Source organism: Streptomyces sp. NPDC006552 (assembly GCF_040611655.1).
Lineage (GTDB): Bacteria > Actinomycetota > Actinomycetes > Streptomycetales > Streptomycetaceae > Streptomyces.
This window is the reverse complement of the sequence record NZ_JBEXOS010000065.1, coordinates 1-48,339: the sequence shown is the minus strand read 5'-3', so window position 1 is coordinate 48,339 and position 48,339 is coordinate 1. Positions and strand designations below refer to the sequence as shown.

The following is a 48,339-nucleotide window of genomic DNA, read 5'->3' as shown; positions in this document are numbered from 1 at the left end:
CGGCGAAGACCGTGATCGCCATGATCATGCCGCGCCACCAGCCGAGCATCCGCTTCGATCCGGACCGGCGCCCGGCTCGGGGTGGCGGCCGTCGGCTTCACGGACGTGACTGCGCAGGGCGTCATGGATCCGTCCGACCGTGCCGTCGCCATGCTACCGCGAGTAGTACCCGGTACACCGTGGGCCACGGTGCGGAGTCACTCGGAAACTGTCGCCACGCACAACCGGCGCGCTTCGAACGTCGCGGCAGGGCCCTGGACTTCGGCCGGCCAACCGAGCAGAACGGGCGATTTCGGTAAGCAGTCCGGTGCCGGGGTTTCCGCTGAAGACGCGGATGCGCGCGGAGCCGTGGACAGTCGATGCGCCGACCCCCGTCCCGCTTGACGCACCGCCATGCGAGTGCGGGGGCGGCAGGGTCAGTGGCCGCTGTGTGCCATCTCGTTTCGGTGCGTACGGTCGGTTCCGGTGCGCAGGACCCCGGCGGCCACGGCGGTGGTCGCGCACAGCAGGGTCAGCAGGATGAAGGCGTGGTTGAGGGCTACGAGGTGGGACAGCCAGCCGATGACGGCAGGACCGGCGAGCATGCCGAGGTAGCCGAGCCCGGCGACACGGGAGACGTTGGCGCCGGCGGCGGCCGGATCGGCGTGCCCGGCCGCACTGAACAGCTGCGGGACGCAGCCCGACAGGCCCAGCCCGAACAGTGCCCAGCCGGCGAAAGCGGCCCACAGCCACGGGGCGAGAGCCACGAGCGTGATGCCGGCGGCGGCCGAGGTGGCGCCGTGACGCAGGATCGGCATGGAGCCGAACCGGGAGACCGCGCGGTCGGCGAGCAGCCGGCCGATCGTCATGGCCGCGGCGAAGGTGCCGTACGCAAAGGCGGCCGTGCTGACCGACGCGCCGAGGACGTCCTTCAGGTGCAGGGCGCTCCAGTCGTTGGCGGCGCCCTCGCAGAGCATGACCATCAGCGCCAGGACGGCGAGGAGCCGGACGCGTCCTGTGGCGCCGCGGCGCGTGTCGGCCGGTGCCGCCCCGGGTTCCTTCGCCGAGCCGGTGTCGGCCGTGGCAGGAGAAGCACGCAGCAGGGCACGTGCCGACGTCAGGGCGATCACGATGCTCACGGCTCCCGTGGCGGCCATGCCCTGGGCGGGGCTCAGGCCCGCGCTCACGGCACCCGCCGCGAAGATCGCGGCCAGGACGCCGCCGACGGAGAACGTGGCGTGGAAGCCGGACATGACGGGCCGGCCGTACGCCTTCTCCACGTGCACGGCGTGGGCGTTCATGGCCACGTCCAGGCCGCCGTTGAAGAGCCCGAAGACCAGCAGGGCGCCCGCCAGCGTCCACGGATCCCGGGCAAGACCGGGCAACACCATGGCCGCCCCGCACAGCACTCCCCCGGCGGGGACCACGACGCGTGCGCCCAGGCGGTCGGTCAGCCGACCGGCCAGTTGCATTCCGGTGAAGGCTCCGAGGCCGAGCAGCACCAGCAGGCCACCCAGGGCCGCATGGCTGATGCCCACGCGCTCCTCGATGGCCGGGATGTGCACCACCCAGGTGCCCATGAGGGTGCCGCACAGAACGAAGTAGACATAGGTCGCCACACGGGCGGCTCGAAGAGAACGTTCCATGCGATCCACCATAACGAACGCATTCGATGTGCGTAACCATACCTAACGAACATCTAGATGTTCGTTAGCAGGTGGTGTTCAATCGCGGTATGAGCAACACAGACCGGCACAAGCTGATCGCGAAGGCCGTCAGGGATTCGGGTGACATCACGGTCCAGGAACTCGCGGAACTGACCGGAGCCTCGGAGATGACCATCCGCCGCGACCTCGACGCCCTGTCCGCCCAGGGTGTCCTCGAACGCGTACGCGGCGGTGCCCGCACCCTGCTGCTCAGGGGCGAGGAGCCACCCTTCGCGCTGCGCGCACACGAGGCGGTCGAGGCCAAGCGCCGGATCGCGGCCGAGGTCTCCGCGCTCGTCGCCGACGGCGAGAGCGTCCTGCTGGACAGCGGCACCACGTGCCTGGAGGTCGCCCGCCTCCTGCGGGAGCGGCCCGTCACCGTGATGCCCCTGTCCCTGCAGGCCATCTGCCTCCTCGGCGAGACACCGGGCCCGGCCACGCTGATGCTGCCCGGCGGGCAGCCCCGCGCCTCCGAGGGCGCCCTCACCGGCCCCCTCACCCTCGCCTCGCTGGCAGCCCTGCGCTTCGACACCGCCGTCGTCGGCTGCTGCGGACTGAGCGCGGCCGACGGCCTGACCGCCTACGACCTCGACGACTCCGCGGTGAAGAAGGCGGGCATCGCCGTGGCCCGACGGACCATCGTCGCCGCGGACGGCGGCAAACTCGGCCGCAGCGCCTTCGCATACGTCGGCCCTTCCACGCTCCTGCACACCCTCGTCACCGACAGCACCGCACCCGCCGACGAGGTCGCCGCACTGGAAGCCGCCGGCACCATCGTCAGAACCACCTGAACGGTCCGCCGCGCGGCCATATCGCACCGCCGCAGCACGGGCGGCCACCGACGTGACAAGCGCGGACAAGAGCTGATGGGGACCAGCGAGGAGGCCGCTGTTTCGCGCCGCTGCTTCGCTGGTCTACGAACGCAGCTTCTCCAGCGGCAGCACACGCAACTGGTTCCGGACGACCTTCTCGTTCCAGGCGGCCAGGCGTCGCCGGCAGGTCATCCCCCCGGTGACCGCTTCCCGCCCACCGGAGCGGCCCCGGCGCTCGCCGTGGGCGGGCGAGGGCCGGGGCCGCGGGTGTCCGGGGCCGGCCAGGGCTCGATGGCGGCACTCACGGGCGGCAGGTAGCCCGCGTACTGGCCGGTGGCGGTGGGGTGGTAGGACTCCCAGTCGTTCTTGATGCGCAGGAGCCACTCATTGCCCATCCCTCCCGGGCCGCAGACCCCGTGCCCGGTGAACGCCGGACAAACGTCGACGAACGTGAAGCCTGCCCCGACGGCCGCGCCTTCGATCACCGCGTCCGCTCGGTCGGCCATGGCGTTGATCCGCTCGCGTCGCGGCTTGGTCGCGCCCGGCACTTCCCCAGCAGGAGGTTCCGCTCCACCACCGCGGCCGCAGCGGTGGACCGGCGCCACTGCGGCGCGAGCGATGGGGGCCCGGTGCGGCCGACCGCTCTCATGGCCACAACGGCCCCCGGCTTCGCGGCGATTGCGGCCCTGCGTGGGCATGAGAACGGCGGAACCGGCTACCCGCCGCCCATGGGTCACTTGACGGAACAAGGGCACGACGAGGGCGAGCGCCGCACGGACGACGGTGCGGCACCAGAGGGGCGAGCGGCACCAGAGACCGACGCCCACCGGTTCGGTCCGGACGAGGAAGTGGAGGAGAAGGCGCCGGACGGTCCGTCCGGTCTGTCGAGGCGGTCCTGGGGGGCCGCCCTGAAGAACAGTCTGCGCGAGTTCCAGGATGACGAACTCGTCGACCGGGCGGCCGCGTTGACGTACTACGGAGTTCTGTCGCTGTTCCCGGCGCTGCTGGTGCTCGTCTCCCTGCTGGGCATCACCGGAAAGTCGACCACGGACAAGCTGTTGTCCCAGCTGAAGCAACTCCCCAGCGGCTCTGCCCGGGACACCATCACGCAGGCCGTGCAGCAATTGCAGGACAGCAGCGGCACCGGGTCCGTCCTGGCGATCGCCGGTCTCGTCCTCGCCGTCTGGTCGGCCTCCGGCTATGTCGCGGCGTTCATCCGCAGCGCCAATGCCGTCTACGACATGCCCGAGGGCCGTCCCCTGTGGAAGGTCCTCCCCCTGCGCGTCGGTGTCACCGTGGTGCTCATGGTGCTGGCCGCCGCCAGCGCGCTCATCGTGGTCTTCACCGGCGGACTGGCCCGTCAGGCCGGCAAGGTGCTGGGCATCGGCGACAGCGCACTGGCGGTGTGGTCGATCGCGAAGTGGCCCGTCCTGGTCGTCCTGGTCACCTTCATGATCGCGCTCCTGTACTGGGCGACACCGAATGCGAAGGTCAGGGGTTTTCGCTGGATCACCCCTGGCAGCTGCCTCGCGCTGATCCTGTGGCTGGTCGCCTCCGCGGGGTTCGCGTTCTACGTGGCGAACTTCGCCTCGTACAACAAGACCTACGGCACGATGGCGGGCGTCATCGTCTTCCTCATCTGGCTGTGGATCAGCAACCTCGCCATCCTGCTGGGTCTGGAGATCGACGCGGAGACGGCGCGCCAGGAGGCCATCGCGGGCGGTCACCCGGCGGGGGCGGAGCCGTACTCCGAGCCCCGGGACACCCGCGCCTGGGACGAGCAGGACAAACGCCGTATGGACCGGACCTGAGGCCGGTGGGGACAGGGCCGGGCCCTGTCCCCACCGGCGCGACGTGCGCCTGAGGGGCCGGGCTGTGGTGACACTCGGTCATACGAGCCGTGACTGCTGTCGCAGCGGGCTGCCCGCCTGGTGCAGGCTCCGGAGCGCCTGTCCGTAGGAGGCGATGAGCGAGGTCTGGAGATAGGTGACCCCCAGTTCGTCGCAGTAACGGCGTACGACGAGCTGTGCCTTGCGCAGGTTCGGCGAGGGCATGCTCGGGAAGAGATGGTGCTCGATCTGGTAGTTCAGCCCGCCGAGCACCACATCGGTGAACCAGTTCCCGCTCACGTTGCGGGAGGTGAGGACCTGTCGGCGCAGGTAGTCGAGCCGGTCGGCGCCGGTGAGCGTCGGCATTCCCTTGTGGTTCGGGGCGAAGATGGCCCCCAGGTAGAGCCCGAACAGGCACTGGTGCACGAAGAGGAACACCACGGCCTTGCCCGGAGACAACACGAGGAACAGGGCGCCGAGATACAGGACGAAGTGGGCGACGAGCAGAGTGCCTTCGATCCGGCGCTGCTTGAGGGAGCGGTCCGCGAGTGCCCGGACCCCCGCGACGTGCAGGTTGAAGCCCTCCAGTGTCAGCAGCGGGAAGAACAGGTAGGCCTGCACCTTGCCGAGCAGGCGGGGCATGCCGGTGGCCTTGCGGGCCTGGGCCTGGCTCCAGACGAGGATGTCGGGGGCCACGTCGGGGTCGAGCTCTTCGTGGTTGGGGTTCGCGTGGTGACGGGAGTGCTTGTCCTGCCACCAGCCGTATCCCATACCGATGCCCGTGTTGGCGGCGAGCCGCCCGAGCAGCGCGCTCGAACGGCTGCGGCGGAAGACCTGACGGTGGCCGACGTCGTGGGCGACGAGTGCGACCTGTCCGAAGACCGCGGCGAGGAACACGGCGGCGAGCAGCGTCCACCAGCTGTCGCCGATCATCGTGAAGACCAGCCAGCCCAGAGCGAAGGCCGCTGCCACCAGCGCCATGCGCACGCTGTAGTAAAAGGGACGGCGCCGCAGCAGCCCGGCTTCCTTGATCTGCTTGGACAGCCGCGAGAAGTCACTTCCCGAGCGCTGTTCGCGGGCAGGCGCGATCGTGTCGCTCGCGTGTGGTGTCGTGTCGGTGTCTGTGGTCATCGTCGGTCCTGCCGTTCGTGAGCGGAGCGAAGACCGGCGGCCGTGGGACCGGAGCGGGGGCATGCGGTCATCGAGGGGTGGGGGCTGGTCGGCATGGAGCCTCATCTCCCGGCACCGGCCTGCGGACGAACGCGTCACACGACGCGTCGCGCAAGGAACCGGCTCGGGCGGTAGGGGGACGGCACCTGTCACGCCGCCTTGGCGTGTCGTACGGATCGGGTGCCTCACGATGTCGGCGCAGTGCTTGGCTGCGGTGCGCTTCACGACTCGGCGCGGACGCCCGTACCTGCCCCAACGGCCCAGAAAGCGGGGCCAATTTGTCGGGGCATCCTGATTTCAAGGTACACACCGCCATGTAGGGCCTGCGTCAGGCCCGGGCGGTGGCCTACGCGGCGCGCTGCCAGGCGCGGACGTCGCCGGCCACCTGGCGATCGGCCTGCATCCGGGGCCGCCTCAGACGGAGCCTCCCCGCGCCGAGATTACGGCGATCGTTCGAACTTGGCGCGTTGCGGAGTACATTGGGAGTACCGGGCGTACCTCGCATGCCGTCATCCCTTTCGGTGTCGCTCTCGGAGAACGGCAAGCCCGGGGCCGTCGGCTCCCGAGGACGTAGGACCGATGTATTCGCAAGCTTCCATCTCCAGCCACCACCGTGGCAGCCGCTCCGCACCGACCGAAGAGACGCTCTCCGGCCTGACCTGCGCGATCTGCGGCCTCGACTACCGAACCGCGCCCGACGCGGAGGCCGTGCTGGTCTCCCGTGGTGCCGAGGGGTCCACGGTGGCCTGCCAGGGCGTGTGTGCCCGGATGGCCAGCGGGTCCGCCACCGGCCTGGACGAGACTCCGCCTCCCCTGGCCGAGCGTGTGCGCCGGTACGAGACCGCGGTCGCCCGCAAACAAGGCGAACAGGCGCAGGACGAGCAGCCGGGCAGCGACGCATGAGCCTGCTGACTCTCGGCGTGATGTCCTCCCCTCACAAGGAGAACGAGTTCCGCCTCCCGCTGCACCCCCGTCATCTCGACCGCCTCGACCCTGACGTACGCGAGCGCGTCTTCCTGGAGCACGGCTACGGCCTTCGCTTCGGCCTCGACGACCAAGCGCTGCGCCCCCTGGTCGCCGGGTTGCGCTCCCGCGAGCAGTTGATGGCCGAGAGCGACGTGTTGCTGCTGCCCAAGCCGACGCACGAGGACGTGTCCGCGATGCGCACCGGTCAGGTGTTGTGGGGATGGCCGCACTGCGTCCAGGACGAGAAGCTCACCCAGCTCGGCATCGACCGACGGCTGACCGTGATCGCCTGGGAAGCCATGAACCACTGGACCGCCGCGGGCGCCTTCAGCGTGCACGTCTTCCACAAGAACAACGAGCTGGCCGGTTACAGCTCCGTCCTGCACGCGCTGCAGCTCGGCGGCGTGACCGGCAGCTACGGGCGGCGGTTGCGTGCGGTGGTCATCAGTTTCGGCGCGACGGCGCGCGGTGCGGTGACGGGGCTCGGCGCCATGGGCGTGTCCGACGTCACGGTGCTCACCCAGCGCGACGCGGTGGCGGTCGCCTCGCCGATGTCGTCCGTGGTGATGGCCAGTTTCCAGGAGGAGCCGGACGATCCGTCCCGTATCCAGGCCCTGACGTCCGCCGGGCCGGTACCGCTCGCGGAGTACCTGGCCGGGTTCGACATCGTCGTCAACTGCGTCCGACAGGACACCGACGCGCCGCTGATGTTCGTCACGGAGAAGGAGCTGGGCCTGTTCCGGCCCGGGACGTACTTCGTGGACGTGTCGTGCGACGAGGGCATGGGCTTCGAGTGGGCACGCCCGACCACCTTCGGTGAGCCGATGTACTCCGTAGGCGCCGGCTGCCATTACTACGCGGTCGACCACAGCCCGTCGTATCTGTGGGATTCCGCTACGTGGGAGATCAGCGAGGCTGTCGTGCCGTATCTCCGCAGGGTCCTGGAAGGGCCGGCGGCCTGGGAGGCCGATGCGACGATCAGCAGGGCGATCGAGATCCGCGACGGTGTTGTCCGGAACCCGAAGATCCTCTCCTTCCAGCACCGGTCCGCCGCCTATCCGCACGATCGCGCGACGCGGACGTGAAGGTTGCCGGTGTCCGACCACGCCTGATGTGGCGGCCAGGGCGCCGGTGAGAACGGGCCCGCCCCGGGGCACGGACATGGTCCCGCCGGTCGCCGCCCGCCGGTTCGCGGAGGCGGTCTTCGAAGCCGCCTGGTTCACGCGCCGGAGGGCGGGTGGTCGTGCAGTACCCGTCCGCGTCCTCGTTCGTGGTTACGAGCCGGGGCACCGAGGTTGCCGAACAGTTGACCGACGCCGAGGTCGCGAGCCTGACCGGACTCGTCGACGAGTCACAAGCGGCCCTCGGCCGGCCCGCGCCTCCCGCTCGTGACCACCGTTGTCGCGGCCCGGCAACGCCGAGACCACGTGATGAAGGGCGGAGACACTCCCTCCTTGAGAGCGCCGACGATGAGGCGGCCGTGCTGACGCGCGACTTCCTGGCCCGGCATGTGCCCCAGGCGGCGTAACCGCCGAGCACCCAGGCCCGGAGGGCAGGACGGGCGTCCCCGCTGCTTTGCGGCTGGCGTCGTAGGTTCGGGCGAGTGCGTCCGGGTCGGTCGCGTCCCCCACCCGGGCGTCCACGCAACGCGTCCAGTCGTCACCGTCCTCGGCCAGGACCCGGGCACCGGGCTGGACATGAGGCGCTCTCAGTGTCCGGATGTTGCGGAGGGCACGGGCCTGACGGCCGGCTCCTGGCCCGGCGAGGTGTGCGCGCAGCCACGTCCGGCGCCGGTGCGCGGCAGTCCCATACGTCGGGAGAGTTCACGTGTCATGCGCTGGGTGAGGCCACTGTGCCAGGTGATGTCGGGGTAGCAGGAGCGGAGGTGGGCCACGGCGCGGGTGCCCAGTCCGCTGTCCTGGAGCGGGGAGGTGACCTGCAGTTCGGTGATGACTCCGCTCGCGCACTGTTCGCACAATTCGTAGGTGAGCTGGCCGACGATGCGGCGGGTATGTACCAGCAGCAGGCTGTCGGCCCGCGCCCTGGGGGCAGGGGCATGGACGATCTGGACCTCGCGGTAGGCGAGCAGCCGCCGGTGCAGCCGGCCACGGCGACGGCGAGCCCGGGCATGCCGGGAGTTCTTGCGTCCCACAAGGGCGTGTGCCACAGATACCGGTGTTGCTGCGAGTGTCCCGATCATCCACTGCGGATACCCCCGCAGCAGTCGAGCAACCGGCTTGCGGTACGGCCCTCTCCTTCTGCGGCCACATAGCGGTCCGGCTCGGGCCGGACACCCGGCGGCGGCCTTGCGCCGTACAGGGTTCTCGGGCGACGACGAACTGCTCAGCCGGCCGCTCCGTCAACCCCATGCCCGGTTTCCCTGTTTTCCGTCGGTCCGTACCGCGTCACCCCGCCCTGGTGAGGAACCAAGCCAGTACAGCTACGCCGACGGGCAACGCCACTAGGTAGCCGACGAGGCTGTCGACGCCCGGTTCAGCCAGCGTAGGGAAGATCCGGCTCACTGCTGCAGCCACGAGCAGTCTCACCGTTGCCAGCGCAAGGAGAGCGGCGACGACAGCAAACCGACGTGGCGGGCTCGCCCCGCGGTACAACTCAGCCGCAGGCCCGATCGCCATCAGGCCCGTCAGGAGGCCGACGAGACTGGTATCGGGCAGCCACGCGAACGGCCACCCCACCAGAGCGACCAGCCCGGAGACAGCGAGGCCGACCAGTTCCAGCGCAACGGTGGCCATGACCGGGTGGTCCCATGCGGGGCGTCGGATCGAGCCGCTCCCACTGTCCGTCTCATCGGCCACGTCGTAAGAGTAGCCATCGACAGTGCGAACGTTGCCTGATGTGGCACTAGGAGGTCGCGTGCGTGCATGACCTCCTTGTAGGCATGCTGCGCATGGCTGTTCTGACAAGTTTCGGTTCTGGTTCTGGTTCTCTGAAGCGGGCGCTGGGGGTGCGGGTTGAGGCTGCCTCCCGCACCGAGGCCCTGGCCGCTGACGGCCCCTCCCCCGGCGCGATCGCGGTGGTCACCCACGACGAGGGCGCCATCGACGCCCTGCGCCCCGACCGCGTCCTGCTGCTGCCGGACGCGGCCGAGAACCTGTGGAACGAGGACTACCGGGACCTGGTCTCCCTCGCCCGACCACGACCGGCCCACCCCGGGCCGGGCCGCACAGCCCGTGCCGTACCGACCGGGCGGAGTCATCCTGGCGGGGGCCAGTCAGGAGCGGGATCTTCATCGAGGAGGGGACGGATCGCACCCAGTACAGCGCCGATGCACACGTCCCGTAGCTCGGTGCGGGTGCAGGTCTGTTCGGTGAGCCAGTCCACGCACAGCACTTGGACGAAGACCAGCCAGCTCTTCAGGACGCCCGACACCGCCTGCCGAGTGGTGTCGTCGGTGACGGGCAGCGCTCCGAGCAGTCGTTCGCGCAATGCGTCGAGTTCGTCGGCGATGATCGTCTGGACCAGGCGGTCGCCGGCCAGGACGCGGTTGGCCGCGAGGACGGTGTGGCGGTTCTCCGCGAAGTATTCGATGTGGGCGTCCAGTCCCTCGATGAGTTGCTCGACGAGGGTGTCGGCGGGGTCCAGGCGGGTCTTGGCGAGCAATTGGTCCGCCACGCGCTGGTACAGAGCGGCGAACAGGTCCGGCTTGCTCGGGAAGTGGCGATACAGCAGGGCGCGGGAGACCCCGGCCTGTTCCGCGACGTCCTCCATCAGCACCTCGTCGTACGGGCGAGCCGCGAAGAGCCGCGCCGCGACATGGAGCAGCTGGGCACGGCGTTCGGCGGGGCTGAGTCGCTGACGTGGAGGCACGGACGCATGCTACTAGACACGCGTCTACTAGAGGGACATAGTCGTCTGGTACACACACGTCTACTAGCGACGGGCGGAACACGAACATGGCCAAAAGCAGGGCACTTCGGGGACTCGTGCTGGCGATGGGGTACGCCTGCGTGGCGATCGGCCTCGTCCACGTACTGCTCGGCAACACCGCGATCCCGGGCGGGAGTTCGGCCGGTCCGACCGTCGACAGTCTGGGCCGGTTCTTCGGGGCGATCTTCACCGGATACGGCGTCGCCTGGCTCCTGGTGGCCCGGCAGTCACCCATCTCCCCGGTGATGGTGCGCTGGCTGGCCGGAGTCTTCCTGCTGGGCGCCCTCGGGCGCCTGCTGTCGCTGGCCGAGCTCGGCCGGCCGCACTCCTTCCAGTTGGTCCTGGGCGGCATCGAACTGGTGCTGTCACCACTGTTGTTCTGGCTGGCAGACGCCGAACAGAAGGCGCTTCCGCAGCACGCGGAACCGCGCCGGCCGGCCGGCCTGTAAGGCGGCCGTGAAGCAGTGCTGGTCGGCGACGAGTTCGTGGACCAGCACCACGAGCCTGCGCCGCTCGCGCAGCAGCAGGACGCACAGGGCGGCCGCCCAGCCTTCGGCGACGGTGTGCCAACGGTCGGTCTCGCGGGGTGCGGTGGCGACGACGGGCAGCGCCGCGCTCCAGTCCGTGTACCGCACGTCCTCGGCCGCCGGTTCCTCGCCGGGCCGGATTCAATGGTGCGTGCGGGACGCCATATCGGACTTCTGCACGGGCATCATCCCGCTCCCCCTCATCATGGCGGGCGTTGGGCGCGCGTATGTCCTGCTCGTCTCCCTCCACACGGATCATGAACGGGTCCGTATCGGTACGTCGGTCCGTAGCGGTGAAGCCTGCCGAATCGAGAATCACGAGTATGGCCCCGTGCGGGCGGCCGACCGCACGTCGGACGCCGGGTTCGCCGGACGAGGGGCAGGCCCCAGCGGGAAGGGGTCTGGCGAGCAGGAGGGACCGTGGCGGCGGGGCGTCCGGGGCTCATCCGCCCGGCCGCAGGCGGCGCACCGCATCCTCGGAGTCGGGGTCGTCGGGCAGGTAGGTCAGGAGGTGGTGGCCGGGCTCGTCCACGGCGGCCAGTTTCGTGTACCGCAGCCGCAGTTCGCCCACGACCGGGTGCCGGAAGCGGCGGACCGAGGGCTGGAACCCGGCTGTCTCCCGGCGCGCGTACCAGCGGGCCGCATCGTTGTCGGCCAGCAGCTCGCCGATGAGTTCGGCGAACCGCGGATCGTCGGGCCTGCGGGCCGCCCGGGACCGGAACTGACCGAGCAGGGCGCGGGCGTCGTACTCCCAGTCGGCGAGCAGGGTGCGGGCCTGCGGCCAGCGGAACACCAGCCACAAGAGGTTGCGCTGCTTGGGGTGCAGCCGTGCCGGGTCGGTCAGCAGCGCGGCGTACCCGGCGTTCCACGCCAGCAGGTCCCAGTACGGGTCGAGCACCACAGCGGGGTTCGGTGCCATGGCCTGTACCAGAGTGAGCAGGTTGCGCGAGACCCAGGTGGGCGCAGCGGCAGGTGGCCCGCCCTCCTGCGTGAAGGACAGGACGTGCGCGGTCTCCGCCGCGTCCAGCCGCAGCGCCCGGGCCACCGCGCGCAACACCTGCTCCGAGGTGCGCACCCGGCCCTGCTCCAGCCACGTGTACCAGGAGAGGCTGATGCCGGCGAGATCCGCCACTTCGGTCCGCCGCAGCCCCGGTGTCCGGCGGCCCGGGGTGTCCGGCAGACCCACGTCCGTGGGCGTCAGCCGTGCGCGGCGGGAGCGCAGGAACGCCCCCAACTCACGGCGGGGGGACCCGTCCTGCGGTGCCGGTGCGGGACTCATCGGCCGCCGCGCCTGCGGCCGGCTCCGGTACGCGCGGGCCCGTGGTCCGGGGCGGGCGGTGTGCAGGTACTGGGGGCCGGCGGCCTGCCGCGCGTCATGGTCCCCCTCCCACGGACAGCGGGCGTCCGCCCGGCTGCGGGCGCCCCCTTGCCATGCTGCCGTGACCAGGCACGAAGCCGGGCCGACAGCCTGTGAGTGATGGTAATAGCCGGCGACCACGGCCCCGCCGTCCCGGGTGCTGAACTGGTGGCGGACCGCATCTGACCCGGACCGGTCCGTCCTTCTCACCCGTTCTCGTCGGCCCCTCCGGAAAGGAGCGCCCCCTGTGACCATCACCGCGTCGGCACCGGTGGCGGCCTTGCCCGCCTCCTCCCTGCGGCTGCTGCGCACCGCCGGGTTCGTCAGCAACTTCGACCGCTTCTGCATCGCGCCCATGCTGGTTCTCATCGCTCCCCGGCTCGGGGCGCCGCTCCCCACCGTGGTGCTGGCCGCGAGCGTCTACTACCTCGCCTACGGGCTGATGCAGCCGGTGTGGGGAGTGGCCGCAGACCGGTGGGGCCGCGTGCGGGTGATGCGGGTGTCGCTCACCGGCGCGGCACCGGCCGCCCTGGCCTCGGCTCTCGCCCCCGACGCGCCCACGCTGATCGCGGCCCGCGCCCTGGCCGGCGCGTTCTTCGCCGCGTCCATCGCCACCTCCCTGACATACGTGGGCGACACCGTGCCCGCCGCGACACGGCAACGCCCCCTCAGCGAGCTGATGACCGCGTTCGCGCTGGGCACCGCCGTGGCCACGGTGGTTGCGGGAGCCCTGGCGCACTACCTCACGTGGCGGTTGGTGTTCGCGCTGCCCGGCGTCCTCGCCGCCTGTCTCGCGGTGGCCCTGCGCCGCCTGCCCGAGCCCGAGCGGACACCGGCCGGATCGCTGTCGGCGCCCTTCCGCGCGGTCCTGTCCTCGCCGCGGCAGTGGTTCGTGATGGCGGTGGCGTTCCTGGAGGGTGCGGTGCTCCTCGGTTTCCTGACCTATCTGGCCCCGGCCCTGGAGGCGCGTGGGGTCTCCGCCGTCCTGGCCGGGGCGGTCACGGCCATGTACGGGCTCGGTTCCATGGCGGCGGCCCAGGTGGTCAGGAGGCTCGTCGGACGGTGGTCCGCGGCAGGATTGATCGTGGCCGGCGGGGCGCAGATGGCCGTGGCGTACCTGCTCGCCGGGTACAGCCAGTCCCCCGGTCCACTCGTCGTGGCCGCCCTGCTCCTCGGAGGAGGCTGGTCCTTCATGCACTCGACGCTCCAGTCGTGGGCCACGACGGTGTCCCCGGCCGCCCGCGCCACGGGCGTGGCCATGTTCGGTGTCGCCCTGTACACGGGCAGCGCCGCGGCCGGCGCCCTGGCGGCCCCCACCGCCCAGGCGCACCATTACCGGGTCCTGTTCTGGCTGGCGGCACTCCTGACCGTGCCCCTGACGACGGCCGCGGCGGTGGGCCGGGCCCGCTGCCGCTGAGGGCGCGGTCCGGTACGCGGATCACGGCGGTGTCGCCGGAAAACGAACCCGCCCCCGGGCGCCGGTCGTCCTCGCGGTGCCAGGAACGCGCCCTGATGCGGGCCCGGTCGTACATGCCTCGGCAGGCCGGAAGACAGGGCGGGGACGGAAGGGTCCACGGTCCATGGACCAGCGGGTGACAACGGTTTCGTGTCTGGTGGTGGCCGTGACGAGCGTGGCCCAACCGGTGGGGAGCCGGCCGGAGCCGGGCACGTCGGGGGACGGCGGCGATGACGGCGCCTGCCGCACGGGAGAACAGGAAGGCGCCCACGGTACGGGTGCCCAGTCCGCGCTCACGACCGGGCGGCACGCCTGCGGGGCGGCGGACACACGGCGGCGGCCGGTGAACCAGCCGGCGGGGGCCGTTCACGCCGGCTGGTTCACAGACCGGCCTCGGAGCACGGGTACAGATCGGTTCCACCCGCCCCCGCAGAACCGCCGTCAGCGCGGTCGGCGTTGTAAGGCGTTACCGAGGGACGGACGAACCGGGGATCGCGTCCTCCTGCCGAAGCGTGGGCAGATCATCCGCCGCGCGGCGCCCGGCGGTTGACCGGGGAATCGGCATCGCGTCTTCCCCGGGTGGGCGAATCCGTCCCTCGCCGCGGCGGTACGGTGTACGGCAGTCGATTGCGTGTTCCGTGATCGCTGTCCTACGAGGGGGTTTCATGAAGCACCGCCGCCCGCGCCACCGTCACAGAGTGATCGCCAAAGCGGTTGGTCCGGCGGGTGCGCTGGCCATCGCGCTGGCCATGGGGTCGACGCCGGCGATGGCCGCCGGAAAGACGTCCGACAAGCCTGCGCCCACCGGGTCCTCACCCGACGAGCTCGACCCGGCCACGCCCTGGGCGCCCGAGAACGACGAGGCGCCGCAGCACCACAAGGCCGTACACCCCGAGAAGCTCTCGTCCGCCCGCACGGCCCAGTCCGCGCTGCGGCTCACGATGCCCGCTCCGAGCGGACCGAACAGCGTGGGCATGGTCGGCCTGCACCTCGTCGACAAGTCCCGTACGGACCCGTACGTGTCCGGTGGCAAGGCTCGCGAGCTGATGGTGACGCTCTGGTATCCGGCCACCGCCACATCCGGGCACTACCAGGCGCCGTGGATGTCGTCGATCGCCGGCGCCCACTTCCTCGCCTCGCGCGGGCTGTCGACGCAGCAGGTGACCCTGCCGACCACCGCGGGCCATGTCCTCGCCCCGGTGAAGACCAGCCTCGGCAAGCTGCCCGTCCTGCTGTACTCGACCGGGCTGCACTCGGACCGCGCGATGGGTACCGGGCTCGCCCAGGATCTCGCCAGCCGCGGCTATCTCGTCGTCACCGTCGACCACACCCACGACGCCAACGAGGTGCAGTTCCCCGGCAAGCGGCTCGAGCTCAACCGGATGCCGTCGGGGGCCCACTCCTCCGACACGCTGAAGGTGCGTGCGGCGGACATCAAGTTCGTGATCAACGCCCTCGGCACGATCAGCGGCGGTGGCAACCCGGACGCCGGCCACGCGACGCTCCCCTCGGGGCTGTCGAAGTCGGTGGACACCTCCCGTATCGGGATGTTCGGCTGGTCGCTGGGCGGCGCCGCGGTCACCGACGCCATGCAGCTCGACAAGCGGATCGACGCCGGTGCCAACCTGGACGGCCAGTACTTCGGGACCGCGCCGAGCAAGGACCTGGACCGCCCCTACATGCTGTTCAGCTCCGGCAACCACAACCGGAACAACGACAGCTCGTGGCGCACCATGTGGTCGCACCTGAAGGGGTACCGGGTCGACATCAAGCTCGCGGGCGCGGCGCACCTGTCGTTCAGCGACAACGAGTACCTGGTGCCGCAGTGGGCGCACCTGCTCGGGCTCTCCAAGGCACAGGTCCAGCAGCAGTACGGCACGATCGACCCGAAGCGGGCGGTGAAGGTCCAGCGTGACTACCTCGCCGCCTTCTTCGACCAGGAGCTGCGTAAAAAGCACAGCACCCTGCTCGACAAGCCCAACTCCGCTTACCCGGAGATCTCCTTCGTCCGCTGAGCGGACGTCCCAAGGGCCGGACCTGATCGCGGGTCCGGCCCTTCGGCGCGGGCGGCGGTGGTTCCGGATGCGCCGCCGCAGCGCAGCAGTCTGTGTCGCGTACGCCACTCTGGGCGCAAATGTGATGGGCCTGTGATCGCAGGGCGCTACGATGGTGGCTTTGTCGAACAATTGAGCGCTCGGCGCCGATTCGAGGAAGGACCCGCTGCCCTGTCCTCCGCACCCCGGGCGCCGCGCCGGCACCGTACCCGCCGCCGCGCCGACATGCCGATGCTCGGCGGGATACGCCCGCCGGTGGCCTCAGTCGTCGTCCTCCTGCTGATGGTCGCCGCTCTGACCGTGATGGGTCTGGAAGGCATCCACACCGCGGGCATCCCGCAGGCCGTACTCAATGGCGAGCAGCAGATCGCCGCGGACACCGCGCTGTCCCTGCGCACCGCGATCGACGCCGAGGCGGGTGCGGTGCGCCGCAAGGCCGAGGCGTACCCGGCGACGAGCGCCTCGACCCCCACGACCGCGCTCAAAGCGCTGGCCTCCGCCACTGAGGGCCCCTACGGCCGTGCGCTGCTCGACGCGCGTACCGGGAAGCTGCTGGCGACCGGCGGCCGGACCGTGCCGCTGGCCGGGGTGGACGCCAAGACGGCGTCCGAGCACCGGGAGATCCCGCCCCGGTTGGTGACGTCGGCCGGAACACGGCAACTGCTGTACTTCGCCGAGGTCACCCTGCCCGCGCAGCAGGACGATCCCGACGGGCCCGACCGGCAGTGGCTGCTGGTGGTCTGCGAGCCGCTCCCCGCCCTCACGGCGTACGGCGACGGGCGCACCGCCGAGGTGCTGGACGCGAGCGGCGCCTCGCTCGCCACCGCGGTCCGCGGCACGGCCTCTCCGGCTGCCGCACGCGGCGGTCTGCCCGCGCAGGCGGCGCGGGCGGCGCACAGGTCGCGGAGCGGCACCGACGCCTCGGGAAGCCTGCTGGGCGCCAAGACCGGCGACCGGCGCACCGTGGCCGGCTGGGCGCAGGTCGCCTCGGCGACCGGTCCGGGCGAGACCGACGACCTCGGTCTGGTGGTGCTCAGCTCCCGCGCGGCGCCCACCACGACCACCGCCGGCGACTACTCGGGTTTCGCGCTCAAGGCGGCGGGGGCGCTGGCCGTGGTCGCGCTGCTGCTCGGTCTGGCGCTGTACTTCTCCTTCCAACGGCCCCTGCTGCGGGTGTACCTGTCCGCCGGCCGTCTGGCCCGGGGCGCGACCGGTGCCGGGTCGGCCGCTCGCGCGGAGCTGTCCCGGCCGGTGCCGGTGCACGGTTTCGGTGAACTAGCGCGGATCGGGCGGGCCCTGGAATCGCTGCGCGGGCAACTGCTCGGCGAGGGCGGCCCGCAGGAGTCCCCGGCCCGGCGTGGACCGGGTTACCGGGCGCTGGCCGTGGCCGGAGTCGTGGTGGTGGCCTGCTGGTCGGTGCCGATGATCTTCGTGCTGAACCGGGCGGACACCGCGACCGCGGTTCCGGCCGCGGTCCTTGCCGACCAGCAGGCGCGCACCGAGATCGCGACGAACCGCGTCCGGCAGTCCCTCGACCGGTCCTACACCGACCTGAGGGAGGCCGCCGCGAGCCTGCCGGGCCGCAGCCGGGACGCCCAGGCCGAGGTCCTGCGCAAGTCCCTCGCCGACCACAAGCAGTACCGTTCGCTGTATCTTCTGGACCGCTCGGGCGGCATCTCGCTGCGCGTGGGCGGCACACCGCTGCGCACCCTCGTCCACGTGCCGGGCGGCGGTGGGATCACCACCGTCAACGCCTCGGGCCGGATACCGGCGATCGCCGCCTACGCTCAGGTCCGGGCCGACAAGGGCAAGGCCCCGGCGGCCGGGGTGGTGCTGTTCGGCGAGATCGACGTGAAGGCACTCAACTCCCTGCTGCCCAGGCCCAAGCTGGGCAGCGTCTGGGTGACGGACCGCGACGACAAGGTCCTCGCGGCCAGCGTGGGCTACCGCGCCTTCCAGTCGCTGCCCGAGTCCGCCCTGACCCGTCTCGCCCGCGCCACCCAGGGCGCCCCGGGGACCGCGGGCACCGCGACCTCGGCGGTGCACAGCACGTCCTCCGGTCCCTCGGTCGACGCCGCCGCGCCGCTGGCGCAGAAGGGTCCGACGGCCGGCCTGGGCTGGCACGTGGTGACCGCGGAGCCCGCGGCGGCGCTGCAGGTCCCCGCGGTCCAGGCCGAGCAGCGCACCATGCTCGCGGGCATCCTGGGCCTCGCCGTCAGCGCGGCCGGTCTGGGCTGGCTCCACGTCGTGGTGGTCCGGCCGCTGCGCGCGGTCACCGTGCTCGCCGAGCGGCTCGTCGGCGGGGACCGCCGCACCGTGCTGCACCCGGTCAACCACGACGAGATCGGCTCGGTCACCCGCAACCTGGAGCTGGTGCGCCAGGTCCTGGCGGAACAGGACCGGGCGCTCAGAGCCGGTCAGTCCGCAGGAGCCGGCCGGCCCCTGCATGAGACCACCCTCCAGCGGTAGAAGGACGGAAACCGGCGTGCTCTTCCTCTATGTCATCGTCCTGCTGTGCTGCGCCGCTCTGTGGATCGCCGGGATCCTGGAGCAGCGGCGGCACTTCGCCTCGCTGGAGCAGATACCCACGCGGGTGCTGGTCAACGGCATCCGCGGCAAAAGTTCGATCACTCGGCTGTGCGCGGGCGCGCTGCGCGGCGGCGGGCTGGTCACAGTGGCCAAGACCACCGGCACCGCCGCGCGGTTCATCCACCCGGACGCCACCGAGGAACCGGTGTACCGCAAGTTCGGCATCGCCAACGTCGTCGAGCAGATCGGCATCGTGCGGCGGGCGGCGACCTATCGGCCGGACGCGCTGGTGATCGAGTGCATGGCGGTGATGCCCGCGTTGCAGGAGATCAACCAGGAGAAACTGATCCGTTCCACGATCGGTGTGCTGTGCAACGTCCGCGAGGACCATCTGGAGGAGATGGGCCCGACGCTGGACGACGTCGCCCGCTCGCTCTCCCGCTCGATGCCGGAGGGCGGGGTGTGTGTGACGGCGGAGAAGGACCGGCTGCACATCCTCCAGGAGGAGGCCGACAAGCGGAACTGCCGCCTGATCGCGGTCGACCCGGAGTCGGTGACCGACGCCGAACTGCGCGGCTTCAGCTGGTACACCTTCAAGGAGAACGTGGCGATCGCGCTCGCCGTCGCCGAACTGCTCGGCGTGGAGCGGCAGACCGCGATGCAGGGCATGTGGGACGCGCCGCCCGATCCGGGCGTGCTGTCCGTGGAGCGCTACGTCACCCACGAGGGGAAGCGGCTGCGGTTCGCCAACGTCTTCGCGGCCAACGACCCCGAGTCGACGCTGATGAACGTCAAGCAGCTGGAGGAGCTGGGCGCGATCCGGCGGCCGATCGGCGTGGTCATCAACTGCCGCCCGGACCGGGTGGAGCGCAACGGCCAGATGGGCACGATCGTCCAGGACCTCGGCGCCGAGACGGTGTTCCTGATCGGCCACCCGACCAAGAGCGCCCGCGACGCGATCCCGGCCGGCTTCAGCGGGCGGGTGGTGGATCTCGGTGGTGACCGCCGGGATCCCGGGGAGGTGACCGCGGCGATCCTCGCGGAACTCGGCCCGGACTCCTCGCTGGTGGCGATCGGCAACATCCACGGCCAGGGCGAGTTGTTCCTGGAGCGCCTCGCCGAACTGCCCCTGGACGAGTCCGAGGACCTGCTCGACGCCGTTCCCGTCGGTGGCGGTCTGGACCAGGAGACCATGCAGATCGCCCTGCCCCGGCAGCGGCTCTCGGTGGCCCGGCCGCCCGAGCCGGAGCCGTACAGCTGGGTGGCGCCGCTGGAGACACCGACGTTCACCTTCCGCATCCCGGAACAGCGCGACCTCGCCCACCGGGCCGCCGGCCGCAAGGACCGGCCCGACGACCGAAGCACCGCGGACGACCCGCACCAGTCCTACGATCCTTCCCAGTTCACGAGGAACCCGTGATCCCCGCCAATCTCAACGCACAGACCGCCGCACTGGGGATCGCCCTCGGGCTGGTCTTCTCGCTCGTCTGCTATCTGACCACCAATCTCAGCCCCGGGGGGATGATCACCCCGGGCTGGATCGCTCTCACCCTCGTCACCGATGTGCGGATGGCCGGGCTGATGGTCGTCGTGGCGGTGGGCACGTACTTCCTGATGAAGCTGGTGCAGCGCACAGTGATCCTCTACGGAAAACGGCTGTTCGCCGCCGTCGTGCTGTGCGCGGTGCTGATGCAGACCACCGTGATGCTCGCCCTCAGCCACGAGTTCCCGCTGCTGTACACGTCACAGACCCTTGGCTTCATCGTCCCGGGCCTGGTCTCCTACCAGATGGCCCGCCAGCCACTGGCGGCCACGGTCATCTCGACCAGCGCGGTGACCCTGGCCACGTACGTGGTGCTGGTCGCCGGTCTGTTGATCGGGGCCCTGCCCACCGGCTGACCCGTACACCCCTCTCACCTCACAGTCTCAGGAGGATCGGCCATGCATTCCGTACCAGACGGCAGGCGAACCGGCCCGACCCGCCGCGCCGTCTTCCGGACGATCGCGGGCGTGGCGGCCGCCGGAGCGGCGGGCGGTTATGCCTGGGAACGCTTCGGGTCCGACAGCGGCGGCGGTTCGGCCGACGCGAACTCCGGCGCGAGCGCCCGGTCCGAGGGGGCCCACACCTTCGAGCGGCTCTCCTCCCCCGCTCGCACCGTGGTCCGTGCGAGCGACGGCGGCACGCTCGCCACGTTCACCGACGGCGCTCGTACGGCCGTACTCACCGGCCCCAGCCGCACCTTCAGCGAGCCGCGCACCACCGAGGCCACAGTGACCACCGACGCCTGGGTGCGGGTGCTGCCGCACACGTGGCGGCGGGGCGCGGAGAAGTCCGCCTGGTTCACGGGCTGGTTCCGCAAGGCGCTCGGCGACACGAGCCCGGACGTCTTCGCCGTGGCGTTCCAGTACAGCAGCGCCGGAGCGCCCGCCAAGCACAACGCCGACGGCGTGCGGTACGCGGGCACCGCGCACTTCGGCCCGCGCAATTCCGAGGTCGACAACCCGCTGGACTTCGCCTACCACGACGAGCAGTCCGACTTCTACGACTATCTGGGCACGGCGTGGACCTTCCCGGACGGCACGCGCGCGCAACCGGAGAAGGCCCGCTACGGCGACGTCGACTGCTCCGGCTTCCAGCGTCTGGTGTGGGGCTACCGCATGGGCATCCCCCTGCACAACACCAACACCCGGGGCGCCGGTCTGCCGCGCCGCGCCTTCGCCATCGCCGCCTACGGTCCCGGCCGCGTGGTGATCCCCCACACCGGCCGGGAGCAGGCCACCGACCTCGGTGTCCTGCAACCCGGTGACCTGGTCTTCTTCGCCATCATCAAGGACCGGCCGGACTTCATCGACCACTGCGGCATCTACATGGGCCTGGACGACCAGGGCCGGCACCGCTTCTACTCCAGTCGCTCCGCGGCCAACGGCCCGACCCTGGGTGACCTGTCGGGCCGCTCGCTGCTGGACGGCACCGACTTCTACGCCCGCGGCTTCCGAGCGGCCCGCCGCCTGTGACCGCGGCGCGTTCGTTCGCTGCCGCCGCGGTGACCTGGCCGCGCGTGTGATGCCGCCGCGTGTGCACCGCCGTCTCACCTGACCTGCTGACCGAGGACCACTGCCATGACCGCCACACCCGCCGCCCCGCCCACCGGAGCCCAGCGCGGCCGTCGGGCGGCGAGCCACCGCTCCGGCCGCCCGGAGGACGCCCCGCGCTGGGAGCGCCCGGCGCTCGCCGCGGTGCTGGCCGTCGCCGCGGTGCTGTACGCCTGGGGCATCGGGCACGCCGCGCTCCACCCCTTCTACAGCGCGGCGATACGCTCGATGGCCAGTAGCCCGCGGGCGTTCTTCTTCGGTGGGCTCGACTCCGCCGGTTCGATCAGCATCGACAAGCTGCCCGGCGCCTTCTGGCCCGACGCGGTCTCCGTCTGGGTGTTCGGCCCGCACACCTGGGCGGCCGCGCTTCCGCAGGTCGTCGAGGGCGTGCTCACCGTATGGCTGTTGCACCGGATCGTACGGGCCTGGGCCGGCCCGTTCGCCGCGCTGACCGCGGCGCTGGCGCTCACCCTCACGCCGGTCACCGTGGCCCTCAACCGCGCCACCATTCCGGACACCGCGCTCACGCTGCTCCTGGTGGCGGCCGCCGGAGCGCTGCAGAAGGCGGTGCGCACCCAGCGGCTGCTGCCGTTGATCACCTGCGGGGTCTGGGTCGGCCTCGCCTTCCAGGCGAAGATGCTGCAGGCGTGGTTGGTGCTGCCGGTCTTCGCCGCCGTGTACCAAGTTGTCGCGCCCGGCACGGCGTTGAAGCGGGCTCTGCGCGTCCTGCTGGCCGGTGCGGTCGCGTTGGCGGTCTCCTGCTCCTGGATGCTGGTCGCCTATGTGACACCGGCGGCCGACCATCCGTACTTCGACGGAACGTCCAACAACGATCCGTTCACCCTGGTCTTCGGCTACAACGGGCTGAGCCGCTTCGGCAGCGATCCCACCGCGTTCGGCGCCGTCCCGGGCACCGCGGCCAGCCGCACCACCGGCAACACCGGCTGGGACATGCTCATCAACCACACGGTCGGCCCGCAGATCGCCTGGTTGCTGCCGCTCGCCGTGGTCGCCGCGGTCCTGGGCATCGCCCGGCGCGCCGGGCGACCGCGAACCGACCTGCCGCGCGCCGGGTTCATGCTGTGGGGCGGCTGGCTGGCCGTGCACACCGTGGTGTTCAGCGTCTCCAACGGCAACCACGCCTACTACACGGCCGTCATCGCCCCGGCGATCGCCGCGCTGGCCGGCGGGGGACTCGCGCTCTTCCGATCGGAGTACGAGGCGAGGTACGAGGCGAAGTACGGGCCGGAGCAGATGGCGCAGGACGCGGCGGCCGGCCGACGGCACCTGGTGCTGCCCGCCGTGATCGCGCTGACGACGGCGTGGGCGCTGATCCTCGCCTGGCCGACCCGATTTCTCCCGTGGCTGCTGCCGGTCGCTGTGCTGCTCGCGGTGTGCGGCGTGGTGGGCCTGTGGAGCCGCGGGCCGCGCACCTCCCCACGGAGGACCCAGGTCGCCCTCGCCGCCGGGATCGCGGCCATCCTGGTCGTACCGGCCGGCTGGGCCGTCTCCAGCCTCGACCCGCTCTACGCGGGCGCCGCGACCTCGCCGATGGCCGGTCCGGTCGGCAAGTCGTACGACGAACATCCCCGTCACGCTCCGCGCAGGAAGGGGCTCGACCGGCCCAGCGCCCGTGACACCGCCCTGCTCGACTACCTCACCGCGCACCGCCACGGCGAGAAGTACCTGCTGGCCACCCAGGCCGCCTACACCGCCGAGCCCCTGCTGCGTGCCAAGTCCGAACCCATCCTCGTCATGGGTGGCTTCACCGGCAGCACCCCCTTCCCGACCGCTCAGCAGCTCGACGGCCTCGTCACCGCCCACCAACTGCGTTATGCGCTGCTCACCACCCGGCGCCCCACCACGGCCGCCACCACCTGGGTGAAGTCCCACTGCCGGCGCGTCGGGCCCACCGCCTACGGGCTCCGCACCGACGGCAGCTTCACCCTCTACGACTGCGCGTCCCCGAGGTGAGGTGACGCCCGCCCGGTCAGTGCCCCGGCCCCTTGACCACCCGCGCCACCTGGAACAGGACCTAGGTCGAAAGCCTCTCTGGCGCCCCTGCGCATGCGTGGGGAATGATCCCGCGCATGGTTGACCTTCACCGGCTGCTGGCCTTCTGCACCATGTCCGTGCTCTTGTCGGTCGTCCCGGGACCGAGCGTGTTGTTCGTCATCGGCCGGGCCCTCGCCCACGGGCGTCGGACGGCGTTGACCTCGGTGCTGGGCAACGCCCTCGGGGGCTATGCGCTGGTCATCGCTGTCGCCTTGGGGATCGGGGCGTTGGTCGAGACGTCGGTCGTCGTCTTCGACGTGATCAAGCTGGCCGGCGCCGGCTACCTCGTCTACCTCGGCGTGAGGGCTTTGCGCGCGAGCTGGAAGAACCGGGCCCGAGCGGTGAGTTTCACCTCTGTGTCGTCCAGCGGGCGAAGCTCGGTATGGGCAGGATTCATGGTCGGCGTGACGAACCCGAAGAGCGTCGTGTTCCTCACCGCGGTGCTTCCGCAGTTCGTCGACCGGGAGGCCGGTCACGTCAGCATCCAGATGCTGATCCTCGGCTTCGCGGGCGCCGTATTGGCCCTGATCTCTGATGGCCTGTGGGGGCTGACGGCATCGGCCGCACGAACCTGGTTCGGACGCTCCCCCCAGCAGATGTCACTGGTCGGCGGCACCGGCGGGCTGGCCATGATCGGCCTGGGTGCGGCCGTGGCTGTCACCGGCCGCGCGGACTAGGAGCAGGCTCCATCGCGTAGCCACTCGGTGAAGGCTGTTACGAGCCTGGGGCGTGCCTGACGGCAGCGTCGCACGTGGGCCCACCGCTTTGCGCGACACCCCAGCGACTCGCCGGGCAGTCCGTTGCGTGGGAGCGGCCGATGGCTAGTCTCGGGCGGGAGCCCGCGCCAAGGCTGGGGTCACGGTGCGGAGGAGTGCGGCTGGTGGGCGCGGTTACCGCGGTGGATCTGGTGACGTTCGGACACAGCACCGCGGAGCAGGAGCGCTTCGTCGAACTGGTGCGGACCGCGGGGGTCCGGTCGGTGGTGGACGTGCGCATCGGTCCTGGCAGCCGCCGCAACCCGCATCTGGCCCGTGACCGCCTCGCCCGGTGGCTGCCTGACGCGGGGATCGACTACCGCTGGGAGAAGTCGCTGGGGGTTTCCGATCCCCCGGGGTGAAGCCCGGCAGGGGCGGGTGATCGCGTCGGTAGCGTCATCGGGGTGCGGCAGCGCCGTCCGTACGACGGGAACTGGCCATCCTCGGCCGTGAAAGCAGCCGCGCCGGGCCGGCCCGCGGTCCGGAGCGAGACCCTCCCGAGGGGCACCCGCCGGTGCGGCGCTTGACCGAAAGCATGCCGATGGCATGCCTCACACGTCACATCTGCCTCCCTCTGCCTCACGCCCCTCACGGGCCGCGCCGGAACGTTCCCCTCCCTTTGGTGCGAACCCCGAACTCCCCGCCCCCTTCCGGCTCCTCGCGCTTTCCAGCCAACTCGAACGCAGCCTTGTAGCCCGTTCGAAGCGCTGGCTACGATCCCGCTCGTTTCGCTTTCGCTTTCTACACAACCTGCACGATTGCTTCATCGGATTGAGGGGGATCGTGGAGTCGTCTACGCAGGCGGGAGCGGTGGGCCCCCGCGACGGATTACCCGGGCCCCGGCCGTTCCGGGGCCGCCGCGGCTCTTCCGGTTCCGGGCGCGACACGTCCGCCCGGGACTTCCGACTCTTCTGGTGGGCCAATGCCGTCGACGCACTCGGCACCCAGGCATCCGGCGCCGTCCTCCCGCTGCTGCTCCTCGGTCTCGGCCACTCGCCGCGCACCGCCGGGCTCGTCGCCGGGCTCTCGCTGGCGGCGGGGCTGCTGCTCGGGCCGCTCGCGGCCGTGCCCGCCGACCGCGGCGCGCGGAAGACGATCATGTTCTGGTCCGCCGCTGTCGCCGCGCTCGCCATGGGCTCCATCGCGGTGACCCTGCTCGCCGGACATCTGACGCTGGCTCACCTCGTGGCCGCCGTCCTTGTCGAACGGTTCGCCACCGCCTGTCACGACGCCGCGTCGCGCGGCACCATCGCCCTGGTCTGCCCGCCCGACGACCAGCCGCGCGCCGTGGCCCGGCTCGCCGCCGCCGACCAGGGCGCGCTCATTCTCGGCCCGGCCCTCGGCGGAGCCGCGTACCAGCTCTTCCGCGCCCTGCCCTTCGCGGCCGACGCCCTCTCGTACGCGGTTGTCGCCGGCTGCGTACGGGCCATGCGTACGGATCTGAAGGCCGCGGCGGCACCCTCGGGTGAGGGGTGGTGGCGTGCGGTCGGCGCCGGGTTGCAGCTGGTGCGGCGGCGGCCGTTGCTGCGCCTCGTGCTGGCCTGGGTCGCGCTCGTCAACGGGGTGGCGGCGACGCTGTACTACTCCGCGGTGTTCACGCTGCAACGTTCCGGCAGCGGGGCGCTCCCGCTCGGCCTCGTCCTCGCCGTCACCGGCGCCGCGGGCCTGGCGGGCTCCCTCGCCGCGCCCAAGGCCGCGGCCCGCCTCGGCGCCGCTCGCGCCCTCACCGCAGTCACCTGGCTGCTGGTCCCGCTCACCGCTGCTCTGGCCCTCGCCGACGGGCCGTGGACGTACGGGGCGCTGCTCGGTGCGATCGGACTCCTCGTGCCGCTGCCCGCTGTCATCCTCCAGTCCCGCGCCCTGCTGACGACCGAACCCGAATTGCAGGCCCGCGTCGGCGCCGTCATCGCCACCGCCTCCGGCGCCACCGCCGCTCTCGCCCCGGTCGTGGCCGGCCTCTTCGCCGGTCGGGTGAGTTCCGCCGGGCCCGCGCTCGGATGTGCCGCCCTCCTCGTCCTGCTCGCCGCGCACACCCATCGGCGCGCCGCCCTCGCGGAGGCCGCCGCGTGAGCCGCTTCCAGGTGTACCGCGCCGCGCTGCCCGACGTGTGCGCCACCGCTGCGCACCGCATGGTGTTCACCGCCGACGCCGAGGGCCGCTGCGAGGTGTTCACCTGGGACGCCGCGGCCCGGCGCGCGCGCCGTGTCACCGACCGTCCCGGCGGCACCCTGCACGGGGCGATCGACGCGGACGCGTGTGTGTGGTGGTTCGCCGAGGACGCCCGGGGAGTCGGCCACTGGCGGTTCCAGCCGTTCGACGGCGGTCTTGACCTGCCCGGTCTCACCGGTGTCCCGGACGGCACGGCCCGCGGTCTGGCCGTCACCGCCGACGCCACTGTCGCCCTCGGCATCGGACTCGCCGACCACACCACGATCCGGCTGGGAACTCGGGGTGGTCCCGGCCGCGAGGTGATACGTGTGCAGGGTCCCGCCTCGCTCGCCGGACTCGCCCCGCGCGGTGACCTCCTCGCCCTCTCCCGGACGGCCGAGGCGCCCCGCGCCGTCACCGTGCTCGGCACCGACGGCACCGAGGTCGCGGTCCTCCCCGGCGACGGCCACCACGGCAGACTCTGGGCGCTCGGTTTCGGTCCCGCCCGGGACGGCCATGCCACCCTGCTGCTCGCCCGCGAACGCGAGGACCGCTACGTACTCGCCACCTGGACCGCCGCCACCGGCACCGTCACCCACGACTGGTGTGCTCTGGACACCCAGTTCACCGCCCGCTGGTACCCGGACGGCGACGCCGTGCTGATCCGGCAGGACCGGCACGGCCGCTCCCTGCTCCGCCGCGCCGACCTCGCCCGCCGCGCCCTGGACCCCGTACCGACTCCGCCCGGCACTCTCCTGGACGCGGCCCCGCGCCCCGGCGGCGACCTGCACACCCTTTGGACGGACACCGCGCACCCGCCCCGTATGACGTCCACGGCCGGGACACCGCTGCCGCCGCTCGGCACCATCGACGGCCGCGTGCCGGGCACGCTGCGTGACGTCTTCACACCGGGGGCGGACGGCCCGGTGCACACGTTGCTCAGCCTTCCCGAGTCCGCACCCGGGCCCCACCCGGCCGTGTTCCTCGTCCACGGCGGCCCCGCCGACCACGACCGCGACGCCTACGACGGCACCGTGCACTCGCTGGTCGCTTCCGGTTTCGCCGTGGCCCGCGTCAACTACCGCGGCTCCACCGGCTACGGACCGAGCTGGCAGCGGGCCCACCGCGACGGCGTCGGCCACACCCAGGTCGCCGACCTCGCGGCCGTCCGCGCCGACCTCGTGGCACGCGGCCTGATCCGCGCGGACGCCGCCGGGCTGTGGGGCACCTCCTGGGGCGGTTACCTGGTCCTGCTGGCCCTCGGCACCCGCCCCGGGCTCTGGCAGGCGGGTGTCGCCGTCAAACCCGTGGCCGACTACGCCGCCGCACACGCCGCCGCCACACCCGCCCTGCGGACGCTGGACGAGCGGCTGTTCGGCGGTACACCGGCGCAGGTCCCGGACCTCTACGCGCACAGCTCGCCGATCCGCTACGCCGCCCGGGTACGCGACCCGCTCCTGGTCGTCGCCGCCGCCCACGACACCAAGTGCCCACCTGCGCAGGTCCGTTCCTATCTCGCCGCCCTCGACGCGGCCGGCGCCCCGCACGAGTCGCTGTGGCTCGCGTCCGGGCACGACGGCTACGACGGCGGCGACCACGTGCGCGTGCTGCGGCGCGCGGTGCGCTTCCTCGATCGCGCGCTGCGGCACAGCGCCCGCTCCACCCCACCCCCCAGACGCCCCGCTCCGGCCGGAGAGGGGTCCGTGCACCATCCCGTCGAACACTGACACAGAGAGCGAAGGAGAAGCTCATGCAGAAGGACGTCATCCACAACGACCCGCTGGCCGAGGACGAGACGAACCGCAAGCCGAGCGTCGGCATCACGGTCACCGTCCCGTTCCGCAACGCCGAGGACGGCGACGACACCGTCGAGGACTGATCCTCACCGGCCGGCTCCGGGTCACCCCGGGGCCGGCCGGGCCGCCCCGCCCCGCTCGCACCGCCGTCACCCGCATGACCGCAACCCGCACCGCCGCCCGCCCGCATCACGTCAGGAGAGAAGCGCCCATGCGCGTACTGCTGGTCAACATGCCCTGGTCGCCCATCGACCTGCCGTCCCTCGCCCTGGGCATCCTCAAACGGAGCGTCGACGAGCGCGTGCCGGGCGCCAGTGCCGACGTGCTGCACGCCAATCTGATGTTCACCGACTGGATCACCGAGCGCACCGAGTTCACCGGCGAGGACTACGAGTACTACGCCCTCTCCTCGTACTTCATGGGCTGCGGCGACTGGGTGTTCTCCTCCGCCCTGTACGACGACCCGGCCTGGCGCGAGGAGGAGTTCGTCGCCACGATGACCGGCAAGCTCAAGTCCGCGCGGATGAAGATGACGCGTGAACTGCACCGCATAGCACCAGAGTTCGTCGAGGACATCGCCCAACAGATCGTGGCGGCGGGGCCCGATGTCGTCGGGTTCACCTCCACCTTCCAGCAGAACACCGCCGCGCTCGCCGCCGCCCGCCGCGTCAAGCAGCTCGCCCCGCACATCGTGACCGTCATGGGCGGCGCCAACTGCGACGGCGCACAGGGCGCCACCGTGCACCGCAACTTCCCCTTCGTCGACCACGTCGTACGAGGTGAGGGCGAGGCCGCCTTCCCCGACCTCCTCAAGGCGCTCGCGGACCGGAGCCCGGTGGACGGCATCCCCGGCCTGTGCCACCGCGACGCGGACGGGGCAAGCATCGCCAACCCCATGGCGACCCGCCCGCTGCCGCCCGCCGCGATCCTGCCGCCCGACTACAGCGGCTACTTCGAGCGGCTCGCCGCATCCGTCGCGCGCAACTGGGTCGAGCCGAAGCTCGTGGTCGAGGGAGCGCGCGGCTGCTGGTGGGGCGAGAAACACCACTGCACCTTCTGCGGGCTCAACGGCTCCTTCATGGAGTTCCGCTCCAAGAGCCCTGACACCTTCTACGAAGAGATCATGGAGCTGGCCCGCAGACACCGGGTCCTGGACATGTATGTCGTCGACAACATCCTCGACATGCGTTACCTCACCACCGTGCTGCCCCGCATCATCGAGAGCGGTTACGACCTGCGGCTGCACATCGAGATCAAGGCGAACATGAAACGCAGCCAGCTGCGCACCCTCGCCGACGCCGGTCTCATCTACGTCCAGCCCGGCATCGAGAGCCTCAACAGCCGGGTCCTGGACCTCATGGACAAGGGCGTCAGCGGCTGCCAGAACGTGCGGATGCTGCGCGACGGCGCCGAGACCGGCCTCTCCGTCGCCTGGAACTACCTGCACGGGTTCCCCGGGGAGAGCGCCGAGGACTACGACCCGGTGATCGCCCAGATACCCGCCCTCGAGCACCTGGACCCACCGGTCGACCTGTCCGCACGCATCGCCATCGAGCGTTTCAGCCCCTACTTCGAACGCCCCGAACTGGGCTTCACCGGTCTGCGCCCCGAAGCGCACTACCGCTTCACCTACGACCTGCCGGAGGAAGAGCTGTACGGCATGGCGTACGTCTTCGAGGCGCCCGCCCGCGGCATCGGCGAGCCCACCGTGAGCGCCCTCAACAAGGTTCTCGCCGAGTGGAAGAAGCATCACACCGACGCTCGCCTCACCCATGACGACCACGGCGACCGCATCGTCCTGGTCAGCCGCCGCCGGACCTTCGACTGGCGCGTCAAAGAACTGACCGACCCCTTCGAACTCGCCCTCTTCCGCCTGCTCGACCAGCCGCACAGCGTGCAGGCCCTCGCCCGCAAGGCCGCGGCGCGCGTGCCCGACGCGGCCCGCGACGAGGACGGGGTCCAGCGGCTCCTCGACTCCTGGCTCGCCCTCGGCATCGTCTTCGCCGACGCCGGCCAGTACGTCCACATCGCCCCGGCCGCCGTCAACGAGGACCTGCTGCGCCTGGACTTCATGCGGCACATCCACACCGCGGACGCCCCTGACGGTGCCGCCGTCCCCGAGCCGGCCTGACCCTGCCCCCCCACCCCGCTTCGAAGGAGCACGATGACCGCCACCCTCACCGCGCCGACGCTCCTCGCCTGGCGCGACTACGACCCCGCGGCGTGCGAGCTGCCCGGCATGTCCCTGGGCGAGGTCCCCCTGCCCGGGCCCGCGCGCGGTCAGGCCGCACGCCTGTGGGAGCTGGGGGCGCGCCGCGTACGGCTGCCCGCCCCGGTCGATCTGGGCGCCGGCGCGGATCCGGCCGCGGCTATCTACGGACTCTCCCTCGTCCGGGACCTGACGGCGCGGGCCGTCATGGTCGAGTGGGAGCTGCGCCTGGACCCGGACGAGGGCGAGACCTGGCGCCGCCTCAGCCACCTCCAGCCGCCCGCCGCGCTGTACGGCCCCGCCGAGGCCGAGGAGACGCTGCGCTCGTGGCGGCGCGGGCACTACCTGTGCAAGTGCCTGTGGCGCAAAGGCCCCGGATTCCTGCAGATCCGCGACCGCCGCTGGGGGGAACTGCGCCGCTTCACCGCCGACGAACCCGAGTACGACACCGCGGTCGGCCTGCTCGACTATGGTGCCCTCGCCGAGACCGTCGACCAGGCCGCCCTGGCCGACTTCCGCTCCGAGCAACTGGTCCTCGACGTGGGCCCGTACGCGTGGTGGCTGCCCTACCGTGTCAGCCGGTGGCTCCAGCAGTCGATCGCCATCTGAGCGGGCGTGGCCCGGCGAAGTCATACTCAGGGCGGCGGTTTCTTCCGTCGCCCGCTTCGGGTCCGGTGGATCGCGTCGCCGCCCTGCCGGACCGGCTCCAGACATGAGGGCGGGGGCGCCGAGGTCCCTTGCGGCCCCAACACCCTCATGCGGTGTCGGGGAAGTCGCGCCTCTTGATCTTCGCCATCGGGCCGTCGGGGTGGTGGTAGACGAGCCCCTCCCACTCGTGTCCGGCGAGGAAGTCGGCGATGCCGGCGTAGGTGCGTCTGTCTAGATCGGGGGCGACGGTCTCGGCGGTGGCGTGCCGGACCAGCGTGTGGCGGGCGAGCCCTTCGGGGTTGCCGTTGATTTTGGGGCCGCACAGTTCGTAGGTGCCGTGCGGCCGGTCACCGTGGACCTCCAGTGCTTCGGCGTGGAACTTCGCGAAGGACGACTGGGCGATGGGCTCCCAGCCCATCGTCTTGCCGGTCACCACGTCGCGCTGTACCGGGACGTAGTCGGGCGGAGCCGTCTTGCCCGGCTTGACCTCGCGGCGCGCCCACCACTGTCCCGACTCGTCGAGCAGCACGCACGTTCCGTCGTACTTGCGGGTGGCGACGCCGTGCCCGTCGAGGACCCATTCGCAGCCTGGGGTCACGTCGGTGAGGACGCGGCGGCGATCGGCGGGGTTGCGGACGAACAGCGTAGGGATCTTCTGCACTTAGGCTCCTTAACGGCCGGCCTTTCAGAGTGACCGTCAAGACAGGGCGCCGCCATGGAATTTCTGCGGACCTGCGCTTTACGCCGCGTCGAGGCGGGTGATGCCTCCGCCCAGACCGAGCACGTACAGCTCGCCGTGGCGGTCCTGGACGAACGAGATGACCTCGCCGCCGTTGACGCCCAGGTCGTTCACCGCGGTCACTTTGCCCTTGCGCAACTTCAGGGAGCGTACGGTGCCGTCGCAGTAGTCGCTGAAGACGTACTGGCCTCGCAGGGCCGGGAGGGCATCGCCTCGGTAGACGTAGCCGCCGGTCACCGAGCAGCCGAGGCCCGCGCGGTCGTACTCGTGGATCGGGCGCACGTGGTTCGCCGGTTCTGTCCCGCCGCGGAAGGGGTGGGTGCCTTCCATCTGGGACCATCCGTAGTTCTCCCCGCCGTTGCTGCGTGCCGGGGCCCGGTCGATCTCTTCCCAGTCGCTCTGGCCGACGTCGCCGATGAAGAGGTCACCGGTGGCGGCGTCGAAGGAGAACCGCCACGGATTGCGCAGGCCGTACGCCCAGATCTCGCCCCTCGCGTTCGGGTCGTTCACGAAGGGGTTGTCCGCCGGGATCGCGTACGGTGTGCCGCCCCGGGGGTCGATGCGCAGCAGTTTGCCCAGCAGGGTGTCGAGGTTCTGCCCGTTGCCGTGCGGATCGCCGCCGGAGCCGCCGTCCCCGAGGGCGATGTACAGGTAGCCGTCGGGGCCGAACTTGATGTCGCCGCCGTTGTGGTTGTTGTACGGCTGGGTCTGCGTCAGGACGGTGCGCCGCGTCTTCGGCTGGATCTTGCCGTGCCGGACGGCGAACTCGTCGACGGTGCTCGTGCCTTCGAGGTTCGTGAACGAGATGTAGAAGTGCGCGAACCTCTTGTCGAACGCGATGCCCAGCAGGCCGCGTTCCCCGTCGGTGGTCGTCTCGGCGGAGATGTCGAGCACGGGTCCTCCGAGACCCCGGTCGCTCAACACCCGGACGGTTCCGGCTCGTTCGGCGATCCAGACCGTGTCGCCGGGTCCGGCGGTGCCCGCGGTCGGGTTCTGCGCCGTGGCCACGTTCGTGAGGACGACCGCCGGTGCACGGTGTCGCTGCCCGGGTTCGTCCGCGGCCGCGGTGGTCAGGGCGAGGGAAGCGAGCAGGCAGACGGTGGCGATCATGGCCGAGCTTCTCGTGCGTACTTTCACCGTGATCCTCCTGGAGGCGGCGAGCGGGGCACCCGGCTGCGCGGGACACGGGGATCTGCGTGGCGCGTACCAGCACGCAACCTGGGTGGGGGAAAGTGCGTACCTCTGGCGCGGCTGAGAATACCGGGCCGCGCGCCCCTGGTATAGACCAAGGGGGTGGCGGCGCCGTCCCGCCCTGCCCGCGCCGCCGCCGCGACACCTGGCTCGGTGTCGCCGGTCGACGGCCCCGGCTGTCAACTCGCGTGTGGGGAGCGGTGTTGCTCAGTAGACCGTGTCCACCGGGCGTGAGCCGTTCACGGCCGTGCCCAGCTGCGGGATGCCGACCCAGTCCATGTCGAGATCCTTCGGGCCGATGTACTGGGCGCCGGCCGTACCGATCGCCGTACCGTCGGAGGGCAGCGTGGTGAGCGAGCCGTCCGAGTTGTTGTCGGCGCGCGCGCCGGAGAGCAGGTCGGCCTTGCCGTCCTTGTTCAGGTCGGCGAGGTGGACCTCACCACCGAACTGCCCGGAGCCCCACCCCGAGTCGGGGACGCCGGCGGTGCCCTGCCACAGCCACTGCACGGAGTCGGTGGTGTCGACACCGGCCACCGAGCCGCGCAGCACGGTCACGGTCCCGGCCCCGTAGATCACTCCGGAACCGCCGGGAGCCACTCGCAGATTCTCCCGGGGGGTGCCGACGGCCAGCTCCATCTTGCCGTCGCCGTTGACGTCACCGAGCGCAACGTCCGCGCCGAACTTCTCCCACGTCTCCGGGTCACCGGGGATCGCTCCGGACGCCTGGGTGACGGTCTGGGTCCGCGAGGAAGGGCCGCTCTTCCCGCCGTACGTGACGACCACCTTGCCGGCGGGGAGCTTGTCGGGCGTGTTCGAGTCGACCGTGGCCCACCAGGTGCCGGTGGCGATGTCGCCGTAACCGTCGCCGTCGATGTCGCCGATCGCGCTGTTGGAGCCGCTGGGCATCAGTTTGACGGAGGACGCCTTGGGGCCGCCTGTCGCGCCGGGCAGGTAGTAGTTGACCTCGTGGTGCTTGCCGCCGGAGACGTTACGGCTCTGGCCGGTGACGAGGAGGTCGGTGCGGCCGTCGCGGTTCACATTGCCGGCTACGAGGTTGAGGATGCCGGCGTGGGTGTTCGAGTACAGGGGCAGGGCGAGAGCGGACCGGGCGCCGGGCTTGCCGGCGCGGGAGATGCCCTTGGAGAAGACGTGCAAGGTGCCGGAGGAGGTGCCGACGGCCAGGTCCGTCCGGCCGTCTCCGTCGAAGTCGCCGGCTGCGAGGGACTGGCCGTAGCGGTCGTGCTGGGTGGGGGCCGGGTCGACGACGTCGGCGCCGCCGGTCAGACCGGACGCCGAGCCCCACACGATCTGGACGAGGCCGTTGTCGGTGTCGGAGTCGACGTCCTCCTTCGTGACGCCGATCGCGAGGTCCGTGTACCCGTCGGAGTCGAAGTCGCCCGCTGCGGTCGCGGTGCCGAAGTAGTCGCCGGCCTCGGCCACACCCGGGATGCCCGGGGTGTTCTGGTTCAGGGTCTGGTGCCGGGCGGCGCCCACACCGTTCGCCGACCCGTACAGCACGGAGACGGTGCCGGGCCGGGGGAGGTCTGCGACCCGGGCGCCGGGTGCGGAGACCACGACGTCGTTGAAGCCGTCGCCGTTGAAGTCGGTCTCCGCCTTCGGTGCGGCGGCACTCCCCGTCCCGGCGGCGCCGACGAGCAGCCCTCCGGTCAGGGCGACGACGGCGCCGGTGGCGAGGGCGGTACGGATGCGTTGCTGCACGAAGAGTCTCCGGGGGTTCTGCCGATTCGTGGACACCCGCATGCACGAACAGGTGACCCACGGGTGAACAGGTGACGCACAGGAGACCGCACGGAGCAGATAAAGGTTGTACGGGCATGGAGCGCAGGACGCCCAGCACGCGCCGGCCGCGCGCCGCCTCACTCCGGGACGTTGCCCGAGAAGATCACCGTCTCCATGTCGAAGGTCGGAGTGATCTCTACTTGGAGGTACTTCTCGCCGGAGGGCAGTGTGCAACCGTAAACCGCGTCGGCTGTGCGTCCCGGCAGGACGCTGGTCGTGAATCCGGAACCGTGGTGCGTGCCGTCCGCGTACACCTCTTCCCCTGGCGAATGTCCGCTGGAGCAGGAGATCGTCAATTCGGACGGCAGATCGACCGCGCTGTTCGTGCCGTTCTTGACGTGCACCGTGAACTTCACGTACGGCGTGTTCTCCGGGATGTCGTCGGGACCGGTGACCGCGCGGGTGAAGTGCGACAGGCCGATCTCGAAGCCGTCCTGCGAGGTCCCGGTGTCCGTCAGGGACAGCGTGGCCGGTCCGTCCGTGGTCTCGTCCGTCGCGGGCGTGTCTTCTTCGGAGGTGGAGTCATCCGTCGCGGGCACGTCTTCTTCGGAACGGGACTCGGTAGCGGAGGGGGTGTCGGCGGAAGAGGAGGCGGATTCCGTGGCGGACTCCTCCGTCGTCGGCGCATCCTTCTTGGTGGGGGCGTCGGAGTGCGCGGAGGGCTCTTCCGGTGGCGGGCTCTCAGTGCTGCTGGTGGTGACAGTGACGGTGCTCTTGCTGCTTTCGCCGCCGTGGTCCTGACTGCTGCCGCAGGCGGCGGCTCCACCACCGAGGAGAGCCGCAACGGCGCCGCAGACCACAGTCTGACGCATACGAGGCCGACGCGGTCGAGGGTGCCTACGTCGTTCGCGTCCTGGCAGTGTTGCGCGTGGGTGTTTGCTCATGAGAACGGTCTTTCAGGCGCACGGCCCAGGGGGCGGTCCCTCGGCCAAATTCCCGAGATGGACTGACAGGGAATCCCCTGTGTTCGAGCCTAGACCCGTGCACATGGCGAGTAAACCGGGGCCACAGGGGTCCGGGCCGCTCGTCGGGAGGCGCCTGCTGCCCCCCTCTGTACACGGTGCGACCGATCGTCGATCCTTTGTTGCCGTGACCCATACGACGAGTGACGCCCCGTGGCCCGGATTGATCAGCGCCATCACCTTGTTCGTCGAGGACCTGCAGGCCACGAAGCGGTTCTACTGCGACGTGTTCCGCCTCCCGGTGACCTACGAGGACGACAATTCGGCCGTGTTCCGTTTCGGGGACACTGTCATCAACCTGCTGCGGTCCGCCGCGGCACATGAGTTGATCGCCCCCGCGCGCGTCGCCGGCCCGGCGTCCGGCTCACGCCTGCAGCTCACGCTCCCCGTGGACGACGTGGACGCGATGTGCAAGGAGCTGACCGCCCGGGGCGTGACGCTGCTGAACGGGCCGGTCGACCGGCCCTGGGGGATTCGGACCGCCAGCTTCCGCGATCCGGCCGGCCATATCTGGGAGATCGCGCGGTGACCGCGGCGGCGGACTCCGAGCTCCAAGCCCTCCTGACCGCACTGAACGCACAGCGCCGGCATGTCCTCGGCATCCTCGACGGACTCGACCCGAAAGCGCTGCGGCGCCCCGTGCTGCCGTCCGGATGGAACTGTCTGGGACTCGTCCAGCATCTCGCGCTCGACGTCGAGCGGTTCTGGTTCCGTGCCGTCGTCGCCGGTGATCCCGGGGTCATCGCAGCCCTCGACGACACCGACGACGCCTGGCGGGTGGCTGTCGGCGTACCGCATACCGAAGTCCTCGACCGGTACCGCACGGAGGCGGACCTCGCGGATGCTGTCATCACCGGTACGGTCGCGGACACACCCTTGGCCTGGTGGCCCCACCGCCTCTTCGGAGAACCGCACTTGCACACGGTTCGGGACGTCGTGCTGCACGTCGTCACCGAGACCGCATGCCACGCCGGACACCTCGACGCCGCACGAGAACTCATCGACGGCCGCCGCTGGATGGTCCTGACGTGAAGGCCGGCCCGGCGGGTGGGTCGCCGGAAACGTACTCGGCCCACGCCGCCGATCCGAGCGGGCGACGGCCGGCCAGGTTGCCGCGCTCCCACTGGGAGTAGTGCCGCACGCGCGGAGCTCTGCTTGGTCGTCCGTGTCCTCGACGGTACGTCCGGGCCGCGGCCGAAGGGATGTACGGGTGGTACACCCTTCGACGGTGCCTCGGTCGAGGACCTCCGGCCCGGGAGCGGGTCGACTCAGTCGGCGTTCTTCTGCAACAAACAGTCGTAGCCCAGCTGCATGGTGTCGGCCAGCGCCAGGGAGGTCAGCGCGCCGGTCACGGTGCGTGTGGCCTGCGGCCAGAGCAGGCGGGCGCCGGTGAAGGTGGTCGTCAGCCAGACGCTGAGGCAGAAGGGGCAGGTCACCAGCTCCCCCACGGTGGAGCGGACGAGCCCGCCGCGGGGGCTCTCCTTGACCTCGGCCGGGCCCGTGGCCTCCTCGTAGTGCGTGAAGGGTGCCCGCAGGGGGCTGGTGACGGATCCCTTGCTGAGCAGTCGGCTCAGCCGGAACACGGACGCGGCCGTGAGCAGGATGTCCCAGGGCTCCACGCGGACCGGCGTGCGCGTCTTTCGCCGCGCCGCCGCCACGCCCCAGACAGCGGTATAGGCACCGAACGCGACGACGGCCGCGCTGTGGCCCGTGAGTCCGTGGTCCTCCTCCTGCGTGTAGGCGGCGCTGATCCGCCTGGCGGCATCCTTGATGCGGTTCATTCGGGTCTCTTTCTGATGGACCCGGAGGTGCACGCCACCCTTGGGGCGGGGTGCACCGACCAGGTTCCGTAGGCGTCGCCGGCACGCACGGGCACCAGGCGGTCGGTCGGGTGGTTCAGCCTGCCGTGGTGTCGCCGGTCTCCTCCTCGGAGTCGTCGTCGCCTTCCGCCTGGGAGGGCGTCGTACGCGGTGCTTCGGCGGCCGGGAAGGACGTCTCCTCCTCCGTGGCGTCGTCCTGCCGCTCACCCTCTGCCTGGGACGGTGTCTGCTCGCTCATACTCATGGCTCCATGTTCGTGCGGATGTTTTCCCTCTGCGCGACAGCGGACGGCCGGGCACGGTTACCCGGACCGGACCGGGCTCATGCGTTCAGTTCTCCTTGCCCATGGCGCCACGGATGGTGTCCTTCTCGCGGTCCATCAGGGCGGCGACCGGCCGAGCGCTCGCAACGCGCGAGCGTTCCCATCCGCCGTCCCCGGGGCGGTCACCGTCCGTAGTTCACCTGATAGGTCCAGGGACGGAGTGCGCGGCGCCCACCGGCCCCGGCTGCTTCGTTCCGCCGGTCGGCACGCTCGTGGCGCCGCCCGTCAGCAGGGCCGGTCGGTGGCGGCGGCGCAGCGGCCGCTTCCTATCCTTCGGTCAGCACAAGCGAAGGAGCACTGTGGTGGGAACCATCGAAACGCAGGTAGCAATCGTCGGCGCCGGGCCCGCCGGCCTGACGCTGGCGACGCTGCTGCACCGACGGGGCGTGCCCTGCGTCGTGATCGACAAGTTCGGGCGCGACCAACTGGTGGCCAGGTCGCGCGCCGGTTTCCTGGAGCGCCGCACCGTACGGCTCCTGGACCACCTCGGGCGTTCGAAGCGGCTGCACGCCGAGGGCGTACCGCACACGGCGTGCGAGTTCCGGTGTGACGGCGAGGCCGTGCGGCTGGACTACGCGGAGCTGTGCGGCGACACCCCGAGCTTCGTCTAACCGCAGCACGAGCTGGTGGCCGATCTGCTGGACGGGTACCTCTCGGACGGCGGAGCGGTCCTGCTGGGCCGTCCCGTCGTCGGCCTCGGCACCGGGCGGGCGCTGCCGGTGGTGCGGTGCGCGGACGGCACAGAGGTCCGGGCCGAGGTGGTGGTGGAAGCGGCCGGACAGTACGGACCCGTGCGGGCCGCCCTGCCCACCGGCTCCTTCACGCAGTACGACATCCGGCACGGTGTACGTCTTCTCGGCGTCCTGGCGCGGACGCCGCCCTTCGCTCCCCATACCGTCTACGGCCAGCACCGCGCGGGGTTCGCGGGGCAGATGCTGCGGTCGGCGGAGGTGACGCGCCTGTACCTGGAGGTGGCCCCGGGCGAGTGCCTGGAGGACTGGCCCGAGGACCGCGTCTGGCGAGAGTTGGATGTCCGGCTGGCCCTGGAGCCGGGGGCGCTGCGGCGCGGGCCGGTACTCGAGCGGTCCGTGGTGGAGATGCGGACCGAGGTGGTGGAGCCCATGCACCACGGGCGGGTGGCGCTGGTGGGGGACGCGGCGCACATCGTGCCGCCCTCGGGTGGCAAGGGGATGAACCTCGCCATGGCCGACGCGGCTGATCTCGCGGCGGCTCTGGCCCGGCACTTCCGGGAGGGCGCGACGGCCGACCCCGGTGAGGTGCTGGCGGCCTACTCCCGGCGGCGCCTCGCCGATGTGTGGCAGGTGCAGGAGTTCAGCCACTTCATGTTGCGGCTCCAGCACGGCCCGCCTCCTGGTACCCCGGACGCGGGGTACCACGAGAAGCTGCGGCGGGCCCGGCTGTCCCGGCTGCGTGACGACCCGGCCTACGCCCGCGCCTTCCTGGAACGCTATATGGGGCCCGAACTCCCGCCGGGCCTGTGACCTGCGGATTCGTCCGTACTCCCCGGGCCGTCGGCTCCCGGGGAGTACGCGCCGTCCGGACGAGCGACACAGCCGGCACGCCCGGGTCAGCTGCCGAGACCGCCGCTGCCGAAGCTGCTTCCGTCGTCCTTTCGGTGGTCTTCGGGGTCCTGCGACTCGCTCAGATGCGTGCTTGAGGTCCCATATCCCTCGTGGAGCTCGTGCGGCGTGAGCCGGCCGCCGTCCTGCGGCACCTCGTCCGGTTCCCGGTACTCCCGGACCTCGTGAACGGGGCCGCCCTCCGGCATCTTCGGCTGTTCCTCCGGCGTCGGCCGACGCGACTCCCGCGTCTGGATCCGGCGCCCGAGCATAAAGGCGCCGATCAGAACGAGGACGACCACGATGCCCGCGATCCACATCAGCAAATGCGCGCCGGACGACGCTGCGAGTTCCCACTCCATTTTGTGCATACGAACTCTGTACCCGTCCGCGCGAAAAACTTAGCGCCCGCTTACGCCTCCCGATTCAACAAATGACCCGACGAGCGGGTCCCCTGCCGTCCGGCCGGCCCCGGCCGCGTACCGGGGCGTGCCGCCGGGTCTCCGGCAGCACGCCCCGGTGCGTTCCGGCCGGGGTCAGGTCAGCCCACGGTCCACTTCTGGTTGGCGCCGCCCGAGCAGGTCCAGATCTGTAGCCGGGTGCCATTGGCCGCATTGTTACCGGTCACGTCCAGGCATTTATTGGCCTGCGGATTCACGATGTCGTTCGCCGAGCTGACCGCCCATTTCTGCGCGGCCGTCCCATTGCAGTCGTAGAGCTGGACCGTGGTGCCGTCCGCGGTGCCGCCGCTGGTCACGTCCAGGCATTTGCCGAGCGCGCGGATCGTGCCGTCGGAGCCGACGGTCCAGTTCTGGGCCGCGCTGCCGTTGCAGTCGTAGAGCTGGACGGGGGTGCCGTTGGCGGAGTTCGCGCCCGCGACGTCCACGCACTTGCCCGCGAGGCCCCTGATCGCGCCACCGGACGGCGCGTCGCTCGTGGTGACCGACACCGAGTCCACCACCAGCTGGGCGGGGAAGGCGGTGGAGCCGTCGGGGTCGCCCGGCCAGTAGCCGCCGACCGCGAGGTTGAGGATGAGGAAGAACGGCTTGTTGAAGGCCCAGGTCTTGCCGCTCACGTCGGCGGGGGTGCGGGTCTGGTAGACGGTGCCGTCCACCGACCACTTGACGGAGTTGGGGGCCCAGTCGACGGCGAAGGTGTGGAAGGCGTCCGCGAAGGCCTGACCGCCGGGCAGCGAGTAGCCGGCGCCCACGCCGGCCGATCCGGAGTAGCCGGGGCCGTGCAGGGTGCCGTGGACCGTGGAGGGCTCGAAGCCGACGTTCTCCATCACGTCGATCTCACCGGAGTTGGGCCAGCCGACCGATCCGATGTCCGTGCCGAGCATCCAGAACGCGGGCCACATGCCCTGTCCGCGCGGGATCTTCATGCGGGCCTCGACGTGGCCGTACTGGGCGCTGAACTTCCCCGAGGTGTTCAGCCGGGCCGAGGTGTACTGGCAGGTGCCGTACCAGCACTGGTAGTTGGCCGGGTTCTCCTTCTTCGCCGTGATCACCAGGTGGCCCTGGCCGTCCAGGGCGGCGTTGTTGGTCCCGGACGTGTAGTACTGGCGCTCGTGGTTGTTGACGTTGTCACCGGTCTCCAGCGTCCACCGCGAGGAGTTGACCGCGCTGCCGGCGGCTCCGTCGAAGGTGTCGGAGAACGTCACCGCTGCCGCGGCGGCATTCGATGGTTCCGCGCGGGCCACGCCGGTGGCGGCGGATGCGATCAGTGTGGCGGACAAGGCGGCGAGCAGGCATCTGCGGAGTAGGCGGGGGGAGGTCACGTCTCAGTCCTTCCGGGGCGATCGGGCGTGAAGGGGCGGGCCCGAGGTGGAGGTGAAAACGTTTCGCCTGTTGATTTAAGGAGTGAAGTAAGGGGGCGTCAAGACGCAGGTACGGACCACCTGGTGACCGTTGCCGTCCGCCCGCGCCGGATGCTGTGCCCGCGGGCTCCGCTCACGCGGCGATGGCGGTGATCAGCAAGCCTTTGTCCGCCATCCAGCGGCCCTCCAGCTCGGGTGCCGCCGGCAGGCGCAGCCGCGCGGTGAAGACGGGGCTGTCGGCGTCGAAGGCGAGTTCGGCGTCCTCGAACTCCAGGCGCTGGCCGGTGTGCGGGTACCAACTCTTGTACACAGCCTCTTTCATGCTGAACAGCGCGCGGTCCCAGCGCACTTGGGGACGCCGGGTGAGGAGATGCCGTACGAGTCGCAGTTCGGACGGGAGCGCGATGCTCTCCAGTACCCCTGGCGGGAGCGGGGCGTCGGGCTCGGCGTCGATGCCCAGCAGGCGCAGCTCGGCGGCGGGGGCGACGACCGCGGCCCGGTAGCCCGCGCAGTGGGTGAGGCTGCCGAGCACCGCCGCGGGCCAGCGGGGGGCGCCGTGCCGGTCCGGCAGGATCGACACGGGGGGCAGGCCGAGCCGGGCAAGCGCCTCGCGGGCGCACCGCCGTACCGTGGCGAACTCGCGCCGGCGCGCGGCCACGGCCTGCTCGACGAGCCGGGCCTCCTGCGGGAAGAGGTCCGAGGCCGGTGAGTCGTGGAAGGCCTCGGTGACCGCCACCCCCAGCGGAAGTATGTGCTCGATCATGTCAACGGCCCCTGCCAGGACGGATGGGACGAAGGTACGCGGCTCGGCGTTTGTGCGGCCCGGGTCACTTCCGCGCCGCCTGGCGCAGGGCGTCCACCCGGTCGGTCCTCTCCCAGGTGAACTCGGGGAGTTCGCGGCCGAAGTGGCCGTAGGCGGCGGTCCGGGCGTAGATGGGGCGCAGCAGGTCGAGATCGTGGATGATCGCGGCCGGGCGGAGGTCGAAGACCTCGTCGATGGCCTTCTCGATCCGTTCCGTCTCCACCTTGTGGGTGCCGAAGGTCTCGACGAACAGGCCCACCGGCTCCGCCTTGCCGATCGCGTACGCCACCTGGACCTCGCAGCGCGCGGCCAGCCCCGCGGCCACCACGTTCTTCGCCACCCAGCGCATCGCGTAGGCCGCGGAACGGTCCACCTTCGAGGGGTCCTTGCCCGAGAACGCGCCGCCGCCGTGGCGGGCCATCCCGCCGTACGTATCGATGATGATCTTGCGGCCGGTCAGGCCCGCGTCCCCCATCGGGCCCCCGATCTCGAAGCGGCCGGTCGGGTTGACCAGCAGCCGGTAGGAGTCCGTCTCCAGCTTGATGCCGTCCTCCGCGAGCGACGTCAGCTCCGGCTCGACCACGAACTCCCGGATGTCGGGCGCCAGCAGCGACTCCAGATCGATGTCCGGAGCATGCTGCGAGGACACCACCACCGTGTCGAGGCGCACCGCCTTGTCGCCGTCGTACTCGATGGTCACCTGCGTCTTGCCGTCCGGCCGCAGATAGGGGATGGCGCCGTCCTTGCGGACCTGCGACAGGCGCGCGGAGAGCCGGTGTGCCAGGAAGACCGGCAGAGGCATCAGCGTCGGCGTCTCGTCCGTCGCGTAACCGAACATCAGCCCCTGGTCGCCCGCGCCCTGGCGGTCGAGCGCGTCCTCGTCGCCCTCCACCCGCGACTCGTAGGCCGTGTCGACCCCCTGCGCGATGTCCGGCGACTGCGCACCGATCGACACCGACACCCCGCACGAGGCGCCGTCGAAACCCTTGTCGGAGGAGTCGTAGCCGATCTCCAGGACCTTGGCGCGGACCAGGGTCGCGATGTCCGCGTAGGCGGTGGTGGAGACCTCGCCGGCCACGTGCACCTGGCCGGTCGTGATCAGTGTCTCCACGGCGACGCGGGCGGACGGGTCCTCGCGCAGCAGCGCGTCGAGGATGGTGTCGCTGATCTGGTCGGCGATCTTGTCGGGGTGGCCCTCGGTCACGGACTCCGAGGTGAACAGGCGACGGGACATGTCTCTCCAGTGGTTGCCGCGGCGGCCCTGGGCGGGCACCGCACGGACGGGAGGCCGGGGCGTGGTCCCGGCTCCCTGTGGTGATGAGGTCAGGCCAGGTGCCGGCGGATCCAGCCGGCCAGCACGTCGGAGGCGGCCGCCGCCGCTTGCGGCCAGGCCCGCTGCGCGGACTCGTCGGCGTGGTCGCTGACGTACTTCACGATGCGCACCGGCAGAGCGAAGCGCTCGGCCACCGTGGCGATCGCGTAGCCCTCCATGTCGACCAGGTCGGCACGTTCGGCCAGGTGCGCGCGGGTGCGGCCGTCGGCGACGAAGGCGTCACCGGTGGCCAGGGTGGCGCCGGGGTGCGGGCTGATGGTCAGGGGGCGGCCGTAGTGCGCGCCGCTGAGCCGGTGGAGTACGCCGTCGGGCAGGTCGTGCTGGATGACCCGGGACACCTCCACGATGCCGCTCAGCGAGTCCCTGAGCGCGCCGGCGGTACCGAGGTTCACGATGACCCGCGGCCGGGCCGAGGAGAGCACCCGGGTCAGCTCCATGGCGGCCCGTACCTTTCCCATGCCGGTGATGAGCACGGGCCAGGTGCCGTCGAAGCGTGCGGCCTCGGCCTCGGCCGCCGTCACGATCAGCGGCTGATCGGTCCGTATCTCGCCGCGGAGCCGGGCGGCGAAGGAGGCTTCGCACTGGGGAGCCTGCAGCATGGTGAGTCCTGTCGGGTGGGGACGCCGTCCTGGGGATCGGGCCGCGATGGGTGTACCGGTCGTGATCAGGTGTTCTGTGCTGGATCAGGTGTTCTGGGTCGGGATCAGATGTTCTGGAGGGCCAGCAGGCTCACCGAGAGCGCGACCACGACCAGGACGCCCGGTGCGATGAGCCCCTTGCGGTCGTGCGCCCGGGCATGGAAGAAGACGGCACCGGCGAAGTAGAGGACGACGCCCACGCCGGCGGCGACCGCCAGCGGCCGGAACGCCAGCCCGGCGAGGAGACCGGCCGCACCCGCGATCTCCAGCGCCGCGAGCCGGGGCAGCCAGGTGTCGGGTACGCCGATCCCCCGCATGCTCGCGACGAGGGACTTCTGCCGCCTCACCTTGGCCAGCGCCGAGCCCACGAGGACCAGGGACAGGACGACGGTGAGGAAGAGGTAGTTGGCGCTCACGGCTCTCCAGGGGTTGAGGACGGCAACCGGCCGCGCGAGAACGGCCACCCCCATGTTTTCGTCCATGACTCAAGGAGATCCCTAGAGCGTGTGCGTCGGCGGGCCGGGACACCAGGGGGCCGGGAGAGCGGGAGGCAACGATCGTGAAAGTGCCTGGTGTGAGTCCTCGCACGGGTGGCATACTCGAATAACTGTCATGTTTGCTCACACCGCCGCCGTGTTCTTCTCCGTCGACTGCGTCGTGGTCCGGGGAGACAACCTGTCCCGCCTGGTCGAGGAACGCCTCGGGCTGAGCGGGCCCATGAGCGTGCACGAAGCGGGGGCCGACGCCGCCCCGGCGCGCTGGGCCGGAGTCACCGAGAGAGCCCTGCACACGCAACTCGCGGAGCTGCCGGTGCTTCCCGGCGTGGAGGAGACGACCCTCTGGTGCTGGAACAACGGTCTCGTTCCGGTCATCTCCAGCCTCACGTGGGCGCCGATCGGCGCCTACCTCGCCAACCGGTTCGGTTTCCACTCCTACTTCGGCCGGCCCCTGGACGCGGTGCACGGCCGCTTCACGGGCACCGCGGGTGACGCGCCCGCGCCCACCGGAGAACGTGAGTTCGCTCTGCGCCGCGCGGACGAACTCGGCGCCGCCCCGCAGAAGTGCGCGGCGGTGGGCGCCTGCCCGGCCGACGATCCCCTCTTCGACTCCGTCGGTGTGAGCATCGCCTTCAACGCCCGTTCCGGCACGAACGCGCGCATGGTCACGCCGGTTCAGGGCGACGACCTGCGCGCCGTGATCCCGACCCTGGAGTCTCTGTCGGCCACGATGGTCTGACGGCCTGCGGCCCCGTACGCGCCGCGGGCACGGGACCGCAGGTGGCGCCCGTGCTCAGGACCGGCTCAACCGCTCGGCGGGGTCGTACAGACGCGCCGTCCACTGCGGACCGCGCAGGGCGTCGGCGGCGTCGTGGGGAACGCTCAGGTGGACGTCGCGGCTGTGGTCCTCGTGCGGTGTGGGCGTGATGAGCACCGTCCACGGGACGGGGCTCGCCGGGAACTCGAACCAGAAGGGCCGCCCGGCGCCGAACTCGATGCCGTAGACGGGGAGCCGGCTGGAGTTGTTCAGGGCGACCGTGTCCGTGAAGGCGTCCAGCGACATCCGGCTGAACACGCGTCCGGAGCGGCCGGCCGCGCGCTGGGCCTCCAGGTACGCGCTCTCCTGGCGCACCCGGTCGGGGGTGACGCGGTCCAGGGCCGCCCGCACCGCCGTGACGGTGTGCGCGAGGGGTTCCTCCCGCAGTTCGCCGGCCGGGAGCACGGCGGTGGTGTTGGAGACGGCGTTGCCCCAGTAGCCCTGCGGGAGGCGGTCCTTGAGCGCGGCGCGCAGTCCTACCACGATCCCCAGGCGCTCGTGCGCGCCGGGTTCCCGGTCGCGCAGCGCGCCGAGCACGCGCCACAGGTGCGCGCCCAGTGCGTCACCGCTGGAGGCGGCCGGCTCGTCGGTCCCCTGGCCCGCGCGGGCCGCCTCTCGCAGGGCGAGGACGTCGTCGGCGGCGAAGCGGACGGTGAGGGTGCGCATGCGCCGCGCGCCCGCGTTCACCTTCCAGATGAACCCGAACTTCTGGCGGCCCGTGATCACGCGGTACTGCGGATCGTCCGGTGCCGCGGGGACGCCGTCGGCGAGTCCGTCGAGCAGGGCCCGGTCATAGGGGGCGGCCGGGTGCTCCTCGCCGGCGTGCGTGCGCGACCAGTGGAGCAGGAAGTCCAGGTAGCCGCCCCCGTCGACCACGGCGTGGTTGATGGAGACGCCGAGCACGGAGCCGCCACCGCGCATGTGGGTGACCTTGACGGACAGCAGCGGGGTGTCGTGGCCGACGACCCGGAAGGCGTTGACGGGGTGGATATAGCGGCGCAGGTCCGCTCGGGCGGGCCGGTCGGGTCCGTACTCGGGCATGGCCGCGTCCGCGTGGGCGACCGCGAAGACCGCGCCGGCGTCGTTGCAGACCACGCTGAGTCCGCCGTCCTTGTCGCGTTCGAGGCGTCCGGTGAGCAGCGGGTAGTGGGCAAGGGTGCGGCGCAGCGAGTCCTCGACGGCGTCGGCGTCGAGGGTCTGCCGGTAGAAGAAGGTGCGCGGTGTGGCGAACGTGCCGTTCATCAGGTCGTGGACGCCGAGCCGGACCCGCTCCCCCGACGGTTCTCCCGCGCGCAGGACGACGGTGCGGCGCCCGGGGCTGCCCGACGGGCCGTTCTTCATGGGTGTCTCCAGGGGTGGGCGAAGGGCCCGCGGGGGCCCGCGGTCTCAGAGTGCCGCGCCCGCGGCCGGGAATCCCCTAGAACCGGCGCGGGCCCGCTCCGGTGGCCGATGTTTGGTGGATCCCTAGATTCGGCCGGTGTTCCTGGCCCCTGGGCGGGGGCGCGTGCTGGTCTGGGGTTCCCCCGATCGAACGATACGGGCGTGGGGACCCGCTTCGACTGCGAGCCGGCCGTCCGTCTCGTCCCCACCGGCACACATCAGGAGGCCATCAGCCGTGGGGAACGACAAGTCCGAGATCCTCGACCTGGTCCGCGAGTACCACCGCTCCACCGTCTCGTCGGGTTTCGTTCCGGGCAGCACCCCGGTGCTCGCCTCGGGGGCCGTCCTGACCGAGGACGACCGGGTGGCGCTGGTGGAGGCCGCGCTCGACATGCGGATCGCGGCCGGGAGCAGCTCACGCAAGCTGGAGCGCTCGCTGGCCAAGTACTTCGGTCTGCGCAAGGCGCATCTGACCAACTCCGGTTCGTCGGCGAACCTGCTGGCGCTGAGCAGTCTCACCTCACCGCAGCTCGGTGAGGACCGGCTGAAGCCGGGCGACGAGGTGATCACGGTCGCGGCCGGGTTCCCCACGACGGTCAACCCGATCCTGCAGAACGGTCTGACGCCGGTCTTCACCGACATCGAGCTGGGCACCTACAACGCCTCGCTGGAGCGGGTGGAGCAGGCGATCGGCCCGCGCACCCGGGCCATCATGATGGCGCACGCGCTCGGCAACCCCTTCCAGGTGCGGGAGATCGCCCAACTGGCCCAGGAGCGCGACCTCTTCCTCATCGAGGACAACTGCGACGCCCTGGGCAGCACCTACGCGGGCCAGCTGACCGGCACCTTCGGCGACCTGGCGACGGAGAGCTTCTACCCCGCGCACCACATCACGATGGGCGAGGGCGGCTGCGTCCTGACGGACAACCTGATCCTCGCGCGGATCGTGGAGTCGATGCGGGACTGGGGCCGCGACTGCTGGTGCGAACCGGGCGAGGACAACCGCTGCTTCAAACGGTTCGAGCACCAGATGGGGTCCCTGCCCGAGGGCTACGACCACAAGTACATCTTCTCCCACGTGGGCTACAACCTGAAGTCGACGGACGTGTCGGCGGCGCTCGGTCTGCAGCAGCTGACACGGATCGACGCGTTCGGTACGGCGCGGAGGCACAACTGGACGCGGCTGCGGGAAGGGCTGGACGGGCTGCCGCACCTGCTGCTGCCGGAGCCGACGCCGGGCAGCGATCCGAGCTGGTTCGGTTTCGCCCTCACCGTCCGGCCGGACGCGCCGTTCGCACCGGGTGCCCTCATCGATCATCTGGAGTCGAGCAAGGTCGCCACCCGGCGCTTCTTCGCGGGCAACCTGACCCGCCATCCCGCCTACGAGGGGCGGGAGTTCCGGGTCAGCGGGCCGCTCACCAACAGTGACATCACCACCGAGCGGACCTTCTGGATCGGGGTGTACCCGGGCCTGACCGACGAGATGATCGACCACAGCATCAACACGGTGAGCGAGTACGTGACGCTGCCGCACTGACGTCAGGGGTCACGGTGATCGAGAACGAGCCGAACAGCTCGCCCACCATGCCGCCGACCAGGCCGATCGGCAGGAAGACCTCGGCCAGGCCCTCGTGCAGTACGGCGACGAGATGCCCTTCCACC

The 48,339-nt window shown here is 71.2% G+C and carries 46 protein-coding genes and 1 pseudogene; 26 read left to right on the top strand and 21 right to left on the bottom strand.

The window, feature by feature from the left end; translation table 11 throughout:
* Nucleotides 1–416: 416 nt before the first annotated feature.
* Complete coding sequence (locus tag ABZY33_RS29255) at nucleotides 417–1,625, bottom strand: MFS transporter (RefSeq protein WP_356494700.1); 1,209 nt, start codon at nucleotides 1,623–1,625, stop codon at nucleotides 417–419.
* Between the two features lie 89 nt (nucleotides 1,626–1,714).
* Here ABZY33_RS29255 and ABZY33_RS29250 point away from each other — a divergent pair, with 89 nt between their 5' ends.
* Nucleotides 1,715–2,476 carry a DeoR/GlpR family DNA-binding transcription regulator gene (locus ABZY33_RS29250; RefSeq protein ID WP_356494699.1) on the top strand — a complete coding sequence of 254 codons (762 nt, stop codon included), beginning with the start codon at nucleotides 1,715–1,717 and terminating at the stop codon, nucleotides 2,474–2,476.
* Between the two features lie 209 nt (nucleotides 2,477–2,685).
* Here ABZY33_RS29250 and ABZY33_RS29245 read toward each other — a convergent pair whose 3' ends face one another.
* The gene (locus ABZY33_RS29245; protein ID WP_356494698.1) at nucleotides 2,686–3,003 is read right to left on the bottom strand and encodes a hypothetical protein; all 318 of its coding nucleotides are present in this window, start codon (nucleotides 3,001–3,003) and stop codon (nucleotides 2,686–2,688) included.
* A gap of 222 nt (nucleotides 3,004–3,225) precedes the next feature.
* Here ABZY33_RS29245 and ABZY33_RS29240 point away from each other — a divergent pair, with 222 nt between their 5' ends.
* On the top strand, nucleotides 3,226–4,308 hold the full coding sequence (locus tag ABZY33_RS29240; protein ID WP_356494697.1) for a YihY/virulence factor BrkB family protein: 1,083 nt from the start codon (nucleotides 3,226–3,228) through the stop codon (nucleotides 4,306–4,308).
* A 78-nt stretch (nucleotides 4,309–4,386) separates the two neighbouring features.
* Here the strand turns inward: ABZY33_RS29240 and ABZY33_RS29235 are convergent, their stop codons facing one another.
* Nucleotides 4,387–5,457 carry an acyl-CoA desaturase gene (locus ABZY33_RS29235; protein ID WP_356494696.1) on the bottom strand — a complete coding sequence of 357 codons (1,071 nt, stop codon included), beginning with the start codon at nucleotides 5,455–5,457 and terminating at the stop codon, nucleotides 4,387–4,389.
* A gap of 618 nt (nucleotides 5,458–6,075) precedes the next feature.
* Between ABZY33_RS29235 and ABZY33_RS29230 the strand changes: the two genes are divergently transcribed.
* A complete protein-coding gene (locus tag ABZY33_RS29230) occupies nucleotides 6,076–6,399 on the top strand; it encodes a hypothetical protein (protein ID WP_356494695.1) in 324 nt (107 codons plus the stop codon).
* The gene (locus ABZY33_RS29225) at nucleotides 6,396–7,547 is read left to right on the top strand and encodes a N(5)-(carboxyethyl)ornithine synthase (RefSeq protein WP_356494694.1); all 1,152 of its coding nucleotides are present in this window, start codon (nucleotides 6,396–6,398) and stop codon (nucleotides 7,545–7,547) included. The genes ABZY33_RS29230 and ABZY33_RS29225 overlap by 4 nt, the downstream gene beginning before the upstream one ends.
* Before the next feature lie 623 nt (nucleotides 7,548–8,170).
* On the opposite strand, the gene ABZY33_RS29220 is transcribed toward ABZY33_RS29225, so the two are convergent.
* Both ABZY33_RS29220 and ABZY33_RS29215 read right to left on the bottom strand, forming a co-directional pair.
* The gene (locus tag ABZY33_RS29220) at nucleotides 8,171–8,629 is read right to left on the bottom strand and encodes a hypothetical protein (RefSeq protein ID WP_356494693.1); all 459 of its coding nucleotides are present in this window, start codon (nucleotides 8,627–8,629) and stop codon (nucleotides 8,171–8,173) included.
* A gap of 238 nt (nucleotides 8,630–8,867) precedes the next feature.
* Nucleotides 8,868–9,278: a hypothetical protein gene (locus ABZY33_RS29215; protein ID WP_356494692.1), complete on the bottom strand. Its 411-nt coding sequence runs from the start codon at nucleotides 9,276–9,278 to the stop codon at nucleotides 8,868–8,870.
* A 155-nt stretch (nucleotides 9,279–9,433) separates the two neighbouring features.
* On the opposite strand from ABZY33_RS29215, the pseudogene ABZY33_RS29210 reads away from it, so the two are divergent.
* Nucleotides 9,434–9,613 (top strand): annotated as a pseudogene (locus ABZY33_RS29210) (ABC transporter ATP-binding protein); the annotation flags it as partial.
* Nucleotides 9,614–9,675: 62 nt separating this feature from the next.
* Here the strand turns inward: ABZY33_RS29210 and ABZY33_RS29205 are convergent.
* Entirely contained in the window at nucleotides 9,676–10,290 is a 615-nt protein-coding gene (locus tag ABZY33_RS29205) for a TetR/AcrR family transcriptional regulator (protein WP_356494691.1), read from the bottom strand.
* 86 nt (nucleotides 10,291–10,376) lie between these two features.
* Between ABZY33_RS29205 and ABZY33_RS29200 the strand changes: the two genes are divergently transcribed.
* Nucleotides 10,377–10,799, top strand: a complete 423-nt coding sequence (locus ABZY33_RS29200) for a DUF4345 domain-containing protein (protein WP_356494690.1) — start codon at nucleotides 10,377–10,379, stop codon at nucleotides 10,797–10,799.
* Here the strand turns inward: ABZY33_RS29200 and ABZY33_RS29195 are convergent.
* Together ABZY33_RS29195 and ABZY33_RS29190 are read right to left on the bottom strand one after the other, a co-directional pair.
* Complete coding sequence (locus ABZY33_RS29195) at nucleotides 10,716–10,985, bottom strand: hypothetical protein (protein WP_356494689.1); 270 nt, start codon at nucleotides 10,983–10,985, stop codon at nucleotides 10,716–10,718. The genes ABZY33_RS29200 and ABZY33_RS29195 overlap by 84 nt on opposite strands.
* A 334-nt stretch (nucleotides 10,986–11,319) precedes the next feature.
* Complete coding sequence (locus ABZY33_RS29190; protein ID WP_356494688.1) at nucleotides 11,320–12,156, bottom strand: helix-turn-helix transcriptional regulator; 837 nt, start codon at nucleotides 12,154–12,156, stop codon at nucleotides 11,320–11,322.
* Between the two features lie 325 nt (nucleotides 12,157–12,481).
* Between ABZY33_RS29190 and ABZY33_RS29185 the strand changes: the two genes are divergently transcribed.
* From ABZY33_RS29185 to ABZY33_RS29120, 14 genes are all read left to right on the top strand, one after another.
* The gene (locus ABZY33_RS29185) at nucleotides 12,482–13,651 is read left to right on the top strand and encodes an MFS transporter (protein WP_356494687.1); all 1,170 of its coding nucleotides are present in this window, start codon (nucleotides 12,482–12,484) and stop codon (nucleotides 13,649–13,651) included.
* Between the two features lie 737 nt (nucleotides 13,652–14,388).
* A complete protein-coding gene (locus ABZY33_RS29180) occupies nucleotides 14,389–15,705 on the top strand; it encodes a hydrolase (protein WP_356494686.1) in 1,317 nt (438 codons plus the stop codon).
* A 294-nt stretch (nucleotides 15,706–15,999) separates the two neighbouring features.
* Nucleotides 16,000–18,213, top strand: a complete 2,214-nt coding sequence (locus ABZY33_RS29175; protein ID WP_356494685.1) for a HAMP domain-containing protein — start codon at nucleotides 16,000–16,002, stop codon at nucleotides 18,211–18,213.
* Between the two features lie 16 nt (nucleotides 18,214–18,229).
* The gene (gene pgsB, locus ABZY33_RS29170) at nucleotides 18,230–19,693 is read left to right on the top strand and encodes a poly-gamma-glutamate synthase PgsB (protein ID WP_356494684.1); all 1,464 of its coding nucleotides are present in this window, start codon (nucleotides 18,230–18,232) and stop codon (nucleotides 19,691–19,693) included.
* On the top strand, nucleotides 19,690–20,172 hold the full coding sequence (locus tag ABZY33_RS29165) for a poly-gamma-glutamate biosynthesis protein PgsC/CapC (protein WP_356494683.1): 483 nt from the start codon (nucleotides 19,690–19,692) through the stop codon (nucleotides 20,170–20,172). The genes pgsB and ABZY33_RS29165 overlap by 4 nt, the downstream gene beginning before the upstream one ends.
* A 42-nt stretch (nucleotides 20,173–20,214) precedes the next feature.
* Nucleotides 20,215–21,288, top strand: coding sequence for an NlpC/P60 family protein (locus tag ABZY33_RS29160; protein WP_356494682.1), 1,074 nt, complete (start codon nucleotides 20,215–20,217; stop codon nucleotides 21,286–21,288).
* A 105-nt stretch (nucleotides 21,289–21,393) separates the two neighbouring features.
* Nucleotides 21,394–23,340, top strand: coding sequence for a glycosyltransferase family 39 protein (locus ABZY33_RS29155; protein WP_356494681.1), 1,947 nt, complete (start codon nucleotides 21,394–21,396; stop codon nucleotides 23,338–23,340).
* 116 nt (nucleotides 23,341–23,456) lie between these two features.
* The gene (locus tag ABZY33_RS29150) at nucleotides 23,457–24,098 is read left to right on the top strand and encodes a LysE family translocator (RefSeq protein WP_356494680.1); all 642 of its coding nucleotides are present in this window, start codon (nucleotides 23,457–23,459) and stop codon (nucleotides 24,096–24,098) included.
* Between the two features lie 203 nt (nucleotides 24,099–24,301).
* The gene (locus tag ABZY33_RS29145) at nucleotides 24,302–24,538 is read left to right on the top strand and encodes a DUF488 domain-containing protein (protein ID WP_356494679.1); all 237 of its coding nucleotides are present in this window, start codon (nucleotides 24,302–24,304) and stop codon (nucleotides 24,536–24,538) included.
* 421 nt (nucleotides 24,539–24,959) lie between these two features.
* A complete protein-coding gene (locus ABZY33_RS29140; protein WP_356494678.1) occupies nucleotides 24,960–26,246 on the top strand; it encodes an MFS transporter in 1,287 nt (428 codons plus the stop codon).
* Nucleotides 26,243–28,051 carry a prolyl oligopeptidase family serine peptidase gene (locus ABZY33_RS29135; RefSeq protein WP_356494677.1) on the top strand — a complete coding sequence of 603 codons (1,809 nt, stop codon included), beginning with the start codon at nucleotides 26,243–26,245 and terminating at the stop codon, nucleotides 28,049–28,051. The genes ABZY33_RS29140 and ABZY33_RS29135 overlap by 4 nt, the downstream gene beginning before the upstream one ends.
* 23 nt (nucleotides 28,052–28,074) lie before the next feature.
* Entirely contained in the window at nucleotides 28,075–28,203 is a 129-nt protein-coding gene (locus ABZY33_RS29130; RefSeq protein WP_256359348.1) for a hypothetical protein, read from the top strand.
* A 128-nt stretch (nucleotides 28,204–28,331) separates the two neighbouring features.
* Nucleotides 28,332–30,251, top strand: coding sequence for a RiPP maturation radical SAM C-methyltransferase (locus tag ABZY33_RS29125; RefSeq protein ID WP_356494676.1), 1,920 nt, complete (start codon nucleotides 28,332–28,334; stop codon nucleotides 30,249–30,251).
* Nucleotides 30,252–30,284: 33 nt separating this feature from the next.
* The gene (locus ABZY33_RS29120) at nucleotides 30,285–30,938 is read left to right on the top strand and encodes a DUF5825 family protein (protein ID WP_356494675.1); all 654 of its coding nucleotides are present in this window, start codon (nucleotides 30,285–30,287) and stop codon (nucleotides 30,936–30,938) included.
* Nucleotides 30,939–31,083: 145 nt separating this feature from the next.
* Here the strand turns inward: ABZY33_RS29120 and ABZY33_RS29115 are convergent, their stop codons facing one another.
* The 4 genes from ABZY33_RS29115 to ABZY33_RS29100 form a co-directional block, all read right to left on the bottom strand.
* Nucleotides 31,084–31,638, bottom strand: a complete 555-nt coding sequence (locus ABZY33_RS29115) for a hypothetical protein (protein ID WP_356494674.1) — start codon at nucleotides 31,636–31,638, stop codon at nucleotides 31,084–31,086.
* Between the two features lie 78 nt (nucleotides 31,639–31,716).
* Nucleotides 31,717–32,853 (bottom strand): PQQ-dependent sugar dehydrogenase, encoded by a 1,137-nt coding sequence (locus ABZY33_RS29110; RefSeq protein ID WP_356494673.1) that lies wholly within the window; start codon nucleotides 32,851–32,853, stop codon nucleotides 31,717–31,719.
* A 261-nt stretch (nucleotides 32,854–33,114) separates the two neighbouring features.
* Nucleotides 33,115–34,626, bottom strand: coding sequence for an FG-GAP-like repeat-containing protein (locus ABZY33_RS29105; RefSeq protein WP_356494672.1), 1,512 nt, complete (start codon nucleotides 34,624–34,626; stop codon nucleotides 33,115–33,117).
* A 158-nt stretch (nucleotides 34,627–34,784) separates the two neighbouring features.
* A complete protein-coding gene (locus ABZY33_RS29100) occupies nucleotides 34,785–35,246 on the bottom strand; it encodes a hypothetical protein (RefSeq protein ID WP_356494671.1) in 462 nt (153 codons plus the stop codon).
* Between the two features lie 550 nt (nucleotides 35,247–35,796).
* Here ABZY33_RS29100 and ABZY33_RS29095 point away from each other — a divergent pair.
* Together ABZY33_RS29095 and ABZY33_RS29090 are read left to right on the top strand one after the other, a co-directional pair.
* Entirely contained in the window at nucleotides 35,797–36,198 is a 402-nt protein-coding gene (locus ABZY33_RS29095; protein WP_356494670.1) for a VOC family protein, read from the top strand.
* On the top strand, nucleotides 36,195–36,701 hold the full coding sequence (locus ABZY33_RS29090) for a DinB family protein (RefSeq protein WP_356494669.1): 507 nt from the start codon (nucleotides 36,195–36,197) through the stop codon (nucleotides 36,699–36,701). Before ABZY33_RS29095 ends, ABZY33_RS29090 begins: the two co-directional genes overlap by 4 nt.
* A gap of 236 nt (nucleotides 36,702–36,937) precedes the next feature.
* Here ABZY33_RS29090 and ABZY33_RS29085 read toward each other — a convergent pair whose 3' ends face one another.
* The gene (locus ABZY33_RS29085; RefSeq protein WP_356494668.1) at nucleotides 36,938–37,450 is read right to left on the bottom strand and encodes a DUF1360 domain-containing protein; all 513 of its coding nucleotides are present in this window, start codon (nucleotides 37,448–37,450) and stop codon (nucleotides 36,938–36,940) included.
* Nucleotides 37,451–37,565: 115 nt separating this feature from the next.
* Entirely contained in the window at nucleotides 37,566–37,727 is a 162-nt protein-coding gene (locus ABZY33_RS29080; RefSeq protein ID WP_356494667.1) for a hypothetical protein, read from the bottom strand.
* A gap of 386 nt (nucleotides 37,728–38,113) precedes the next feature.
* Between ABZY33_RS29080 and ABZY33_RS29075 the strand changes: the two genes are divergently transcribed.
* Nucleotides 38,114–38,422, top strand: coding sequence for an FAD-dependent monooxygenase (locus tag ABZY33_RS29075; RefSeq protein ID WP_356494666.1), 309 nt, complete (start codon nucleotides 38,114–38,116; stop codon nucleotides 38,420–38,422).
* Between the two features lie 15 nt (nucleotides 38,423–38,437).
* On the top strand, nucleotides 38,438–39,313 hold the full coding sequence (locus tag ABZY33_RS29070; RefSeq protein ID WP_356494665.1) for an FAD-dependent monooxygenase: 876 nt from the start codon (nucleotides 38,438–38,440) through the stop codon (nucleotides 39,311–39,313).
* Between the two features lie 86 nt (nucleotides 39,314–39,399).
* On the opposite strand, the gene ABZY33_RS29065 is transcribed toward ABZY33_RS29070, so the two are convergent.
* From ABZY33_RS29065 to ABZY33_RS29040, 6 genes are all read right to left on the bottom strand, one after another.
* Nucleotides 39,400–39,753, bottom strand: a complete 354-nt coding sequence (locus tag ABZY33_RS29065) for a DUF6479 family protein (protein ID WP_356494664.1) — start codon at nucleotides 39,751–39,753, stop codon at nucleotides 39,400–39,402.
* 179 nt (nucleotides 39,754–39,932) lie between these two features.
* Nucleotides 39,933–41,171 (bottom strand): lectin, encoded by a 1,239-nt coding sequence (locus tag ABZY33_RS29060; protein WP_356494663.1) that lies wholly within the window; start codon nucleotides 41,169–41,171, stop codon nucleotides 39,933–39,935.
* Nucleotides 41,172–41,343: 172 nt separating this feature from the next.
* The gene (locus ABZY33_RS29055) at nucleotides 41,344–41,973 is read right to left on the bottom strand and encodes a 4'-phosphopantetheinyl transferase superfamily protein (protein ID WP_356494662.1); all 630 of its coding nucleotides are present in this window, start codon (nucleotides 41,971–41,973) and stop codon (nucleotides 41,344–41,346) included.
* Between the two features lie 64 nt (nucleotides 41,974–42,037).
* Nucleotides 42,038–43,246, bottom strand: coding sequence for a methionine adenosyltransferase (gene metK / locus ABZY33_RS29050; protein WP_356494661.1), 1,209 nt, complete (start codon nucleotides 43,244–43,246; stop codon nucleotides 42,038–42,040).
* An 89-nt stretch (nucleotides 43,247–43,335) separates the two neighbouring features.
* On the bottom strand, nucleotides 43,336–43,944 hold the full coding sequence (locus ABZY33_RS29045; RefSeq protein ID WP_356494660.1) for a nucleosidase: 609 nt from the start codon (nucleotides 43,942–43,944) through the stop codon (nucleotides 43,336–43,338).
* Between the two features lie 104 nt (nucleotides 43,945–44,048).
* Complete coding sequence (locus tag ABZY33_RS29040) at nucleotides 44,049–44,465, bottom strand: DoxX family protein (RefSeq protein WP_356494659.1); 417 nt, start codon at nucleotides 44,463–44,465, stop codon at nucleotides 44,049–44,051.
* Nucleotides 44,466–44,595: 130 nt separating this feature from the next.
* Between ABZY33_RS29040 and ABZY33_RS29035 the strand changes: the two genes are divergently transcribed.
* Nucleotides 44,596–45,219: a haloacid dehalogenase gene (locus ABZY33_RS29035; RefSeq protein ID WP_356494658.1), complete on the top strand. Its 624-nt coding sequence runs from the start codon at nucleotides 44,596–44,598 to the stop codon at nucleotides 45,217–45,219.
* Nucleotides 45,220–45,273: 54 nt separating this feature from the next.
* Here ABZY33_RS29035 and ABZY33_RS29030 read toward each other — a convergent pair whose 3' ends face one another.
* A complete protein-coding gene (locus ABZY33_RS29030) occupies nucleotides 45,274–46,638 on the bottom strand; it encodes an acyltransferase (protein ID WP_356494657.1) in 1,365 nt (454 codons plus the stop codon).
* 274 nt (nucleotides 46,639–46,912) lie between these two features.
* Between ABZY33_RS29030 and rfbH the strand changes: the two genes are divergently transcribed.
* Complete coding sequence (gene rfbH, locus ABZY33_RS29025; RefSeq protein WP_356494656.1) at nucleotides 46,913–48,214, top strand: lipopolysaccharide biosynthesis protein RfbH; 1,302 nt, start codon at nucleotides 46,913–46,915, stop codon at nucleotides 48,212–48,214.
* Nucleotides 48,215–48,339: the final 125 nt, after the last annotated feature.

Bases quoted from the DNA above. Each gene is read 5' to 3' on its own strand.
- ABZY33_RS29255 (WP_356494700.1), bottom strand. From the start codon at position 1,625: ATGGAACGTTCTCTTCGAGCCGCCCGTGTGGCGACCTATGTCTACTTC.
- ABZY33_RS29250 (WP_356494699.1), top strand. From the start codon at position 1,715: ATGAGCAACACAGACCGGCACAAGCTGATCGCGAAGGCCGTCAGGGAT.
- ABZY33_RS29245 (WP_356494698.1), bottom strand. From the start codon at position 3,003: ATGGCCGACCGAGCGGACGCGGTGATCGAAGGCGCGGCCGTCGGGGCA.
- ABZY33_RS29240 (WP_356494697.1), top strand. From the start codon at position 3,226: ATGGGTCACTTGACGGAACAAGGGCACGACGAGGGCGAGCGCCGCACG.
- ABZY33_RS29235 (WP_356494696.1), bottom strand. From the start codon at position 5,457: ATGACCACAGACACCGACACGACACCACACGCGAGCGACACGATCGCG.
- ABZY33_RS29230 (WP_356494695.1), top strand. From the start codon at position 6,076: ATGTATTCGCAAGCTTCCATCTCCAGCCACCACCGTGGCAGCCGCTCC.
- ABZY33_RS29225 (WP_356494694.1), top strand. From the start codon at position 6,396: ATGAGCCTGCTGACTCTCGGCGTGATGTCCTCCCCTCACAAGGAGAAC.
- ABZY33_RS29200 (WP_356494690.1), top strand. From the start codon at position 10,377: ATGGCCAAAAGCAGGGCACTTCGGGGACTCGTGCTGGCGATGGGGTAC.
- ABZY33_RS29190 (WP_356494688.1), bottom strand. From the start codon at position 12,156: ATGAGTCCCGCACCGGCACCGCAGGACGGGTCCCCCCGCCGTGAGTTG.
- ABZY33_RS29160 (WP_356494682.1), top strand. From the start codon at position 20,215: ATGCATTCCGTACCAGACGGCAGGCGAACCGGCCCGACCCGCCGCGCC.
- ABZY33_RS29155 (WP_356494681.1), top strand. From the start codon at position 21,394: ATGACCGCCACACCCGCCGCCCCGCCCACCGGAGCCCAGCGCGGCCGT.
- ABZY33_RS29150 (WP_356494680.1), top strand. From the start codon at position 23,457: ATGGTTGACCTTCACCGGCTGCTGGCCTTCTGCACCATGTCCGTGCTC.
- ABZY33_RS29130 (WP_256359348.1), top strand. From the start codon at position 28,075: ATGCAGAAGGACGTCATCCACAACGACCCGCTGGCCGAGGACGAGACG.
- ABZY33_RS29125 (WP_356494676.1), top strand. From the start codon at position 28,332: ATGCGCGTACTGCTGGTCAACATGCCCTGGTCGCCCATCGACCTGCCG.
- ABZY33_RS29120 (WP_356494675.1), top strand. From the start codon at position 30,285: ATGACCGCCACCCTCACCGCGCCGACGCTCCTCGCCTGGCGCGACTAC.
- ABZY33_RS29085 (WP_356494668.1), bottom strand. From the start codon at position 37,450: ATGAACCGCATCAAGGATGCCGCCAGGCGGATCAGCGCCGCCTACACG.
- ABZY33_RS29080 (WP_356494667.1), bottom strand. From the start codon at position 37,727: ATGAGCGAGCAGACACCGTCCCAGGCAGAGGGTGAGCGGCAGGACGAC.
- ABZY33_RS29065 (WP_356494664.1), bottom strand. From the start codon at position 39,753: ATGGAGTGGGAACTCGCAGCGTCGTCCGGCGCGCATTTGCTGATGTGG.
- ABZY33_RS29055 (WP_356494662.1), bottom strand. From the start codon at position 41,973: ATGATCGAGCACATACTTCCGCTGGGGGTGGCGGTCACCGAGGCCTTC.
- metK (WP_356494661.1), bottom strand. From the start codon at position 43,246: ATGTCCCGTCGCCTGTTCACCTCGGAGTCCGTGACCGAGGGCCACCCC.
- ABZY33_RS29045 (WP_356494660.1), bottom strand. From the start codon at position 43,944: ATGCTGCAGGCTCCCCAGTGCGAAGCCTCCTTCGCCGCCCGGCTCCGC.
- ABZY33_RS29040 (WP_356494659.1), bottom strand. From the start codon at position 44,465: ATGGACGAAAACATGGGGGTGGCCGTTCTCGCGCGGCCGGTTGCCGTC.
- ABZY33_RS29035 (WP_356494658.1), top strand. From the start codon at position 44,596: ATGTTTGCTCACACCGCCGCCGTGTTCTTCTCCGTCGACTGCGTCGTG.
- ABZY33_RS29030 (WP_356494657.1), bottom strand. From the start codon at position 46,638: ATGAAGAACGGCCCGTCGGGCAGCCCCGGGCGCCGCACCGTCGTCCTG.